The sequence below is a fragment of the Streptomyces sp. NPDC054975 genome, assembly GCF_053609105.1.
On the sequence record NZ_JBSGWV010000006.1, the window covers coordinates 1 to 57671 of the forward strand.

General features: G+C 71.3%; 49 protein-coding genes and 2 tRNA genes (1 of these 51 running past the window's edge). 27 read left to right on the forward strand and 24 right to left on the reverse strand.

Annotated elements, in window-relative coordinates; translation table 11 throughout:
• The 5 genes from clpX to ACWF79_RS09425 form a co-directional block, all read right to left on the reverse strand.
• Positions 1–1328, reverse strand: a 1328-nt coding sequence (gene clpX / locus ACWF79_RS09405) for an ATP-dependent Clp protease ATP-binding subunit ClpX (RefSeq protein WP_453727465.1), incomplete at its 3' end; no start/stop codon positions are given.
• Between the two features lie 156 nt (positions 1329–1484).
• Positions 1485–2147 (reverse strand): ATP-dependent Clp protease proteolytic subunit, encoded by a 663-nt coding sequence (locus ACWF79_RS09410; protein ID WP_453727635.1) that lies wholly within the window; start codon positions 2145–2147, stop codon positions 1485–1487.
• 62 nt (positions 2148–2209) lie between these two features.
• Positions 2210–2827, reverse strand: a complete 618-nt coding sequence (locus tag ACWF79_RS09415; RefSeq protein ID WP_453727466.1) for an ATP-dependent Clp protease proteolytic subunit — start codon at positions 2825–2827, stop codon at positions 2210–2212.
• A 247-nt stretch (positions 2828–3074) separates the two neighbouring features.
• Positions 3075–4454, reverse strand: a complete 1380-nt coding sequence (tig, locus tag ACWF79_RS09420) for a trigger factor (protein ID WP_453727467.1) — start codon at positions 4452–4454, stop codon at positions 3075–3077.
• A gap of 161 nt (positions 4455–4615) precedes the next feature.
• Positions 4616–4692: transfer RNA gene (locus tag ACWF79_RS09425), tRNA-Pro, on the reverse strand.
• A 131-nt stretch (positions 4693–4823) separates the two neighbouring features.
• Between ACWF79_RS09425 and ACWF79_RS09430 the strand changes: the two genes are divergently transcribed.
• Positions 4824–4894, forward strand: a tRNA-Gly gene (locus ACWF79_RS09430).
• Positions 4895–5011: 117 nt separating this feature from the next.
• Positions 5012–5386, forward strand: coding sequence for an amphi-Trp domain-containing protein (locus ACWF79_RS09435; protein WP_453727468.1), 375 nt, complete (start codon positions 5012–5014; stop codon positions 5384–5386).
• 86 nt (positions 5387–5472) lie between these two features.
• On the opposite strand, the gene ACWF79_RS09440 is transcribed toward ACWF79_RS09435, so the two are convergent.
• The 3 genes from ACWF79_RS09440 to ACWF79_RS09450 all read right to left on the reverse strand — a co-directional run bounded on the left by ACWF79_RS09440 (position 5473) and on the right by ACWF79_RS09450 (position 7488).
• Positions 5473–5667: a hypothetical protein gene (locus tag ACWF79_RS09440; RefSeq protein WP_401435059.1), complete on the reverse strand. Its 195-nt coding sequence runs from the start codon at positions 5665–5667 to the stop codon at positions 5473–5475.
• Positions 5668–5853: 186 nt separating this feature from the next.
• The gene (locus ACWF79_RS09445) at positions 5854–6303 is read right to left on the reverse strand and encodes an HD domain-containing protein (protein WP_453727469.1); all 450 of its coding nucleotides are present in this window, start codon (positions 6301–6303) and stop codon (positions 5854–5856) included.
• A 39-nt stretch (positions 6304–6342) separates the two neighbouring features.
• Positions 6343–7488 carry a PP2C family protein-serine/threonine phosphatase gene (locus ACWF79_RS09450; protein ID WP_453727470.1) on the reverse strand — a complete coding sequence of 382 codons (1146 nt, stop codon included), beginning with the start codon at positions 7486–7488 and terminating at the stop codon, positions 6343–6345.
• A gap of 107 nt (positions 7489–7595) precedes the next feature.
• Here ACWF79_RS09450 and ACWF79_RS09455 point away from each other — a divergent pair, with 107 nt between their 5' ends.
• Positions 7596–8825: a GNAT family N-acetyltransferase gene (locus tag ACWF79_RS09455; protein ID WP_453727471.1), complete on the forward strand. Its 1230-nt coding sequence runs from the start codon at positions 7596–7598 to the stop codon at positions 8823–8825.
• Between the two features lie 52 nt (positions 8826–8877).
• On the opposite strand, the gene ACWF79_RS09460 is transcribed toward ACWF79_RS09455, so the two are convergent.
• Positions 8878–9702, reverse strand: coding sequence for an Fpg/Nei family DNA glycosylase (locus ACWF79_RS09460; protein ID WP_453727472.1), 825 nt, complete (start codon positions 9700–9702; stop codon positions 8878–8880).
• Between the two features lie 73 nt (positions 9703–9775).
• A complete protein-coding gene (locus ACWF79_RS09465) occupies positions 9776–10264 on the reverse strand; it encodes a ribose-5-phosphate isomerase (RefSeq protein ID WP_453727473.1) in 489 nt (162 codons plus the stop codon).
• Positions 10265–10447: 183 nt separating this feature from the next.
• On the opposite strand from ACWF79_RS09465, the gene ACWF79_RS09470 reads away from it, so the two are divergent.
• Entirely contained in the window at positions 10448–11899 is a 1452-nt protein-coding gene (locus ACWF79_RS09470; RefSeq protein ID WP_453727474.1) for an amino acid permease, read from the forward strand.
• Between the two features lie 106 nt (positions 11900–12005).
• Here ACWF79_RS09470 and ACWF79_RS09475 read toward each other — a convergent pair whose 3' ends face one another.
• The gene (locus ACWF79_RS09475; protein WP_453727475.1) at positions 12006–12608 is read right to left on the reverse strand and encodes a biotin transporter BioY; all 603 of its coding nucleotides are present in this window, start codon (positions 12606–12608) and stop codon (positions 12006–12008) included.
• A gap of 255 nt (positions 12609–12863) precedes the next feature.
• Here ACWF79_RS09475 and ACWF79_RS09480 point away from each other — a divergent pair, with 255 nt between their 5' ends.
• The 3 genes from ACWF79_RS09480 to ACWF79_RS09490 all read left to right on the forward strand — a co-directional run bounded on the left by ACWF79_RS09480 (position 12864) and on the right by ACWF79_RS09490 (position 16609).
• On the forward strand, positions 12864–14258 hold the full coding sequence (locus tag ACWF79_RS09480) for an amino acid permease (protein ID WP_453727476.1): 1395 nt from the start codon (positions 12864–12866) through the stop codon (positions 14256–14258).
• A 115-nt stretch (positions 14259–14373) separates the two neighbouring features.
• Complete coding sequence (locus ACWF79_RS09485; RefSeq protein WP_453727477.1) at positions 14374–15795, forward strand: amino acid permease; 1422 nt, start codon at positions 14374–14376, stop codon at positions 15793–15795.
• Positions 15796–15964: 169 nt separating this feature from the next.
• Complete coding sequence (locus ACWF79_RS09490; RefSeq protein ID WP_392285204.1) at positions 15965–16609, forward strand: superoxide dismutase; 645 nt, start codon at positions 15965–15967, stop codon at positions 16607–16609.
• A 137-nt stretch (positions 16610–16746) separates the two neighbouring features.
• Here ACWF79_RS09490 and ACWF79_RS09495 read toward each other — a convergent pair whose 3' ends face one another.
• Positions 16747–17382, reverse strand: coding sequence for a mycothiol-dependent nitroreductase Rv2466c family protein (locus ACWF79_RS09495; RefSeq protein ID WP_453727478.1), 636 nt, complete (start codon positions 17380–17382; stop codon positions 16747–16749).
• 134 nt (positions 17383–17516) lie between these two features.
• Between ACWF79_RS09495 and pepN (ACWF79_RS09500) the strand changes: the two genes are divergently transcribed.
• Entirely contained in the window at positions 17517–20066 is a 2550-nt protein-coding gene (pepN, locus tag ACWF79_RS09500) for an aminopeptidase N (RefSeq protein ID WP_453727479.1), read from the forward strand.
• A gap of 144 nt (positions 20067–20210) precedes the next feature.
• Positions 20211–21038, forward strand: coding sequence for a hypothetical protein (locus ACWF79_RS09505; RefSeq protein ID WP_453727480.1), 828 nt, complete (start codon positions 20211–20213; stop codon positions 21036–21038).
• A 7-nt stretch (positions 21039–21045) separates the two neighbouring features.
• On the opposite strand, the gene ACWF79_RS09510 is transcribed toward ACWF79_RS09505, so the two are convergent.
• The 4 genes from ACWF79_RS09510 to ACWF79_RS09525 all read right to left on the reverse strand — a co-directional run bounded on the left by ACWF79_RS09510 (position 21046) and on the right by ACWF79_RS09525 (position 24306).
• Entirely contained in the window at positions 21046–22191 is a 1146-nt protein-coding gene (locus ACWF79_RS09510; protein ID WP_453727481.1) for a serine hydrolase domain-containing protein, read from the reverse strand.
• Positions 22192–22297: 106 nt separating this feature from the next.
• Positions 22298–22765 carry an NUDIX hydrolase gene (locus ACWF79_RS09515; protein ID WP_453727482.1) on the reverse strand — a complete coding sequence of 156 codons (468 nt, stop codon included), beginning with the start codon at positions 22763–22765 and terminating at the stop codon, positions 22298–22300.
• 38 nt (positions 22766–22803) lie between these two features.
• On the reverse strand, positions 22804–23673 hold the full coding sequence (locus tag ACWF79_RS09520; protein WP_453727483.1) for a pyridoxamine 5'-phosphate oxidase family protein: 870 nt from the start codon (positions 23671–23673) through the stop codon (positions 22804–22806).
• 177 nt (positions 23674–23850) lie between these two features.
• The gene (locus ACWF79_RS09525) at positions 23851–24306 is read right to left on the reverse strand and encodes a VOC family protein (protein WP_453727484.1); all 456 of its coding nucleotides are present in this window, start codon (positions 24304–24306) and stop codon (positions 23851–23853) included.
• Between the two features lie 120 nt (positions 24307–24426).
• Here ACWF79_RS09525 and ACWF79_RS09530 point away from each other — a divergent pair, with 120 nt between their 5' ends.
• From ACWF79_RS09530 to pepN (ACWF79_RS09550), 5 genes are all read left to right on the forward strand, one after another.
• On the forward strand, positions 24427–24969 hold the full coding sequence (locus ACWF79_RS09530; RefSeq protein ID WP_453727485.1) for a CGNR zinc finger domain-containing protein: 543 nt from the start codon (positions 24427–24429) through the stop codon (positions 24967–24969).
• Positions 24970–25166: 197 nt separating this feature from the next.
• Positions 25167–28484: a S8 family serine peptidase gene (locus tag ACWF79_RS09535; protein ID WP_453727486.1), complete on the forward strand. Its 3318-nt coding sequence runs from the start codon at positions 25167–25169 to the stop codon at positions 28482–28484.
• Positions 28485–28629: 145 nt separating this feature from the next.
• Complete coding sequence (locus tag ACWF79_RS09540; protein WP_453727487.1) at positions 28630–29646, forward strand: aspartate-semialdehyde dehydrogenase; 1017 nt, start codon at positions 28630–28632, stop codon at positions 29644–29646.
• 127 nt (positions 29647–29773) lie between these two features.
• Complete coding sequence (locus ACWF79_RS09545; RefSeq protein WP_453727488.1) at positions 29774–30991, forward strand: TerD family protein; 1218 nt, start codon at positions 29774–29776, stop codon at positions 30989–30991.
• A gap of 52 nt (positions 30992–31043) precedes the next feature.
• A complete protein-coding gene (gene pepN, locus ACWF79_RS09550) occupies positions 31044–33617 on the forward strand; it encodes an aminopeptidase N (protein ID WP_453727489.1) in 2574 nt (857 codons plus the stop codon).
• Positions 33618–33738: 121 nt separating this feature from the next.
• Here the strand turns inward: pepN (ACWF79_RS09550) and alc are convergent, their stop codons facing one another.
• From alc to ACWF79_RS09570, 4 genes are all read right to left on the reverse strand, one after another.
• Positions 33739–34866 (reverse strand): allantoicase, encoded by a 1128-nt coding sequence (alc, locus tag ACWF79_RS09555; protein ID WP_453727490.1) that lies wholly within the window; start codon positions 34864–34866, stop codon positions 33739–33741.
• 86 nt (positions 34867–34952) lie between these two features.
• Positions 34953–35873, reverse strand: coding sequence for a LysR family transcriptional regulator (locus ACWF79_RS09560; RefSeq protein ID WP_453727491.1), 921 nt, complete (start codon positions 35871–35873; stop codon positions 34953–34955).
• Between the two features lie 20 nt (positions 35874–35893).
• Positions 35894–36826, reverse strand: coding sequence for a DMT family transporter (locus ACWF79_RS09565; RefSeq protein ID WP_453727492.1), 933 nt, complete (start codon positions 36824–36826; stop codon positions 35894–35896).
• 26 nt (positions 36827–36852) lie between these two features.
• The gene (locus tag ACWF79_RS09570) at positions 36853–37779 is read right to left on the reverse strand and encodes an EamA family transporter (RefSeq protein ID WP_453727493.1); all 927 of its coding nucleotides are present in this window, start codon (positions 37777–37779) and stop codon (positions 36853–36855) included.
• Positions 37780–37908: 129 nt separating this feature from the next.
• Here ACWF79_RS09570 and ACWF79_RS09575 point away from each other — a divergent pair, with 129 nt between their 5' ends.
• Complete coding sequence (locus ACWF79_RS09575) at positions 37909–38424, forward strand: MarR family winged helix-turn-helix transcriptional regulator (RefSeq protein ID WP_453727494.1); 516 nt, start codon at positions 37909–37911, stop codon at positions 38422–38424.
• A 174-nt stretch (positions 38425–38598) separates the two neighbouring features.
• Here ACWF79_RS09575 and ACWF79_RS09580 read toward each other — a convergent pair whose 3' ends face one another.
• The 3 genes from ACWF79_RS09580 to ACWF79_RS09590 are packed head-to-tail and all read right to left on the reverse strand — an operon-like array spanning position 38599 to position 41211.
• Positions 38599–38826: a hypothetical protein gene (locus tag ACWF79_RS09580; protein ID WP_315893271.1), complete on the reverse strand. Its 228-nt coding sequence runs from the start codon at positions 38824–38826 to the stop codon at positions 38599–38601.
• 20 nt (positions 38827–38846) lie between these two features.
• The gene (gene malQ / locus ACWF79_RS09585; protein ID WP_453727495.1) at positions 38847–40931 is read right to left on the reverse strand and encodes a 4-alpha-glucanotransferase; all 2085 of its coding nucleotides are present in this window, start codon (positions 40929–40931) and stop codon (positions 38847–38849) included.
• A 58-nt stretch (positions 40932–40989) separates the two neighbouring features.
• Complete coding sequence (locus ACWF79_RS09590; protein WP_453727496.1) at positions 40990–41211, reverse strand: hypothetical protein; 222 nt, start codon at positions 41209–41211, stop codon at positions 40990–40992.
• A 247-nt stretch (positions 41212–41458) separates the two neighbouring features.
• Here ACWF79_RS09590 and ACWF79_RS09595 point away from each other — a divergent pair, with 247 nt between their 5' ends.
• Positions 41459–44488, forward strand: coding sequence for a beta-N-acetylglucosaminidase domain-containing protein (locus ACWF79_RS09595; protein ID WP_453727497.1), 3030 nt, complete (start codon positions 41459–41461; stop codon positions 44486–44488).
• Between the two features lie 43 nt (positions 44489–44531).
• On the opposite strand, the gene ACWF79_RS09600 is transcribed toward ACWF79_RS09595, so the two are convergent.
• Positions 44532–45095 (reverse strand): HNH endonuclease, encoded by a 564-nt coding sequence (locus ACWF79_RS09600; protein ID WP_315893268.1) that lies wholly within the window; start codon positions 45093–45095, stop codon positions 44532–44534.
• 246 nt (positions 45096–45341) lie between these two features.
• On the opposite strand from ACWF79_RS09600, the gene ACWF79_RS09605 reads away from it, so the two are divergent.
• The 11 genes from ACWF79_RS09605 to ACWF79_RS09655 form a co-directional block, all read left to right on the forward strand.
• Positions 45342–46403 carry a mechanosensitive ion channel family protein gene (locus tag ACWF79_RS09605; RefSeq protein WP_453727498.1) on the forward strand — a complete coding sequence of 354 codons (1062 nt, stop codon included), beginning with the start codon at positions 45342–45344 and terminating at the stop codon, positions 46401–46403.
• 154 nt (positions 46404–46557) lie between these two features.
• Complete coding sequence (locus tag ACWF79_RS09610) at positions 46558–47772, forward strand: ROK family transcriptional regulator (protein ID WP_453727499.1); 1215 nt, start codon at positions 46558–46560, stop codon at positions 47770–47772.
• A 103-nt stretch (positions 47773–47875) separates the two neighbouring features.
• The gene (locus ACWF79_RS09615) at positions 47876–49213 is read left to right on the forward strand and encodes an ABC transporter substrate-binding protein (protein ID WP_453727500.1); all 1338 of its coding nucleotides are present in this window, start codon (positions 47876–47878) and stop codon (positions 49211–49213) included.
• Between the two features lie 18 nt (positions 49214–49231).
• Positions 49232–50194, forward strand: coding sequence for a carbohydrate ABC transporter permease (locus ACWF79_RS09620; RefSeq protein ID WP_453727501.1), 963 nt, complete (start codon positions 49232–49234; stop codon positions 50192–50194).
• 2 nt (positions 50195–50196) lie between these two features.
• The gene (locus ACWF79_RS09625) at positions 50197–51099 is read left to right on the forward strand and encodes a carbohydrate ABC transporter permease (RefSeq protein ID WP_453727502.1); all 903 of its coding nucleotides are present in this window, start codon (positions 50197–50199) and stop codon (positions 51097–51099) included.
• Positions 51100–51108: 9 nt separating this feature from the next.
• A complete protein-coding gene (locus ACWF79_RS09630) occupies positions 51109–52416 on the forward strand; it encodes a 6-phospho-beta-glucosidase (RefSeq protein WP_453727503.1) in 1308 nt (435 codons plus the stop codon).
• Complete coding sequence (locus ACWF79_RS09635) at positions 52407–53393, forward strand: N-acetylglucosamine kinase (RefSeq protein WP_453727504.1); 987 nt, start codon at positions 52407–52409, stop codon at positions 53391–53393. The genes ACWF79_RS09630 and ACWF79_RS09635 overlap by 10 nt, the downstream gene beginning before the upstream one ends.
• Positions 53394–53654: 261 nt before the next feature.
• Positions 53655–55019 (forward strand): hypothetical protein, encoded by a 1365-nt coding sequence (locus ACWF79_RS09640; protein WP_453727636.1) that lies wholly within the window; start codon positions 53655–53657, stop codon positions 55017–55019.
• Positions 55020–55030: 11 nt separating this feature from the next.
• A complete protein-coding gene (locus tag ACWF79_RS09645) occupies positions 55031–56092 on the forward strand; it encodes a glutamate ABC transporter substrate-binding protein (protein WP_453727505.1) in 1062 nt (353 codons plus the stop codon).
• Positions 56093–56107: 15 nt separating this feature from the next.
• A complete protein-coding gene (locus tag ACWF79_RS09650; RefSeq protein ID WP_453727506.1) occupies positions 56108–57409 on the forward strand; it encodes a hypothetical protein in 1302 nt (433 codons plus the stop codon).
• Between the two features lie 29 nt (positions 57410–57438).
• Positions 57439–57671, forward strand: partial view of a tetratricopeptide repeat protein gene (locus tag ACWF79_RS09655; protein WP_453727637.1) — the 5' portion only. Its footprint extends 2437 nt past the window's final position; 233 of the gene's 2670 nt are visible here — the first part of the coding sequence; it begins with the start codon at positions 57439–57441; its stop codon lies off the right edge, out of view.

Below are 57671 nucleotides of genomic sequence, written 5' to 3' on the forward strand. Positions count from 1 at the left end.
GAAGAATCAAGTAAACCGGCCGGGCGCCCCTGTTTTTTAAAAAAATACGCCGACTTCTCGTGCCGGCCGTCGTTCTTCACGATCCTCGGCACCAGCGTCGGGTTCACGTTGTTGTGGACGACGTCGGCCGTGATGACCACGCGGGCCACGTCCTTGCGGGACGGGACCTCGTACATCACCGACATCAGGACCTCTTCCATGATGGCCCGCAGGCCACGCGCGCCCGTGCCGCGCAGGATCGCCTGGTCGGCGATGGCCTCCAGGGCCGGGCGGTCGAAGTCCAGCTCCACGCCGTCGAGTTCGAAGAGGCGCTGGTACTGCTTCACCAGCGCGTTGCGCGGCTCGACGAGGATCTTGAGCAGGGCCTCGCGGTCGAGGTTGTGGACCGAGGTGATCACGGGGAGGCGGCCGATGAACTCCGGGATCATCCCGAACTTCACCAGGTCCTCCGGCATGACCTCCTGGAACTGGTCGCTCGCCTCGATCTCGCGCTTCGAGCGGATCGTCGCCCCGAAGCCGATGCCCTTGGCGCCCGCACGCGACTCGATGATCTTCTCCAGGCCGGCGAAGGCGCCGCCCACGATGAAGAGCACGTTCGTCGTGTCGATCTGGATGAACTCCTGGTGCGGGTGCTTCCGGCCGCCCTGCGGCGGGACGGAGGCCGTCGTGCCCTCAAGGATCTTCAGCAGGGCCTGCTGGACGCCTTCACCGCTCACGTCACGCGTGATCGACGGGTTTTCGCTCTTGCGGGCGACCTTGTCGATCTCGTCGATGTAGATGATCCCGGTCTCGGCCTTCTTGACGTCGTAGTCGGCCGCCTGGATCAGCTTGAGCAGGATGTTCTCGACGTCCTCGCCGACATAGCCGGCCTCCGTCAGCGCCGTCGCGTCGGCGATGGCGAACGGGACGTTGAGCATGCGCGCCAGGGTCTGCGCGAGCAGCGTCTTGCCGGAGCCCGTGGGGCCCAGCAGCAGAATGTTGGACTTCGCCAGCTCGATGGCGTCGTCACGGCCCGCCCCGCCGCCGTTCTCGCCGGCCTGGACGCGCTTGTAGTGGTTGTACACCGCGACCGAGAGGGCCTTCTTCGCGGGCTCCTGCCCGACGACGTACCCCTCGAGGAACTCGTAGATCTCGCGGGGCTTGGGGAGCTCCTCCCACCGCACCTCGCTCGTCTCCGCGAGTTCTTCCTCGATGATCTCGTTGCAGAGGTCGATGCACTCATCGCAGATGTACACACCGGGTCCCGCGATGAGCTTCTTCACCTGCTTCTGGCTCTTTCCGCAGAACGAGCACTTGAGCAGATCGCCGCCATCACCGATGCGTGCCACGAGGTGCTTCCCCTTCGCCTGGGAGCGCTTGGTTCAGCGACTCCTGGTGCCTCATATTCGACGGTACCTTGCCGGGCCCCCCGTTCGGGCCCCCCTTGGCACGGTTCACATGGTCGTGATTCGGCCACGCGGACCGTGCCAGGGGAAGGTCGAGCGTCAGGCTGCCGCGGCGGCCGTGCTCTTGCGGGTCGAGACGATCTGGTCGACCAGGCCGTACGCGAGGGCGTCCTCGGCGGTCAGGATCTTGTCGCGCTCGATGTCGTCGCGGATCTTCTCGATCGGCGTCGAGGAGTGCTTGGCCAGCATCTCCTCCAGCTGGGTGCGCATGCGCAGGATCTCGTTGGCCGCGATCTCCAGGTCGGAGAGCTGCTCACGGCCGGTGCCGCCGGACGGCTGGTGGATCAGCACGCGGGCGTTCGGCAGGGCCATCCGCTTGCCGGGCGTACCGGCGGCGAGCAGCACGGCCGCGGCGGAGGCCGCCTGGCCCATGCAGACCGTCTGGATGTCCGGCTTCACGAACTGCATCGTGTCGTAGATGGCCGTGAGGGCGGTGAAGGAGCCGCCCGGGCTGTTGATGTAGATCGAGATGTCGCGGTCCGGGTCCATCGACTCCAGGCACAGCAGCTGTGCCATGACGTCGTTGGCGGAGGCGTCGTCGATCTGCACGCCGAGGAAGATCACGCGCTCCTCGAAGAGCTTCGCGTACGGGTCGTACTCGCGGATGCCCTGCGAGGTGCGCTCGACGAAGCGCGGGACGACGTACCGGCTGTCCATCGGCGCGCCCGTGTAGAGGCCGCTCGCGGAGAGGTTGTTCTGCATCTGGTTGTTCACCGTCCTGGTGGCGTTCGGTGGGCTGGGGCTCTTCGGCGGGCTGACGGGGCTCAGGCGCCCGTGCCGCCGCCGCCCGGAACGCCCGAAGCGGCAGAAATGATCTCGTCGATGAGGCCGTACTCCTTGGCCTCCTCCGCGGTGAACCAGCGGTCGCGGTCGCCGTCGCGGATGATCGCCTCGACGGTCTGGCCGGAGTGGTGCGCGGTGATCTCGGCCATGCGCTTCTTCGTGCGAAGGAGGTACTCGGCCTGGATCTTGATGTCCGAGGCGGTGCCGCCGATGCCGGCGGAGCCCTGGTGCATCAGGATGTCGGTGTTCGGCAGCGCGAAGCGCTTGCCGGCGGCGCCGCCGGTGAGCAGGAACTGGCCCATGGAGGCCGCCATGCCCATACCGATGGTGACGACGTCGTTCGGGATGTACTGCATGGTGTCGTAGATGGCCATACCGGCCGTCACCGAGCCACCCGGGCTGTTGACGTAGAGGAAGATGTCCTTGTCCGGGTCGGCTGCCAGCAGAAGCATCTGCGCGGTGATCTTGTTGGCGATCTCGTCGTCGACCTGCTGGCCGAGGAAGATGATCCGCTCGCCGAGCAGCCGGTTGTAGACATGGTCGCCGAGGCCACCACCGATGGACGGCTCACCCGCGGCGTAAGGCTTCAGATTCGTCACGTATCCACCTGCTCGTCTCCGACGGCTCTGCTCCGGCCGTCTCAGCGTCTCGTTCGGAGGGCAGTGCCCTCGCTATTCATGGACCCTAACGCGCAGGTAGGACAACGCCATCCCGGTTCCCGAACTGTTCGCTGGGAGCGCAAGGTTACTGGAGGCTCCGAGGGGCCCGCAGACGGGCACGGGCCCGGCGCACAGCAGTGCGTCCGGGCCCGTGGACCAGGGGTTCAGCGCGAGGCCGGGGCCTCGACTACTTCTCCTCGTCGACCTCGGTGTCGCCGGTGACGGCCTCGACCGCCTCGGCGGCGGCCTCGTCCTCTTCGTCCTCGAGGTCGACGGTCTCACCGTTGGTGTCGACGACCTTGGCGGCCTCGACGACGACCGCGAGGGCCTTGCCGCGGGCGACCTCGCCGACGAGCATCGGCACCTGGCCACCCTCGACGACGGCCTGGGCGAACTGGTCGGGGGACATGCCGGAGGAGGCGGCGCGGCGCATGAGGTGCTCGGTGAGCTCCTCCTGGCTGACGTTCAGCTTCTCCTTGTTGACGAGCTCATCGAGGATGAACTGCGTCTTGATGCCCTTCTCGGCCTGCTCCTTGGTCTCCGCCAGGAACTCTTCCTCGGTCTTGCCCTGGATCTCCAGGTACTTCGCGAGGTCGAGGCCCATCTGGCCGAGCTGGTGGTGCTCCAGGTTGTGCTTGCGGGTGTTGATCTCGTCCTCGAGGAGCTTCTCGGGGATCGGGACCTCCGCCAGCTTCAGCAGCTCGTCGAGGACGCGCTCCTGGGCCTGGGTGGCCTGGTCGAACTGCTTCATGTTCTCGAGGCGCTTGCGGCTGTCGGCCTTGAGCTCGTCGAGGGTGTCGAACTCGGACGCGAGCTGCGCGAACTCGTCGTCCAGCTCGGGGAGCTCACGGGCGGCGACGGCGGTGACCTTGACGGTGACCTCGGCGTCCTTGCCCTCGGCGGAGCCGCCCTTCAGCTGCGAGGTGAAGGTGGCCTCGCCGCCGGCCTCCAGGCCGGTGACGGCCTCGTCGATGCCGTCGAGGAGCTCGCCGGAACCGATGGTGTACGAGACGCCCTGGGCGACACCGTCGGGGAGGACCTCGCCGTCGACCTTGGCCTCGAGGTCGATGGTGACGACGTCGCCCTCGGCGGCGGCACGCTCGACCGGGTTGGTGGAGGCGAAGCGCTCGCGCAGCTGCTGCACGGACTTGTCGACGTCCTCGTCGGTGACCTCGACCGCGTCGACGGTGACCTCGATGCCGGAGTAGTCCGGGATCTCGATCGTCGGGCGGATGTCGACCTCGGCGGTGAAGGCCAGCAGCTCGCCGTCCTTCAGCTCGGTGATGTCGACCTCGGGCTGACCCAGCGGGTTGACCTCGGCCTCGTTGACCGCCTCGGTGTAGAACTTCGGGAGGGCGTCGTTGACGGCCTCCTCCAGCACCGCACCACGGCCGAACCGCTGGTCGATCACACGAGCCGGGATCTTGCCCTTACGGAAGCCCTTGACCGTGACCTGCTGGTTGATCTTCTTGTACGCCGCGTCGAGGCTGTCCTTGAGCTCCTCGAAGGGCACCTCGACAGTGAGCCGAACCCGGGTCGGGTTCAGGGTCTCCACGGCGCTCTTCACGGTTCGGTCTCCTTGGTGGCTGATTCTTGGATTCTGCCGATGCCGCTTGGTGGCGGTTCCGGCCGATCGGCCCGGTCAGAGAGACACACGGGCACGCAGCTTGCATAGTAACCGCAAGCGGGATGACGCCCACAACGCGATCTTGTGACGCGTGATCCTGGTGGTCGGGGTGGCGGGATTTGAACCCACGGCCTTCCGCTCCCAAAGCGGACGCGCTACCAAGCTGCGCCACACCCCGTCGGTGCGACACGTAGGGTACATGCACGGAGACAGTGCGACGCCCCCTCTTTATGGGGCGTGCGGGGACCGCCCGGGACCCGCTACGATGCTGTCCGTGCCGCGGCCCTCGTGACCTGCGGCGCGTCGTGTGCGGGCGTAGCTCAATGGTAGAGCCCTAGTCTTCCAAACTAGCTACGCGGGTTCGATTCCCGTCGCCCGCTCTTCCGGCCTCGGGGCCGGGCCGGAGGTTCACTCCTCCGGCCCGGCCCCGAGGCGTTTTCCGTGGTGCGGCCGGAGGATGGGCGCTGTCCCCTGTTTCTGGCATCGGAGGCACCGTCGTGAAGGATCTCAAGTTCGAGCAGCAGCACCCGATGTCACGGTTCGAGGCGGCGGAACTGCTGGAGGAGCTCGCGAAGGCGCTGCGGAACGGCGAGGAGGCGGAGCTGTCGCTCATCACCGGAACGCTGACGCTGCGGGTCCCCGACGAACTCTGGGCCGAGGTGGAGTGGGAGGTCGGCGACGGGAAGATCGAGCTGGAGCTCGAGTTCAGCTGGCCGACGGGGACGTCCCGGGAGGCGTCGGCTCCGGCGGCCGTGAGCGGGGAGAAGCCCGAGAAGCCCGGGCGGAGCCGGAAGGCCGCGCCCGCCAAGCGTGCGCGGAGCGGCGCCGGCGGAGGCGCGAGGGCGAAGCGGACCGCCGCGAAGACGGCCTGAGCCGCAGGGGCGCCGCCGGCGCCCGCCACCGGACGTGGGTGTGGGCCGACAGGCGTCGTGCGTCGGCCGTCGGGTTGGGGCTTCGGTCAGAACTTGATGGAGCTCACGGTCTGCGTTATCGAGTCGAGGAAGCGCTGGATGTCGTCGGCCATGCCCGTGGAGGCGAGGAAGAAGCCGAAGAGCACCGCGACGACGGCCGGCCCGGCCTTCATCTTTCCGCCGCGGATCAGCACCACCAGGATGATCGCCAACAGCAGCACCACGGATAGCGAAATGGCCACAACTGATCACACCCTCGGTCGGTCCCACCTTGCCGCCCGGGAGCGCACGTCACAGAACACCCCCGCTGCATCCATCGTGCCATCAACTTCTTGCCCACTGGCGCCGGGTGACGAATCGTCCTCGTACGAATCGAGCCAAGCCGGTTACTTTTCGTCTTGATCGTTTCGGGGCGGGACGGCCGGGCGTCAGTCGGTGGAGAGCCCGAGCAGCCTGCGTACGTGGGCGTACTTGGCGGTCAGCCGGGTGCGGGTCGGTTCGTCGAGAACCGCGAGGCGGGCCGGGTCGGCGTTGTGCGCGAGGTCGGCCTCCTTGACGAGGAGGGCTCCGGGGACGGCCAGGATCCGGCGGGTGTACGACTCCGGATCCTCGCCCGGCCGCTTGGTGAGGGCGAGCACCATGTCCTTGACCGCGCGCGGGAGTTCGGCCGAATCCAGCCACTCGGCGGAGAGGGCGTCGTCCTCGACGGAGTCGTGCAGCCAGGCCGCCGCGATCTGTTCCTCGCTCCCGCCCCGGACCCGTACGCCCTCGGCCACCGCCCGCAGATGCTCGGCGTACGGGCGTCCCGCCTTGTCGGTCTGGCCCTCGTGGGCGGCGACGGCGAGGGACTCGACCTGGGCGAGGGTGAGGTACGGCATGCGCCGACTGTACGGCTCCGGGGCGACCGGCGCGGGGTGTCAGGCCTTGCGGCTGATGAGGAGCAGGGCGCGGTCGTCGTTGACGTCCTTGGCGCAGGCCTCGATCAGGTGCCAGGCCGCGCCCTCGAAGCCGGAGGCGACATAGCGGTCGGCCTCTCCGGTCAGCCGGTCGATGCCCTCGGCGATGTCCCGTTCTGCGGACTCGACCAGTCCGTCGGTGAAGAGCATCAGGACGTCCCCGGGCCGCAGCGAGCCCTTGACCGGGTGGAACTCGGCGCCGTCGTAGACGCCGAGGAGCGGCCCGTCGCCGGCCTTCTCCTCCCAGCGCCCGGTGCCGGCGTGGAGCTGGAGCGCGGGCAGGTGCCCGGCGGACAGCAGCTCGTAGTCTCCGGACTCCAGGTCGAGGACCAGGTGGATGGAGGTGGCGAAGCCCTCGTCCCAGTCCTGGCGGAGCAGGTAACCGTTGGCGGCGGGCAGGAAGGCGTGCGGGGGCAGCGAGCCGAGGAGCCCGCCGAAGGCGCCGGAGAGGAGCAGGGCGCGTGAGCCCGCGTCCATGCCCTTGCCGGAGACGTCCGTCAGCAGGACTTCGAGCGTGCGGCCGCCGTTGGTGCGGGCCGCGACGACGAAGTCGCCGGAGAACGACTGGCCGCCGGCCGGGCGGAGCGCCATCTCGCGGTGCCAGCCCTTGGGGAGCCGGGGCAGGGCGCTCTGGACCCTGATCCGTTCGCGGAGGTCGAAGAGCATCGTGCCGCCGTGCCGCCACGGCACGCCGACGCGGGCCCGGAACTGGGCGATGAGCAGTCCGAAGAACCCGCAGGCGGCGACCACCAGGACCGTGCCGGGGGTGACGCGGGCGGGGCCCTGGGTGTACGGGCCGAGCACGAGGGACTCGACGATCAGGGCGCCCGCGGCGGCCGCGTACAGGCCGAGCAGGCTCGCGGGGCGCAGCAGCAGGCCGCCGGCGACGATCGGCAGGACGAGCGTGGCGGGCGCGCACCACACCGGATCGGCCAGGGTTCCGACGGTGATGGCCGGAATGGTGAGCAGCAGCGCGGCGAAGGCCAGCCAGTCCGAGCCTTCGCCGCGGAAGTAGTCGACGCCGGATCTGCGCAGCGCGACGCGGGCCCGGTGTGCGCTCCTGCGCATCCGGGCCGCGTACGAATCGACACCCGCGCGATCTCTCATTGGGCTGGACCCTATCCACCCGGTCCGAGCTCGTGCAGGGGGACCCCTCAGACATTGCGCGCGAAAACGGGTCGCCCCGGGCTGCCAGGCGCTGGTATCGATGGCATATGACGACTGAACTGCGCGTGCTCGAACAGGCCGAGTGGGACGAGTGGTACGGGACGCTGGAGCTCGCCTTCGGCGGTGTCGCGGAGGCTCCGGAGGAGCGCGCGCTCTGGCAGGAGCTGACCGAGTACGAGCGGTCGGTGGGCGTCTGGGACGGCGAGAGTTGCGTGGGCGCGGCGGGGGCGTTCTCGTTCCGGCTGTCCGTGCCCGGCGGGGCGATCGTGCCGGCGGCCGGCGTCACGATGGTGGGCGTGGCCGCGACGCACCGGCGGCGCGGGATCCTGACCTCGATGATGCGGCGCCAGCTCGACGACATTCGGGCGGGGGGCGAGCCGCTGGCCGTGTTGACGGCCTCGGAGCCGGTGATCTACGGCCGGTTCGGCTATGGCCTCGCCGCGTACGCGACGCGGGCGACGATCGACACGAACCGGGTCGGGCTGACCGTGCCCGAGGGCACGGACGACGTGATCCTGCGCCAGGCCGACCTGACGAAGTCGGCTCAGGCGTGCGAGGCGGTGTACGCGCGGCGGGTCGCGGGCCGACCGGGGATGCTGGCGCGGCAGCCCGGCTGGGAGAAGCTGCCGCTGCTCGACCCCGAGAGCGAGCGGGACGGTGCCTCGCCGCGGCTCTGCGTGCTCGCGGAGCGGGACGGGGAGGTCGTCGGGTACGCGCGGTACGCCGTCAAGGCGGAGTGGTCGTACGCCGGGGCCGACGGCGTTGTCCTGGTGAAGGACCTGGAGGCGCTGGACCCGGCGGCGGAGGCGGCGCTGTGGCGGTTCCTCTGCTCGATCGACCTGACGTCGACGGTCCGGATCCACAGCCGGCCGGTGGACGACGCGTGGCAGCACCTGGTGACGGACGTACGGCGGTGCGAGCCGACGCTGCGGGACGCGCTGCATCTGCGCCTGGTGGAGGTGGGCGCGGCGCTTCAGGCGCGGACGTATCAGGCGCCGGTGGATGTGGTGTTGGAGGTCGCGGACGCGTTCTGCCCGTGGAACGAGGGGCGGTGGCGGCTCACCGGGGGCGCGGAGGGGGCGGTGTGCGTCCGGACGGACGATGCGCCGGATCTCGCCTTGTCGGTACGGGAGTTGGGTGCGGCGTACCTGGGCGGGAACTCGCTGGTCTCGCTGGCCGCGGCCGGGCGGGTGCGGGAGCTTCGGCGCGGGGCGCTGGTGGAGGCGTCCGTGGCGTTCGGGTCGCCCGTGGCGCCGTGGCTGCCGCACGGCTTCTAGTCCCCCACCCCGCCCCTTCCCGAAACCGGGGCTCTGCCCCGGCCCCCGCGCCTCAAGCGCCGGCGGGGCTGGAAGGCTGGCAGCCTGGGCACCAGAAGAGGTTGCGGGCGGCGAGGTCGGCGGTGCGGATCTCGCCGCCACAGATGTGGCAGGCCTGGAGGGCCCGGCGGTAGACGTAGACCTCGCCGCCGTGGTCGTCGACGCGCGGCGGGCGGCCCATCGCCTCGGGGGTGTGCTCGGGGCGGACGGTGTCGATGCGGTTGTTGCGGACGCCTTCGCGCATCAGGTCGGTCAGGTCCGACCACATCGCGGCCCACTCCTCGCGCGTGACGTCCTTGCCCGCGCGGTACGGGTCGATGCCGTGGCGGAACAGGACCTCCGCCCGGTACACGTTCCCGACGCCCGCGATGACCTTCTGGTCCATCAGCAGCGCAGCGATCGTGGTGCGCGACCTCGATATGCGGCGCCAGGCCTTCTCCGGGTCGTCGCCGTCGCGCAGCGGGTCCGGGCCGAGGCGGTCGTGTATCGCCCGCTTCTCGGGGTCCGTGATCAGCGCGCACGTGGTGGGGCCGCGCAGATCGGCGTAGTGGTCGCCGTTGACGAGGCGCAGCCGGACGGTCTCCGTCGGCGGTGGTGCCGGTGTCGTGCCGAAACCGAGCTTGCCGAAGAGGCCGAGGTGCACGTGGACCCAGCCGGTGCCCTCGAACCCGAGGAAGAGGTGTTTGCCGTGGGCGTCGACACCGTCGAGGACCCGACCGTCCAGGAGCGCCGCGCTGTCGGAGAACTTGCCCTGCGGGCTGCTCACGCGCACGGGCCACCCGCCGAAGCGCTCCAGGTGGTCCTGGGCGAGGCGGTGGATCGTATGCCCCTCGGGCACGGCTGCTCTCCTGGCTGAACGGGACGGCATGGCCGTGCCGCCGGGCTCGGCCGGCGGCACGGGTGGAGGGCGGTCAGCCCTGCTGCGGGTGGTGGGCCGGGATCGGGGGGAGCTCGCCGGTGGTCTCGTACGCCGTGAGCATCTCGATGCGGCGGGTGTGACGCTCGTCACCGGAGTACGGGGTGCTCAGGAAGATCTCGACGAACTTCGTCGCCTCTTCCTGGGTGTGCATCCGGCCACCGATGGAGACGACGTTGGCGTTGTTGTGCTCGCGGCCGAGGGCGGCGGTCTGCTCGCTCCAGGCGAGGGCGGCGCGCACCCCCTTCACCTTGTTCGCGGCGATCTGCTCGCCGTTGCCGGAGCCGCCGATGACGATGCCCAGGCTGTCCGGGTCCGCGGCCGTCTTCTCGGCGGCGCGCAGGCAGAACGGCGGGTAGTCGTCCTGGGCGTCGTAGATGTGGGGACCGCAGTCGACGGGCTCGTGGCCATGGGCCTTCAGCCACTCGACGAGGTGGTACTTGAGTTCGAAGCCGGCATGGTCGGAGCCGAGGTACACGCGCATGATCCGAGTGTGGCACGGCGGGCCCGGGGTAGCGGTCAGCGGGGTCGGGGCCATCGTCCGCGTCGATCGGGACCTTCGCCCCTTACGCAACGAATCGGAATCAGCTCTTCCGATCACCCCGCCCCCCAGGGTTGAATGCTCGGGCTCGCGACCCGAGCGCCCCAAACACGTAAGGAAGCGTTCATGAACACGCAGCCGACCCTTGCGAAGGAAGGCGAGGCCACCGGAAACCCCGGTGATTCGCAGTCCGACGGACTCAAGGCCGGTCTCAAGAACCGACACCTCTCGATGATCGCCATCGGTGGCGTCATCGGCGCCGGACTCTTCGGAGGCTCCGCAGCCGGCATCAAGGCCGCCGGCCCCGGCATTCTGCTCTCGTACGCACTCGTGGGCACGATGGTCGTCTTCGTGATGCGCATGCTCGGCGAGATGTCCGTGGCCAACCCCACCTCCGGCTCCTTCTCGGCCCACGCCGACCGGGCGCTCGGGCGCTGGGCGGGCTTCTCCATCGGCTGGCTGTACTGGTTCTTCTGGGTCGTGGTGCTCGCCGTCGAGGCGACCATGGGCGCGGACATCCTCAACGGCTGGATCCCGGCCGTCCCGCAGTGGGCCTGGGCGCTGATCGTGATGGTCGTCCTGACCGTCACCAACCTCGGTTCGGTCGCCTCCTACGGCGAGTTCGAGTTCTGGTTCGCGGGCATCAAGGTCGTCGCCATCGCCGCGTTCATCGTGGTCGGCGGGCTTGCGATCTTCGGTGTCCTGCCCGGCGCGGACACCTCGTCCGCCGGGCTGAGCAACCTCACCGAGCACGGCGGGTTCCTGCCCAACGGCTACGGCGCGATCCTCACGGGCATCCTGATGGTCGTCTTCTCCTTCATGGGCAGCGAGATCGTCACCCTCGCCGCCGGCGAGTCCTCGGACCCGCGCCGCGCGGTCGCCAAGGCCACCAACAGCGTGATCTGGCGGGTCGGCATCTTCTACCTCGGCTCGATCCTGGTGGTCGTCTCGCTGCTGCCGTGGAACGACCCGTCGCTGCAGGAGGACGGCTCGTACGTCGCGGCGCTCGACTCGATCGGCATCCCGCACGCCGGCCAGATCATGAACGTGATCATCCTGACCGCGGTGCTCTCCTGCCTGAACTCGGGCCTCTACACCGCTTCCCGCATGGCCTACTCGCTCGGCCGCCGCGGTGACGCTCCGAAGGCCTTCGGCCGGACGAACGCGAAGGGCGTGCCGACGGCCGCCATCATCGGATCGGTGATCTTCGGCTTCGTCGCCGTCTTCTTCAACTACAAGTGGCCCGACACGGTCTTCGCGTTCCTGCTGAACGCGTCCGGCGCCATCGCGCTCTTCGTCTGGCTGGTCATCTGCTTCTCGCAGCTGCGGATGCGGAAGATCATCCTGCGGGAGGCCCCGGAGAAGCTGCTCGTCAAGATGTGGCTCTTCCCGTACCTGACGTGGGCGACGATCGCGATGATCGTCTTCGTCCTCGGCTACATGCTCTACAACGGCGGCTCCGCCCGTGAGCAGGTCCTGCTGTCGCTGCTGGTGGCCGGTCTCGTGATCGCCATCTCGCTGGTCCGTGACCGCTTCGGGAAGGCCGCGGAGCCCGCGGCGCCCGTCACGAAGGACTGAATCCCCGCCTAGGCAGGGACGAGAAAGCTCTCCGCTCCCAGGGCGATCCCCTGGGAACGGAGAGCTTTCTCATGTCCGGATCCGTACGGGCTCGACAGCCCTCGGCTCAGCCCTTGCGGCCGAGGAACTTCCACGCGGCCGGCAGGGCGCCCATCGCGAGCGCGGCCTTGAGCGCGTCGCCGATCAGGAACGGGGTCAGGCCGGCGGCGACCGCCTGCGGGAGCGTCATGCCGGTCGCGAAGGCCAGGTACGGCACGCCGACGGCGTAGATGATCGCGGAGCCGAGCACCATCGTGCCCGCCATGCGGAGCACGGAGCGGTCCGCGCCACGGCGCGCGAGGGCGCCGACCACGGTCGCGGCGAGCAGCATGCCGAGGATGTAGCCGAAGGACGGCATCGCGAAGCCGGACTTCGCCTCGGCGAACCACGGCACGCCCGCCATGCCCACGACCGCGTACAGGGCGAGGGAGAGGAAGCCGCGGCGGGCGCCGAGCGCCGTGCCGACGAGCAGGGCCGCGAACGTCTGGCCGGAGACCGGGACCGGCGAGCCGGGGACCGGGACGGCGATCTGCGCGGCGATGCCGGTCAGCGCGGCGCCGCCCACGACGAGGGCGATGTCCCGGGCGCGGGAGGACGGCAGCAGGTCGGCGAGGACCGTCCCCGAGCGGAGGGAGCCGAGGGAACGGACGGGGGCGGCGGCGGTGCTCATCGGTACTCCGCGGGGGTGAGGGAGGTCAGGACAGGTTGACCGTAGTCGAGGAGTGAACGCTCGATCACCATCAGTCGCCCACAAAGGGGAGCTTGGCCGGTTCGTGGAGATCACACAAAGAACCGGATCCATGCCTCACGCCACGTGACACTGGTCACGGCGAGGAGCTGGACCAGGGGCCATTTTGCGCCGGAGGGTGAGCAGCGGAGAGACTGTGGGGTCTCCATAAACGCTTCCGAAGGCACGAGCCCCCACATGCACGACGCACCTCCTGCCGCCCCGGCTCCCCTGGCCCCCGAACCGGAGCCGCTCTCCCACGGCCTGAAGCAGCGTCACCTGACGATGCTGGGGCTCGGCGGGGTGATCGGTGCCGGGCTCTTCGTCGGCTCGGGCGCGGGCATCGCGGTCGCGGGGCCCGGCATCGTCCTCTCGTACCTGATCGCGGGCGCGCTCGCGATGCTGATCATGCGGATGCTCGGCGAGATGTCGGCGGCGATGCCGGCCTCCGGCGCCTTCTCCGTCCACGCCGAGCGGGCGCTGGGGCGCTGGGCGGGCTTCTCGGTGGGCTGGCTGTACTGGTTCCTGCTGGTCGTCGTCCTCGCGGTGGAGGCGACGGGCGCGGCGCGGATCGCGCACGGCTGGGTGCCGGGGGTCCCGCAGTGGGGCTGGGTACTGATCTTCATGATCGTGTTCACGGCCACCAACCTGGCGGCGGTGAAGAACTTCGGCGAGTTCGAGTTCTGGTTCGCCGCGCTGAAGGTCGGCGCGATCGTCCTCTTCCTGGTCCTGGGGACGCTGGCGATCGTCGGCTGGCTGCCCGACACCGACCCGGTGGGGGCGGCCAACCTGACCGGCCAGGGCGGATTCCTTCCGAACGGCTGGGGAGGCGTGATCTCGGGCGTCCTCGCCGTCGTCTTCGCCTTCGGCGGCCTGGAGGTCGTCACCATCGCGGCCGCCGAGTCGGACGACCCGGCGCGCAACGTGGCCCGCGCGGTGCGCAGCGCCGTATGGCGGATCCTCCTCTTCTACGTCGGCTCGATGCTGGTCATCGTGACCCTGCTGCCCTGGACCTCGATGGTGCCGGGCCAGTCCCCCTACGTCGCCGTGCTCGACTCGATCGGTGTCCCGGCCGCCGGGCAGATCATGAACGTCGTGGTCTTCGTGGCGCTGCTCTCGGCGCTCAACGCGAACCTGTACGGCTCCTCGCGGATGGTCTTCTCGCTCGCCGAGCGCGGCGAGGCGCCGAAGGGCCTGCTGCGGATCTCGGGCGGAGGCGTACCGCGCCGGGCGGTGCTCGCCTCGGTGGCCTTCGGCTTCGTCTCCGTCCTGCTCAATCTGAAGTGGCCGGATTCCGTCTTCCTCTACATGCTCAACGCGGTCGGCGCGGTCCTCCTCTTCGTCTGGGGCCTGATCGCGGTCTCGCAGCTGAAGTTGCGACGCCGGATCGAGCGCGAGGCGCCGGAGACCCTGACGCTGAAGATGTGGGGCTTCCCCTGGCTGACGTGGACCGCCCTTGCCGCGATGGCGGCCGTCCTGGTGCTGATGCTGACCGACGACGGTGCGCGGCCGCAGGTGCTGTGGTCGGGCGCGGCCACCGGGGCCGTCCTGCTGGTGGCGTGGGTGCGCGAGGTGCGCACGAAGCGGAGATAGTCCTTCACCTTGTGTGAAGATCGTGCTCGTATAGCGGACATCTGTTCCCTGTAAGCGGTACTCCCGCCCAGACTGTGGGCCGTTCCCCCGTCTCAGCCAATGAACAGGGCTGCCCATGTCACGGACCACCGCGCCCGAGCCCATCGACCGCAAGGTCGAGGGGACGCCCCCTTCGCAGGGGCTCACGCACGGCCTCAAGCAGCGCCATCTCTCGATGATCGCCCTCGGTGGCGTCATCGGCGCCGGCCTCTTCGTCGGCTCCGGGGCCGGTATCGCCGCCGCCGGTCCCTCGATCGTGGTCGCGTACGCGATATCCGGGCTGCTCGTCATGCTCGTGATGCGCATGCTCGGCGAGATGTCGGCGGCCAACCCGGCCTCCGGTTCCTTCTCCGTCCACGCCGAGCGCGCCATCGGTCCCTGGGCCGGTTTCACTGCGGGGTGGGCCTTCTGGTTCCTGCTCTGCGTGGCGGTCGGCCTGGAAGGCATCGGCGCGGCGAAGATCATGACCGGCTGGTTCCCGGACTCTCCGGAGTGGGCCTGGGTCGCTCTCTTCATGCTGGTGTTCTGCGCCACCAACCTCGCCGCGGTGAAGAACTTCGGCGAGTTCGAGTTCTGGTTCGCGGCCCTGAAGGTCGGCGCGATCGTCCTCTTCCTCGGCATCGGTGTGCTCGCCATCGTCGGCGTGCTGCCCGGCTCGGACGCCCCTGGCGCGTCGAACCTCACCGGCGACGGCGGCTTCTTCCCCAACGGCTCCGAGGGGCTGATCGTCGGACTGCTCGCCTCGGTCTTCGCGTACGGCGGTCTGGAGACCGTCACCATCGCCGCCGCCGAGTCCGAGCACCCGGTGCAGGGCGTCGCCAAGGCGGTCCGTACGGCGATGTGGCGCATCGCGCTCTTCTACATCGGCTCGATGGCCGTGATCGTGACGCTGGTCCCGTGGGACGACAAGGCGGTCGTCGAGAAGGGCCCGTACGTCGCCACCCTCGACCACCTGGGGATCCCGGCCGCCGGCCAGATCATGAACGTGGTCGTGCTGATCGCCCTGCTGTCGGCCATGAACGCCAACATCTACGGTGCCTCCCGGATGGCCACCTCGCTGGTCGCCCGCGGCCAGGGCCCGAAGGCGCTCGGCCGGACGTTCGGCGGGGTCCCGCGCCCCGCGGTGCTCGTCTCCTCGGTCTTCGGCTTCGTCTGTGTGCTGCTGAGCTACTGGCGGCCCAACGACATCTTCATCTGGCTCCTGAACACCATCGGCGCGATCATCCTCGTCGTCTGGTTCTTCATCGCCGTCTCGCAGCTGCTGCTGCGCCGCCGCACCGAGCGCGAGGCCCCGGAGAAGCTCGTCGTGAAGATGTGGGCGTTCCCGGTGCTGACCTGGGTGGCGCTGGCCGGCATGGCGGCGATCTTCTTCCTGATGGCCCGTGAGGAGGGCACCCGGGTCCAGCTGTACTGGACCGGCGGCCTCACGGCGCTGCTCGCCGTGACCGGCTTCGTGCTGCAGAAGAAGCGCGGGGAGCGGGAGCCGCAGGACGCCTGACGCCCGCGTGTCTGCGCGTGGCCCCCGGACCGGTTCTCGGTCCGGGGGTCACGCGTTTTCCGCCACGAGTCCTAGGCCCAAGGACTGATCAACTCGGAGCCCTCCTGCTGTTAGCCTGCACCTGCATATAGATTGCAATAAGCGACAGCAGCAGCGAGAGGCTCGGCACATGGCGATCTACACCCTTCCGGAACTGCCGTACGACTACGCGGCTCTGGAGCCGGTGATCAATCCGCAGATCATCGAGCTGCACCACGACAAGCACCACGCCGCGTACGTCAAGGGCGCCAACGACACCCTTGAGCAGCTGGAGGAGGCGCGCGACAAGGAGCAGTGGGGCGCGATCAACGGCCTGGAGAAGAACCTCGCGTTCCACCTCTCCGGCCACATCCTGCACAGCATCTACTGGAACAACATGGACAGCCCGAAGGACGGCGGCGGCGGCGAGCCGCTCGCGGCCGACGGCGTCGGTGAGCTCGCCGACGCGATCACCGAGTCCTTCGGTTCCTTCGCGAAGTTCAAGTCCCAGCTGACCAAGGCCTCGGCGACCACCCAGGGCTCCGGCTGGGGCGTCCTCGCGTACGAGCCGATCAGCGGCCGGCTGATCGTCGAGCAGGTCTACGACCACCAGGGCAACGTCGGCCAGGGCTCCATCCCGGTCCTCGTCTTCGACGCCTGGGAGCACGCCTTCTACCTGCAGTACAAGAACCAGAAGGTCGACTTCATCGAGGCCATGTGGCAGGTCGTGAACTGGCAGGACGTGAACAAGCGCTACCAGGCGGCGAAGTCGTCCGTCCCGCTGATCTCGATCTGATCCGCTTCGGGATCGGACCCCGCTCGTCCTGCTCGTGATCGTCTTCTCAACCTTCACTTGCAGGCGGTACAAGGAAGAACCCCCGTGATGACGTGAATCACGGGGGTTCTTCTGTGCGCGGGTGCGCGGGGCGGCGGCTACTCGAAGCTCGGCGCGGCCGTGCGCGTGCGCTTGATCTCGTAGAAGCCGGGCGTCGCGGCCACCAGCAGGGTGCCGTCCCAGAGCCGGGCCGCCGCCTCGCCGCGCGGGGTCGGGGTGACGACGGGCCCGAAGAAGGCGACCTCATCGCCGTCGGCGCCCGGGACGGAGATGACCGGCGTGCCGACGTCCTGGCCGACCTTCTCGATGCCCTCCTTGTGGGAGGCGCGCAGCTCGGTGTCGTACGTGTCCTTGTCCGCGTAGTCCGCGAGCTCGGCCGGCAGGCCGACGTCCGCCAGGGCGCCGGTGATCGCCTCGCGCGTGGGGCCCTCGCCGTTGTTGTGGAAGCGGGTGCCGAGCGCGGTGTAGAGCTTGCCGACGACCTCGTCGCCGTGCAGCTGCTGGGCGGCGATCACCACGCGGACCGGACCCCAGGCCTTGGTCTCCAACATGTCGCGGTACTCGGCCGGGAGCTCGTCCAGCTTGTCCTCGTTGAGGACGGCCAGGCTCATCACCTTCCACCGGACGTCGACCGGGCGGACCTTCTCCACCTCCAGCATCCAGCGGGAGGTCATCCAGGCCCAGGGGCACAGCGGGTCGAACCAGAAGTCGGCGGTGGTCCTGCTCTCGGACATGTCACTCCTCATGAAGGGTTGCTTGCGCCGCATGGAGCAACGCCACACCTCGGCCAAGGCATTCCCCGAGTGCCGCGTGACAGTGGCACATGGGAGGATCGGTCCTGTTTCGAACGAGCCACGAAGGAGTGACCGTGCCCGGTGAGAATCTGTCCCGTGACGAGGCCCGCGAGCGGGCCGAGCTGCTGTCCGTCGACGGGTACGAGGTCGCCCTGGACCTGCGCTCGGCGGTCGGCGAGGCCGGCGAGGAGGTCCGCACCTTCCGCTCGGTGACGACGATCCGGTTCCGTCGTACGGGCACGGGCACCACCACCTTCGTGGACCTGATCGCCCCCGCCGTCACGTCGGTGGAGCTGAACGGCCGCGCGCTCGACCCGGCCGTCGTCTTCGACGGCGCGCGGATCGCCCTGGACGGCCTGGCCGACGACAACGTCCTGGTGGTCGACGCCCAGTGCGCGTACAGCCGGACCGGCGAGGGCATGCACCGCTTCGTCGACCCCGAGGACGGCGAGGTCTACCTCTACACGCAGTACGAGCCGGCCGACGCCCGCCGGGTGTACGCCACGTTCGAGCAGCCCGACCTGAAGGCCCCGCACCTCTTCTCGGTGACCGCGCCCGAGGGCTGGACGGTGTGGAGCAACGGCGCCGGGGAGCAGGACGCCGAGGGCGTGTGGCGCTTCGCGGAGACCGCGCCGATCTCGACGTACATCACCTGTGTCGTCGCCGGCCCGTACCACTACGTCACGGACGCCTACAAGCGCGGCGATCTCGAGATCCCGCTCGGTGCGATGTGCCGCAAGGGGCTCGCCAAGCACTTCGACGCGGACGACGTCTTCCTGGTCACCAAGCAGGGCTTGGACTTCTTCCACGACAACTTCGACTACCCGTACCCCTTCGGGAAGTACGACCAGGCCTTCGTCCCCGAGTACAACCTCGGCGCGATGGAGAACCCGGGCATGGTCACCTTCCGCGAGGAGTACATCTACCGGGGCAAGGTCACGCAGGCCGCGTACGAGCGCCGGGCGAACGTCATCCTGCACGAGATGGCGCACATGTGGTTCGGCGACCTGGTCACCATGGTGTGGTGGGACGACCTGTGGCTGAAGGAGTCCTTCGCCGACTTCATGGGGTCCTTCTCGCTGGCCGAGGCGACCCGCTTCACCAACAGCTGGGTGACCTTCGCCAACAACCGCAAGGCGTGGGCGTACCGCGCCGACCAGCTGCCCTCCACGCACCCGATCACGGCCGACATCCGTGACCTGGAGGACGCCAAGCTGAACTTCGACGGCATCACGTACGCCAAGGGCGCGTCGGTCCTGAAGCAGCTCGTGGCGTACGCGGGGCGGGACGCGTTCATGGAGGGCGCGCGGCGCTACTTCAAGCGGCACGCGTACGGGAACACGCGCCTGGACGATCTGCTGTCGGTCCTGGAGGAGACCTCCGGGCGCGACATGAAGGCCTGGTCGCGGTCCTGGCTGCAGACCTCGGGCGTCAACACGCTGACGCCGGAGGTGACGTACGACGCGGAGGGCCGGATCACGGAGCTGGCCGTCGTCCAGGCCGGCGACGAGCTGCGCCCGCACCGGGCGGCCGTCGGCCTGTACAAGCTGTCGGTGGACGGCGAGCTCGTGCGGTACGCGCGCGCCGAGGCGGACGTGGTCGGCGCGCGGACGGTGGTGGCCGAGCTGGCGGGTTCGGTGCGGCCGGACCTGGTGCTCGTCAACGACGACGACCTGACGTACTGCAAGGTCCGCTTCGACGAGGGTTCGCTCGCGACGCTGCGGGCGCACCTCGGCGACATCACGGACCCCCTGGCGCGGGCGCTGTGCTGGTCGGCGCTGTGGAACCTGACGCGGGACGGCCTCATGCCCGCGCGGGACTTCGTCGCGGTCGCGCTGGACTTCGCGGGCCGCGAGACGGACATCGGCGTGCTCCAGATGGTGCACGCCTGGGCGCGTGCGGCGGTCACGCACTACGCGGCGCCCGCGTGGCGCGCCGAGGGCGGCCGGCTGCTCGCCGAGGGCGGGCTGCGGGAGCTGCGGGTGGCCGAGCCGGGCAGCGAACACCAGCTGACGTGGGCGCGGTTCTTCGCGGCCGTCGCCGCGTCGGAGGCGGACTTCCAGCTCCTGGAGGGGCTGCTCGACGGCACGGCGAGGATCGACGGCCTGAACGTCGACCAGGAGCTGCGCTGGGCGTTCCTCGAGCCGCTGGCCACGCACGGCCTGGCCGACGAGGCGCGGATCGGCGAGGAGCTGGCCCGTGACGACACGGCGACCGGAAAGCGCCACCAGGTGCGCTGCCTGGCCGCCCGGCCGTCGGCGGCGGTCAAGGCGCAGGCCTGGGCGCAGCTCGTCGAGTCGGACACCCTGTCGAACGCGCTGGTGGAGGCGACGATCGCGGGCTTCGTCCAGCCGTCGCAGCGGGAACTGATCGCGCCGTACGCGGAGAAGTACTTCGCGGCGATCGAGGGGATCTGGGCGGACCGTTCGATCCAGATCGGGATGCTCGTCGTCCGCGGTCTCTTCCCGGGCCTCCAGGACGACGAGTCCACCCTGGCGGCGACGGACGCGTGGCTCGCGGCGCACGAGAGCGCGGCGCCGGCCCTGCGCCGCCTGGTCCTGGAGTCCCGGGACGACCTGGCCCGCGCGCTGCGGGCGCAGGTGTGTGACGCGCAGACCCACTAGACGCGGCGATCCCCCGTCGCACGCGGCGGGGGATCGTGCTTATTCGGCAGTCGAACGTGCGTACTTTAGGGCGAGGTTGTCCCGGTTTCGCGACGTGCGTGTAACAGCGGTTAGCGGGGCCTCGGGGAGCGGAAGACCCCCGGCATGAACCAGAACACCCCCATCACCCCCCGGCCCCTCCTCCTCACCTCCGACCGGCTGCGGGCCGCGCTGGCCCACACCCGGGGCTCCGAGGCGATGATCACCGGGCTCGCCGCGCTCGCCCTGCACCGCTTCTCCTCCGCTCCCCCGCTGCCCGCCCTGGGCCGGATCGACGTCCTCGTCCCCCGCACCCGCCGGCTGCGCTCCACCGCCGACGTCCGGGTCGTGCGCGGCCACGACCTGCCCGTCCCGGTACAGCTCGACGGCGTTCCCGTCGCGCCGGTCGCGCGGGCCCTCGCCGACACGGTGTCCTGCCTCACCGACGCGACCACCGTGCGCCGGCTGCTCACCGAGGCCGTGCGCGGAGGCCACTGCGAACCCAGCACGGTGGTACGGGAGTTGAACCGCGCGCGACTGCTCAACCGGCCGCACGTGGTGGACGCCGTCGACTCGCTCCTCGCCGAGGGCCGGAGCATCGCCGAGGAGCGGCTGTACGAGATGGTGCGGGAGTTCGGGCTGCCGGACCCGCTGTGGAACGTGGACCTGAGGCTGCCGGGCGGCCCGCACCTCGGCGGCCTGGACGCCTACTGGCCGGACCAGGCGGTGGCCGTGGAGCTGGACACCCGGGCGCCCCGGCAGGACGACGACGCGCTGTGGTCGGAGTACACCCGGAAACGCGAGCACCTGGAGCGGCTCGGCATCACGGTCGTCCACATCACCCCGCGCAAGCTGCGCGAGGCGATGGACCAGCAGGCCACCGTGGTCCGTACGGCCCTGATGGCCGCGCCGGACCGGCAGCCCGCCGCCTACGTCGTCGTCCTGCCCCGGTGACGTACCGCTACTTTCCGCAGAACTCGGCCTCGACGACGGTCTGGCTCTCGCCCGCCCAGTCCGCGTTGAAGTTCATGGCGAGCGAGTGCTCGCCGTCCCGGGTGGTGGCGGCCATCGAGGAGGAGCCGTGGATGCCCCCGCCGTGGCCCCACACCTCCTTTCCGCAGCTCAACTTCGTCTGCTGGAGCCCGAGGCCGTAGAAGAACTCGGGGTGCTCCGCGCCGACGGGCACCGTTCGCGTCATCTCGCGCATCTCCGCCTTCGGCAGCAGCTTCCCCTTGAACAAGGCCCGGTAGAACGTCTGCAGATCGTTGGAGTCGGAGATCATCTCGCCCGCCGCGTAGGCGAGGGACGGGTTCAGTTCGGTGACGTCGTGGACCGTCGTCGCATCCGGATCGAACGAGAGCTTCGAGTACGCGCGTGAACTCGGCTGCGGCATCGTCACCTTCGTCCCCGGGACGCTCGTGGCCCGCAGCTTCAGCGGCTTGATGACCCGTCGCTCGACCTCCTTGCCGTACGGGCGGCCCGCCACCTTCTCGATCACCATCCCGGCCAGGACGTAGTTGGTGTTGGAGTACGTCCAGGCGGTGCCGGGGGCGAAGTCCGGCTCGTGGGTCATGGCGATCGCGACGAGCTGCTCCGGGGTCCAGGTGTCGTAGCGGTTCTGGAGGAACTCCGGGCCGAAGACCTTCTGCTGGAAGCCGGGGTCGGACGTGACGTCGTAGATGCCGCTGGTGTGGTTGAGGAGCTGGCGCACGGTGACCTTCCGGCCGTCGTGGCCGTTGCCCCGGACCACGCCCGGGAGCCACTTCTCGACCGGGTCGTCGAGGTCGAGGCGGCCCTCGGCCTGGAGCTGGAGGAGGACGGTGGCCACGAAGGTCTTGGTGATCGAGCCGACCCGGTAGCGGTCCTGGCCGCCGCGCTCGCCTGCCGTCCCGGTCCAGCCGGCGCGGCCGGTCCGGGCCTGGGCGACGGCCCCGGGCACCCCCTGCGCGACCGCGGCGTCGAGAGCCCGCTGGGTGGCGGTGTGGTCGGGCTTCTTCGGCGTGGTCGCGGCGACGGCGGGCGCGGCGAGCGCTCCGGCGGTGAGCGCGGCCGCGGCGGTGGCGGCTGTCGCGGCGAGGAGGGTGCGGGCGAAGCGTACGGATGTCATGCGGGTCCCCTGTTCGAGTGCGGTACGACGGGTGTACTGCGGTCGCGAGAGGGGACTCCGGAGGCGCGGCGGAGGGTTGAGCGGGGCTGCTCCGGTTGAGCGAGTTTCAGCCGTTCGCCGGATCGGCGAGGTGGGAGCGGCCGACGGGTGGGCGTTCGCGCCACAACTGCAGGCCGATGTCGACGAGTTCGACGCGGGTGAGGCCGGGGACGGAGGCGATCGGGTGCCAGGCGGCGAGGTCGGTGGAGCCGCCGGTCTCGTTGCGCAGGGAGCCGCCGGTGATCCGGGATTCGTAGATGATCCGCAGGCCCTGGAAGTCGCCGGGACCTCCGAGCCTGCGGAGCCACCCGCGCCGGATGGAGTCGATGCCGAGCAGGGCGACCGGCTCGGTCAGATAGCCGGTCTCCTCCTCGACCTCGCGGACGACGGTGTCGACCGGCTCCTCGCCGTGGTCCATCCCGCCACCGGGCAGGGTCCACCGCTTGGCGCCCGCGCTGTCGACCCAGCGCGCGAGGAGCACCTCGTCGTCACGGACACACACGGCGTAGGCCGCCACCCTCAACTCCTGTTTCATGGAATGAGGTTAGAACCTCCCGGCCGTCGCGGCGGGCGTCATTCCGGGTCCTGGGGCAGGGGTGGGTTGGCGGGGGAGAACTCGGGGGCCGACCAGCGCAGGGGGCTCGCGGACGGGGTCTCGACGATCCGCTCGACACGGAACCGGGTGGTACGGCTGCCGTCCTCGCCGTACGCGGTCCGTGCCGTGCCGGAGAGCTGGAGCGTGGTGCCGGTCCGCCAGTCGAGGAAGAGCAGGCCCGCGCGGTCGTCGGACTCCAGGTTGCCCAGGGTCAGGAACATCGCGTTGCCGGGGTAGTCCTGCCAGCTCAGTTCGGTGGGTGTCTCGACCCGCACGAAACCGGGGAGGCCGCCTCGGTGGCTCGCGTCCGTGCCGTCGGGGGCGGTGGTCGCGATGAAGAAGGTGTCGGCGGCCCTGACGAACGCCTCCTGGGCGGGGGTGAGGGAGGTGCCGTGGAGCGGAGTGCCGGGCGGGGTGGTGAGGTCGGGCGCGTACAGCTCGCGCTTCTGGATGTACTTGGGGCAGTTGGAGAAGACCTGCTCCGCCTCGACGGTGAAGCCGCGGGCGCTGGGGCGGGCGATGCCGTTGAGGCGCATGCGGCGGCGGGTGCGGGGGTCGAGGGCGATCGTCCCGACGGGTGCGGGCCCGGGGGCGGGGGCCGGGGCCGCCACGGAGATCGTGTGCGGTCCGGTCGCCCGGGCGAAGCCGGGGGCGCCGGTCAGGAGGGTGCTCCAGAGCCGGCCGTCGCCGTCCGCGGCGGCGAGCACCAGCATGGGCTGGAGTTCGAGGAAGGCGGCGGCGACGGGGCGGATGCCGTTGGTGATGGAGCGGCTGATGTGGGCGGCGGCTTCGCGGACGCCTACGCGGTCCTGGACCGCGCGGGAGCCTGCGTTGTAGGCGGCGTCCATGGCGCTGGGGTCCTTTCCTGTGCGGGGCCGGGGGGAACGGGGGGGCGGGCCCTTGCGCGGGCAGCGCGTTCGTGGGGTTGTGCCCACCCTCCCCCAAGCTCTCGGCTTCGCTCGAGCAGGGGGGACCCCCATCGCCCAGCGGAACGATTGCCCACAACGGGGGGGCGGGTTGTTTGGCTAGAAGAAGCCGCAGGTGGGGGCGCCCTCCGTAGGGGCGTGGGTGCCCTCCGCGCCGGTGGGGGCGAAGATCTCCAGGCGGGTGCCGTCCGGGTCGTGGAAGAAGATGCCGCCCGAGGCGCCGCCCTCGGAGTGGGGGACCACGCCCTCGTAGGCGAAGTCCGTGCCGCGCGCCTTCAGGGCCTCCTCCGCCGCCTTGACCTGGTCGATCGACTCGACCTCCCACGCCAGGTGGTGCAGGCCCGCGCGGCCGGAGGCGTACGCGTCCTCCGCCTGCTGCCAGAGCGTGAGGACCAGCCGGCCGCCCTGCCCCAGGAAGGCGTACCGCCTTCCCTCCTCCTTGCCCTCGCCGAGCACCTCGAAGCCGAGCACCTCTGCGTAGAACCCGAGCGAGCGCTCCAGGTCCGTGACGTTGAGTCCGACGTGGTTGGTCTTCAGCGTTCCGATCGCCGACATGGCGATTCCCCTCTCCTTGAACGTTTACTAACCTCTGACAGCGACTTTAGAGGTTAGAGAGGCACTCTGCAACCGGTCACGTAATCTTGAGGGGTTAGTTACGCGAGGAGGGTGCCCGCCATGACCGTTTCCGACCCGCGGCCTCTGGTCGGCGAGCCCGTCTCCCTCGACCTGCTCAACACCCGCTGGATGATGGACGGCGTACGCCAGGACCTGCTCACCGACACCGGCGGGCTGGCCGTCTGGCTCCGCGCCAACGGGCTCGACGCGCGCTTCGCCGCCGACGCGGCCACCCTCCGCCACACGCTCACCGCCCGTGACGCGCTGGGCGGTCTGGTCGACCGGCCCGGCGATCCCGACGCCGTCGCCCACCTCGACGCCGTCCTCGGCCACGGCCGCATCCGCGCCACCCTCACCACCGAGGGTCCGGGCGAGCTCGCCGAGTTCGCGGACCTCGCCTGGGGCCCCGGCTGGACCGCCGCCCGCGACTACCTCGACCTGCTGCGCACCGCACCCGACCGCATCCGGTCCTGCGCCCACGAGGCGTGCATCCTCCACTTCTTCGACACCTCGCGGAACGGCACCCGGCGCTGGTGCTCGATGGCGATCTGCGGCAACCGGGCCAAGGCCTCCCGCCACTACGCCCGTACAAAGGACAACTAACTGGCGGTAAGTGGCAGTCGGGTCGCCCCGTTTCGCGGTATTACGTTCTCCGTGGCGTATCGCGCCCGGTGGCGGATGTGTGCCACGGCCGCATCCCGCCGTTTCCAACCCTCCACAAACCCCTGTCACTTGCGAAAGGCTGAGCGGTCATCCGGCACCGGAATCCGGACCCTCTTCTTTCACAAACAGGGATGTAAATGACCACCCCCGAAACCCAGAGCTCCATATCCGGGCGCTCGACCCCCGGGCACAGACGCGCCGCCCGGATCGCCGCCGCCGCGGGACTCGTGACCGCGCTCATCGCGGGCGGCGCCGCCCCGGTCCTGGCCGCCGACGACCCGGCGACCACTCCCCCGGTCAAGTCCTCCGACTCCGCCGACAAGCTCGGCCCGACCGACGCCCAGCGCCTCACCGAGGCCGAGGCGTCCGGCGAGAAGAACGTCACGATCCTCGTGGCCACCGCCCCCGGCGCCACCGAGCAGGTCGCCGGCCAGCTCGACGCCGTCCAGGGCGCCTCGGTCGGCAAGCGGAACGACAAGCTCGGCTACGTCCGCGCCACGGTCCCGACCGCGAAGGCGGAGGCCGCCATCAAGGCGGCCACCAAGCTCTCCTCCGTCCAGTCGATCGACCTCCAGGCCGAGATCAAGCTGGACGACCCGACCCCGGACGCGGGCACCACCGGCGCCGTCGAGGGCACGACCGTCTCCACGACGTACCCGGCCCCGGGCAAGAACACCCCGGCGAAGAACCCGTACAACCCGTCCCACGAGACGGGCGCGGTCGAATTCGTCGAGGACAACCCGCGCGCCGACGGCCGCGGTGTGACCATCGGCATCCTCGACTCCGGTGTCGACCTCGGCCACCCGGCGCTGCAGAAGACCACCACCGGCGAGCGCAAGATCGTCGACTGGGTCACGGCCACCGACCCGCTGGCCGAGGGCGACGCCACCTGGCGCGCCCAGATCACCCCGGTCGCCGGCCCGGTCTTCACCGCCTCCTCGCAGTCCTGGAAGGCGCCCGAGGGCTCCTACCAGTTCAGCCGCTTCAACGAGGCGATCACCGCGGGCGGCGACCCGGCCGGTGACATCAACCGCGACGGCGACACGGCCGACCTCTTCGGCATGCTGTACGACCCGGCCGCCGGCACCGTCCGCGTCGACACCGACCAGGACAACGACTTCACGGACAACGCGCCGATGAAGCCGTACAAGGACGGGTACCAGATCGGCTACTTCGGTACCGACAACCCGGCCACCGAGGTCGTCGAGAAGACGCCGTTCGTCGTCGAGATCCGCAAGGACGTGGCGATGGACCCGCTCGGCGGGACCTGGGTCGGCAAGAAGGCCGACTTCGTCAACATCGGCATCGTCGAGTCCTCCCACGGCACGCACGTCGCCGGCATCACCGCCGCCAAGGGCCTCTTCGGCGGCCGGATGAACGGCGCGGCGCCCGGCGCGAAGATCGTCTCCTCGCGCGCCTGCACGTGGACCGGCGGCTGCACCAACACCGCCCTCACCGAGGGCATGACGGACCTCGTCGTCAACCGTGGCGTCGACATCGTCAACATGTCGATCGGCGGTCTGCCCGCGCAGAACGACGGCGACAACGTCCGCGCCCGTCTCTACACGCGGCTGATCGACCAGTACGGCGTGCAGCTGATCATCTCGGCCGGCAACTCCGGTCCGGGCATCAACACGATCGGCGACCCCGGCCTGGCCGACAAGGTCGTCTCGGTCGGCGCGGCGATCTCCCAGTCGACCTGGGCCGCCAACTACGGCTCGGCCGTCACCAAGCCGTACGCGATGTTCCCCTTCTCCTCGCGCGGCCCGCGTGAGGACGGCGGCTTCACCCCGACCATCACCGGTCCGGGCTCGGCCGTGAACACCATCCCGACCTGGCAGGCCGGCGCCGGTGTCGCCGAGTCCGGCTACGCGCTGCCCGCCGGTTACGGCATGCTCAACGGCACGTCGATGTCCTCCCCGCAGGTCGCGGGCGCGAGCGCGCTGCTGCTCTCGGCCGCCAAGCAGAAGCGGATCGAGCTCGACCCGCTGACCCTGCGCACCGCGCTCACCTCGACCGCCCAGCGGATCCCCGGTGTCGCGGCCCACGAGCAGGGCTCGGGTCTCATCGACATCGAGGAGGCCTGGGAGTCGATCAAGGACGGCGCCACCGCCCACGACTACAAGGTCCAGGCCCCGGTCGACACCGCGATCTTCCCGGCCCCGCACACCGGCACCGGTGTGTACGACCGTGAGGGCGGCCTCAAGGTCGGCCAGAAGAAGGTCTACGACGTCACCATCACGCGCACGAACGGCCCGAACCGGCCGATCGAGCACGAGCTGGAGCTGAAGTACAACGACGGCACCTTCCGGATCCTCGGCGACGACGAGATCGACCTGCCGCTGAACTCCCCGGTCACCGTCAAGCTCCAGGCCAAGCCCACCACCGCCGGTGTGCACAGCGTGATCCTGGAGGCCGACGACGACCGCACCGAGGGCGTCGACAAGCAGATCCTCGCCACCTCGGTCGTCGCGACCGACCTGGCCGCGCCCGGCTTCGGCCTCTCCGCGTCCGGCTCGGTCCAGCGCAACAGCCACAAGTCCTACTTCGTGAACGTCCCGGCCGGCGCCAAGACCCTCGAGGTCGCCCTCGGCGGTCTGAAGGAGAAGAGCCAGACCCGGTTCATCGCGATCCACCCGTACGGCGTGGCCTTCGAGTCCACCGCGTCGAACGTCTGCTACCCGCACTACAACCCGGGCAACGGCTGCCGCGCGGACCTGCGTTCGTACGCCAACCCCACCCCGGGCGTCTGGGAGATCGAGGTCGAGTCGCGGCGCACCTCGCCCGACCTGGACAACCCGTACAAGCTGGACGTCTCGGTGCTCGGCGCCGACTTCGACCCGGCCACGCAGACCGTCGCCGAGGCGAAGGTCGGCACCCCGGCCCCCGTCCAGTGGACCGTCACCAACAAGTTCGCCGCCATCGAGGGCAAGCTGAAGGGTGGCTCGCTCGGCTCGGCCAAGGTCGAGACGCCGACGATCAAGCACCACGAGCAGCAGATCAAGACCGTCACCATCGGTGAGGGTGTCGAGCGGCTCGACGTGGCGATCGGGAACACCTCCGACAAGGCCGCCGACCTGGACCTCACGGTCCTGCTCGACGGCAAGCAGGTCGGACAGGCCGCCGACGGCGACTCGGAAGAGGCCGTCTCGCTGGTCAAGCCGGCCGCCGGCACGTACACGGTCGTGATCGACGGCTACTCGGTGCAGGCCGAGGGCGGTACGACCTACGACTACAAGGACGTGTACTACTCGGCCGCGCTCGGCAGCGTCCAGGTCGACTCGGCCAAGAGCTACCCGCTGGCCAACGGCGGGACCGCCACGGTCGGCGCCGAGGTGGTCGTCGCCGGTGCCGCGCCCGAGGGCCGGCAGTTCTTCGGCGAGGTCCAGCTGCTGAACGCGCGCGGCACGGCCGCGGGCGCCGGCAGCGTCGTGATCGGCAAGGTCACTCCGTAACACCGCAGGACCAGTGAGGGGCGGGCGCCGAAACCGGTGCCCGCCCCTTTCGCGTCCCGGTCCTCGGACAATGGATTGGACAAGGCGGGCCCGGACATACGCATCATGGATGCAGCAGCCTGCACAAACGTACGGAGGAGTCCCCGTGAAGGTCGGAATCGTCGGAGCCACCGGTCAGGTCGGCACAGTCATGCGCAGGATCCTGGCCGAGCGGAAGTTCCCTGTCGAGGAGCTGCGGCTCTTCGCCTCCGCCCGCTCCGCCGGCACCGTCGTGGACGGGATCACGGTCGAGGACGCCTCCACGGCCGACTACACCGGTCTCGACATCGTCCTGTTCTCCGCCGGTGGCGCCACCTCCAAGGCCCTCGCCGAGAAGGTCGCCTCCCAGGGCGCCGTCGTGATCGACAACTCCTCCGCCTGGCGCCGCGACCCCGAGGTCCCCCTCGTCGTGTCCGAGGTCAACCCGCACGCGATCAAGGACCGCCCCAAGGGCATCATCGCCAACCCGAACTGCACCACGATGGCCGCGATGCCGGTCCTCAAGCCGCTCCACCAGGAGGCCGGCCTGACCGCGCTCGTCGCCACGACCTACCAGGCCGTCTCCGGCTCGGGTGTCGCCGGCGTGGCGGAGCTGCGCACCCAGGCGTGCGCCGTGGCCGAGAACGCCGACCAGCTGGCGTTCGACGGTGAGGCCGTGGAGTTCCCCGAGCCGGCCGTCTACAAGCGTCCGATCGCCTTCAACGTCGTCCCGCTGGCCGGTTCGATCGTCGACGACGGCACGTTCGAGACCGACGAGGAGCAGAAGCTCCGCAACGAGTCCCGCAAGATCCTGGAGATCCCCGAGCTGAAGGTCTCCGGCACCTGTGTGCGCGTCCCGGTCTTCTCCGGCCACTCGCTCCAGGTCAACGTGCGTTTCGAGCGTCCGATCAGCGTCGAGCGCGCGTACGAGCTGCTCAAGGACGCCGAGGGCGTCGAGCTCTCCGAGATCCCGACCCCGCTCCAGGCGGCCGGCAAGGACGCGTCGTACGTGGGCCGCATCCGGGTGGACGAGACCGTGGACAACGGTCTGGCGCTCTTCCTCTCCAACGACAACCTGCGCAAGGGCGCCGCGCTGAACGCGGTGCAGATCGCGGAGCTGGTCGCGGCGGAGCTGAAGGGCTGACGCCCTCGCGTACGGGAAGGGGCGGCGGTCCGGGAGGGCGGCCGCCCCTTCGGCGTCCCGTGGCCACGGTCCGACAGTATTCGGTCAACGCGTTCGACGCCGGGCCTCCGGGTGACAGGATCCGAGCATGACCCAGCTGTCCCAGGGCGCCGACGCCCCGGTCCCCACCGAGGCCCTCCAGGTCGCCGTCGCCTGGCGGACCGTTCCCGGCGCGCCCGACGTGGACGTCTCCGCCCTGCTGCTCGACGGTGGCGGGCGGGTGCGCGGGGACGGGGACCTCGTCTTCTACCACCACGTCGCGCACCCTTCCGGCGCGGTACGGCACCTGGGGAAGTCGGCGCCGGGGGCCCCCGGGAGCACGGCGGCGGACTGGCTGTGGCTGGACCTCGCGCGCGTGGAGCCCGCGATCGGGCGGATCGTGGTCGCCGCCTCGGCGGACGGCGGGGCTTTCGGGCGGGTACCCGGCGTGGACCTCCAGGTCACCGATCCGACGGGCGCGCCGGTCGCGTACGTCGCGATCAAGGACGCGACGAGCGAGACGGCGTTCGTCCTCGGCGAGTTCTACCGGCGGGAGGGCGGCTGGCGGTTCCGCGCGGTGGGGCAGGGGTACGCCTCCGGTCTCGCGGGGCTCGCGACGGATTTCGGCATCGTTGTCGAGCCGCCGCCCGCCCCTATCCCCGGCCCGGGATACGTGCCCCCGTCCGCCCCGATCCGTGGCCCGGGTCACGTACCGCCCCCTCCCTCGCCTCCCGCACCGTCCTACGGCGCCCTCGTCGCCGACCGGTTCTCCCCCTCCTTCCGGCCCTCCGTCCACCAGGGGCGCGGCAAGGAGACCGTGCACTGCGATCCGGCGATCCCCCCGGGCTGGGCGCTGCTCGAGATCGAGTCGTACCACTCGATCTCCACCACCATCGAGTCCTGCGACGCCCGCGGCCGCGCCGAGGGCTTCCTGCTCATGGCGTACGAGGACGACGTCCGGGCCCGTACCGTCGCCCTCGTCCCGCCGGACCGGCCGCTGACGCTGCGGGTCGAGGCGGACACCCCATGGACCCTGCGGGTCCTGCCCCTCACCCACGCCCGTCACTTCGACAGCCACATCGAGGGCCACGCCCACGACCTCGTCGTCTACGACGGGCCGCCCGGTGTCCTCGACTTCCTGCACCACGGCGAGTCCCCCTTCACCGTCCACCAGCACACCCCGCCGAAGGAGCCGCAGTACGACGCGGAGGACCAGGAACTGCTCGTCGACGAGATCGGCGAGGTCCGCGTCAGCGCCCCCGTACCCGGTCCCGGGCTGCTGCGGATCAGCGGCGACGGCCCGTGGAAATGTGCGGTGCGGCGCTGAGGTACGGCGTGGAAGGATGGCCCAAACGTCACGAAACCGAGGAGTTGACCGGGTGCCTGGCACAAACCTGACCCGCGAAGAGGCGCAGCAGCGGGCGAAGCTGCTCACCGTGGACGCGTACGAGGTCGAACTGGACCTCTCCGGTGCGCAGGAGGGCGGCACCTACCGGTCCGTCACCACCGTCCGCTTCGATTCCGCCGAGGCGAACGCCGAGACCTTCATCGACCTCGTCGCCCCGGCCGTGCACGAGGCGGTGCTCAACGGCCACGCGCTGGACGTCGCGGCCGTCTTCCGGGACTCGCGGATCGCCCTGAAGCACCTGAAGCAGGGCGCCAACGAGCTGAGGGTCGTCGCCGACTGCGCGTACACCAACACCGGTGAGGGTCTGCACCGCTTCGTCGACCCGGTCGACGAGCAGGCGTACCTGTACACCCAGTTCGAGGTGCCGGACGCCCGCCGCGTCTTCGCCTCCTTCGAGCAGCCGGACCTGAAGGCGATCTTCCAGTTCACCGTGAAGGCGCCGAGCGGCTGGACGGTGATCTCCAACTCGCCGACGCCGGAGCCCAAGGACGACGTGTGGGTCTTCGAGCCCACCCCCCGGATCTCCACGTACATCACGGCGCTGATCGCCGGCCCGTACCACTCGGTGCACTCGACCTACGAGAAGGACGGGCAGACCGTCCCGCTCGGCATCTACTGCCGTCCCTCGCTGGCCGAGTACCTTGACGCGGACCACATCTTCGACGTCACGCGCCAGGGCTTCGACTGGTTCCAGGAGAAGTTCGCGTACGACTATCCCTTCGCCAAGTACGACCAGCTCTTCGTGCCGGAGTTCAACGCGGGCGCGATGGAGAACGCGGGCGCGGTCACCATCCGCGACCAGTACGTCTTCCGCTCGAAGGTGACGGACGCGGCGTACGAGCGCCGGGCCGAGACGATCCTGCACGAGCTCGCGCACATGTGGTTCGGCGACCTGGTCACCATGGAGTGGTGGAACGACCTGTGGCTGAACGAGTCGTTCGCGACCTTCACCTCGGTCGCCTGCCAGGCCTCCGTGCCGGGCACCCGCTGGCCGAACGCCTGGACGACCTTCGCCAACGCGGAGAAGACCTGGGCGTACCGCCAGGACCAGCTGCCGTCCACGCACCCGATCATGGCCGAGATCAACGATCTCGAGGACGTGCTGGTCAACTTCGACGGCATCACCTACGCCAAGGGCGCCTCGGTCCTCAAGCAGCTGGTGGCCTACGTCGGCCAGGACGAGTTCTTCAAGGGCGTCCAGGCGTACTTCAAGGCGCACGCCTTCGGCAACACGCGGCTCACCGACCTGCTCGGCGCGCTGGAGGAGACCTCCGGCCGTGACCTGAAGGCCTGGTCGAAGCTGTGGCTGGAGACGGCCGGCATCAACATCCTCCGCCCGGAGATCGAGACCGACGAGAACGGTGCCATCACCTCCTTCGCGGTCAAGCAGGAGGCCCCGGCGCTGCCCGTCGGCGCCAAGGGCGAGTCGACGCTCCGTCCGCACCGGATCGCGATCGGCTTCTACGACCTGGACGCGACGGGCAGGCTGGTCCGCACCGACCGTCTCGAGCTGGACATCGAGGCGGCCGAGCTGACCGCCGTACCGCAGCTGGCGGGCAAGGCCCGTCCGGCGGTCGTCCTGCTCAACGACGACGACCTGTCGTACGCCAAGGTCCGGCTCGACGAGGTGTCGCTGAAGAACGTGACCGCGCACCTCGGGGACTTCGCCGAGTCGCTGCCGCGCGCGCTGTGCTGGTCCGCTGCCTGGGACATGACCCGCGACGGCGAGCTGGCGACGCGCGACTACCTGGACCTGGTCCTCTCCGGCATCGCCAAGGAGAGCGACATCGGTGTGGTGCAGTCGCTGCAGGGTCAGGTGAAGGCGGCCCTGGAGCTGTACGCGGCGCCGGAGTGGCGTGAGGCCGGGCTGACCCGCTGGACCGACGCGACGCTGGCGCACCTGCGCGCGGCCGAGCCGGCGAGCGACCACCAGCTGGCGTGGGCGCGGGCCTTCGCCGCGACGGCCCGGACGCCGCAGCAGCTGGACCTGCTCGCGGCCCTTCTGGAGGGCGGCGAGACGATCGAGGGCCTGGCCGTCGACACCGAGCTGCGCTGGGCGTTCGTGCAACGGCTCGCGGCGACCGGCGTCTTCGACGAGCAGGAGATCGCGGCCGAGCTGGAGCGGGACCGTACGGCGGCGGGCGAGCGGCACGCGGCGACCGCGCGGGCGGCGCGTCCGACCGAGGCGGCCAAGGCCGAGGCGTGGGCGTCGGTCGTGGAGTCCGACAAGCTGGCGAACGCCGTGCAGGAGGCGGTGATCGGCGGCTTCGTCCAGACCGACCAGCGTGAGCTGCTCGCTCCGTACACGGCGAAGTACTTCGCCTCGATCAAGGGCATCTCGGAGACCCGGAGCCACGAGATGATCCAGCAGATCGTGGTCGGGCTGTACCCGACGATCCAGGTCTCGCAGGAGACCCTGGACGCCACGGACGCCTGGATCGCGGAGAACAAGCCGGCTCCGGCGCTGAAGCGCCTGGTGACGGAGTGCCGGGCGGGCGTCGAGCGCGCCCTGAAGGCGCAGGCGGCGGACGCGGCCGCCGCGTAGGCAGCTGACAGCTGACAGAACGAAGGGGCACCCTCCCCCACGGAGGTGCCCCTTCGTCCGTTCGAGTCCGCTCGGCGGGCGGGCGTCGGTGCGCGGCCGCCCGCCGGGCGGAAACCTTCCGTCAGCCGCCGAGCGCCGCGTGGCGGGCGCGCAGGTCGGCCGCGCCCTGCTCCGTCAGCGCGCCGTGCAGGCGCATCCGGGCGACACCGCCGTCGGGGAAGGCGTCCAGGCGGACGTGGGTGACGACGGCCTGGGCCGGAAGCTTGAAGCGGTGCAGGGTGTCGGGCTGGAGCTTGGTCCGGGGGATGATCTCGAACCACTCGCCGTTCTCGCCGTTGCGGCCCTGGAGCGCGATCCAGCCGGCCGAGTTGCCCTTGAGGTAGGCGGTGTCGATCTCGACGGCCCGTACGGCGCCCTGGGCGGCGAGCCGGAAGCGCACCCAGTCGTTGGTGCCCCGGACCCGGCGGCGGCGGTTCTCCCAGCCGTCGTCCATCTTGCGGGAGGTGCCAGGCAGGATGATCTGGGTCGGCGAGGAGTAGAACTTGTCCGACGCGTCCTCGTAGACGCCTCCGTTGAGTACGGAGATGAGGTCGAGGGTGCCGAGCAGCTCCAGCCACTCCGGGTCGGCCACGACCTCGCCGTGGACGCGCAGTCGCGCGATGCCGCCGTCGGGGTGCTGGCAGACCCGGACGTGGGTGAAGCGGCGCTCGACATCGATCTCGAAGCCGTTGGCGGCGTGGCCGCGCACGGGCGTGGGCGGGACGAGCTCCTCCCACTTCACGTCGTCGGCGAGCAGCTGCTCGGGGCTGGGCGAGCCTTCCACGGCGGCGGCCTGGATCGACACCCGCTGCGGGTAGTTGCCGCGGAAGTGGGCGGTGTCGACGATGATGCCGCGGATCACGCCGGGGGCGCCGAGGCGGACGATCGCCCAGTCGTGGTCCTCGGGGGCGGGGAAGACGTTCTCGGCGTCGGCGCCACGGCGGCGGCGGGTCTCCCAGCCGTCCATGATCTTGCCCTTGTGGCCGAAGTGCTCCGGGTCGAAGACGGCGCGCTCGCGGACGAGGAGGTTCTCGCGCTCGGCGAAGAACTCGTCGTTCGCGGCGACGACACCGGCGCCGAGGCGGCGGTCGGCCAGGTCGACCAGCTCGGTGAACGGGAAGTCACCGGTGCGGTAGTCGGCGTACGGGTCGCCACCGCCGTAGGGGGCTGCGTCGTTGGCGTGCGGGTCGGCGTTCTCGTCGAAGCTCATGCACCGACTGTGCGCCCTGGACCAGGAGCGGGTCCATCGAATGTTTTCGACAGATACTTTCAGCTGAGCTGAACGATCAAGCGGTGTTACTGCACGGTCTCGCGCTGGACCGCCGCCTGCCGGAGGGCGGCGAGGACCCGGGCGACGGCGGGGCCCTCCTCCGCGCCGCGCCGGACCGCCGCGACGACATGGCGGCGCGGCTGGTCGGCGGAGAGGACCCGCATGACGATCCCCCGCTCACCGCGCCGCTCGGCGGAGGCCATCCGGGGCACGAGGGCGACGCCCATCCCGGCCTCGACCATGGCGAGGATGGCGGTCCAGCCGGCGGCGCTGTGGGCCTGTTCGGGGACGAACCCGGCGGCCTCGCAGGCGGCGGTGGTGATCTCGGACCAGGGGCCCGAGCCGCCGAAGATCCAGGGCTCGGCGGAGAGGTCGGCGAGCCGGAGGCCGGGTGCGTCGGCGAGCGGATGCCCGGCGGGCAGGGCGACGTCGAGCGGGTCGGCGAGGAGCGGCACGCGGCTGAACTTGGGGTCGCGCGCGGAGGGGGCGTGGGCGGCGAGCGACAGCGCCAGGTCGACGTCGCCGGTGCCGAGGAGTTCGTACGCCTCCGCCGCCTCGGCCTCGCGGATCTTGACGTCGAGCCCGGGGTGGGCGGCGCGGAGCTGCTGCACGGCGGGGACGACGAGCGCGGGCACGGCGGTGGAGAACGCGGCCACCCGCACCTGCCCGGCCTCGCCGCGCAGATAGCCGTCCAGTTCGGCGTCGGCCCGCTCCAGTTGGGCGAAGACGACCTCGGCGTGCCGCAGCACGAGATGCGCGGCGTCGGTGAGCCGCACCCGCCGCCCCTGCGCCTCCAGGAGCTGCACGCCGAGCTGCTTGGCGAGGTTGGTGAGCTGCTGGGAGACGGCCGAGGGGGTCATGAGCAGCGCCTCCGCGGTCGCGGTGACGGTGCCGCGATCACGGAGGGTACGGAGGATCTGGAGCTTCCTGATGTCCCACTCGGTCATGGAGCGCAACCTACCGGGGCTCACCTCCCCCGGGCGCTGGCCAGTGCCACGCCGCCCAGGATGAGGGCCATGCAGGCGCCGCCCAGGATCCCCAGTTCCTCGCCGAGGAGGGCGTACGAGAGCAGGGCCACGCAGACCGGCTGGAGGTAGTAGACGGCTCCGGCGCGGGCCGCGCCGATCAGGGCGATGGCCTTGTTCCAGGCGAAGAAGGCGACGGCGGAGGAGAGGACGCCGACGTAGACCAGCGGGCCGACGGTGCCGACCGTGGGGTCGAAGCCGCCCTGGGTGGCGAGGCTGACGGCGTAGGCCGGGAGCAGCATCAGGGCGCCGAGGACGAAGGTGGTGAAGAGGAAGGCCAGGCCGCCCAGTTCGGCGGGGCGGCGCTTGAGCAGGGCGCTGTACGAGGCGAAGCTGACCGCCGCCGCCAGCATCCACAGGTCGCCCGCGGTGAGCCGGGTGGGCAGGGCGCCGTCGCCGACCAGGAGCAGCACGCCGGCGCAGGCGATCAGCATGCCGGCCACCCGGCGGGCACCGAGCCGGGCGCCGCCGAGCCGTTCGTACACCGCCATGAGGACCGGGGAGGCGGCCATGATCATGCCCATGTTGCCGGCGGAGGTGGTGAGTCCGGCCTGGTTGACCAGGGTGTTGTAGACGGTGACGCCGAGCAGCGCGGCCAGGGTGACGAAGCCGAGGTGACGGCGGATCAGCGCGCGCTGCCGCCAGGTCTCGCGGACGGCGAAGGGCGCGACGGCGAGGATCGCGACGATCCAGCGCCAGAACGCGGCCTGCACGGGCGGGACGGAGTCGTGCAGGGCGCGGGAGGCGACGAAGCTGCCGGACCAGACGACCGTGGCGACGAGCGCGAGGAGCAGCCCCACGCCCGCGCCCCGCGCGAGGGTGCGCGGGGCGGCGGCGGTGAGGCGGGTGGTACGGACGTGGTCCAGGAGCGCCACGGTGATCCCTTCTGTCGGTGTGGCCTCTACCGTCGCACCGAGGAAACCTCCAGGTCCATCGAAACTTTTCGAGTGATTCGTTCAGTTGAACTGAACGTTTTCCTGGGGCTCAGCTGGCCCACCAGGGTGGCGCCGAAGGCGATCGTCATACCGATCAGCTGCACCGGACCCAGCGCCTGCCCGAGGGCCGCCCAGCCGACGACGGCCGCGGTGATCGGCGACAGCGGGCCGAGGAGGGTCACCGAGGAGGCGCTCAGCCGCTCGATGCCGCGGAACCAGAGGAAGTAGGAGATCGCGGTGTTGCCGAGGGCGAGGTAGCCGTAGCCGAGGAGATGGGTGGAGTCCAGGGCCGGTGGGGCGCCCTCGACGAGCGCGGCGATCGGCAGGATGACCAGGCCGCCCGCGGTGAGCTGCCAGCCGGTGAGCGCCAGCGCGCCGACCCCCTCGGGCCTGCCCCAGCGCTTGGTGAGGACGGTGCCGGCCGACATCGACAGCGCCGAGAGGAGACCGGCGAGCACGCCGACCAGGTCGAGGGCGGCGCCCGCCTTCAGGACGACGAGGCTGACGCCGAAGGCGGCGGCGACGGCGGTGAGCAGGGACCGCACGGTCGGCCGGTCGCCGAGGGCGAGCGCGGCCAGGCCGACGACGAAGAGCGGACCGACGGAGCCGACGACCGCCGCGACCCCGCCGGGCAGCCGGTACGCCGCGAGGAAGAGGAGCGGGAAGAAGGCGCCGATGTTGAGCGCCCCGAGGACCGCGGCCTTCCACCACCACGCGCCCTGCGGCAGCTTGCGGGTGACGGCGAGCAGCAGCAGCCCGGCGGGCAGCGCGCGCATCAGGCCGGTGAAGAGCGGCCGGTCGGGCGGGAGGAACTCGGTGGTGACGAAGTAGGTGGAGCCCCAGGAGATCGGGGCGAGCGCGGTCAGGGCGACGACGGCGGCCTTACGGGACATGGGAGGTCCCCCCTTGGTTCGAAGCGTGGTTCGAAGCGTTGACCCGGAGCGTTCCGAGCAGCTCGTTGGTAAGTAGCTTAGCAGTAAGCTACTTACCGGCAAGAGGCTTCCTCGTGAGATGCTTACTTCATGGAGAGCAGCGAAGCCCCGGCGCACGACGCCGTCGACGCCATCACCGACCAGTGGGCGGCCGTCCGCCCCGACCTGGACACGCTTCCGATGGCCGTCTTCGGGCGGATCTACCGGCTGGCGGCGGCCATGCGCGGCCGCGTCGACAAGGCGTACGCGCCCTACGGGGGCATGTCGCTCGGGGAGTTCGACGTGCTGGCGACCCTGCGCCGCTCGGGCGAGCCCTACACCCTCTCGCCGCGCGAGCTCACCGCGACGCTGATGATCACCACCGGTGGGATGACGGGCCGGCTGGACAAGCTGGAGAAGGCGGGGCTGCTCAGCCGCAGCCCCGACCCGAACGACCGGCGCGGGCTGCGGGTGACGCTCAGCGAGCGCGGCATGGAGCTGGTGGACCAGGCGGTCGGCGCCGGTCTCGCGCAGCAGCGGGAGGCGCTGGAGGCCGCGCTCACGCCCGAGGAGGCGGAGCAGCTGGCGGGGCTGCTGCGCAAGCTCCTCGCGACGACGGTGGTGTGAACGGGCCCTCAAGGCCGCGCGTGTTGTCGGAGCCCTTCTCGCCGCCGTCGGTCAGCGCGACCGACGAGCGACAGCCCGTCGAACTCGGCGAACCCGACGCCCTCCCGGACACACGCGAGGGCGCCGCGCCGGTACTCATGTACCGGTGCGGCGCCCTCGTGAAGCGATGGGGCCTCAGGCCTTCTTGGACTTGTCGAGCACCATCACGAGACCGGCGATCACCAGGAACAGCACGATCGGCGCGGCGACGTACAGGCCGAGGGTCTCGACGACACTCAGCTTGGGGGCCGGGTCGTCACCGTCGTCGCGGGTCAGCGCGAGCGCGGGAGACGACATGAGCAGCATCATCAGCGTCGTACCGGCCGCGACAGCACCGGCGCGCAGGGCGTTCTTCTTGTCCACGGTGCAAACGTAGCGAACACCTAAACAGCCCGCGCGTCCGGGGGTGCCGTACGGACGCCCCCCGGGGATCGGAGCACCGCGAGCAGGCGGTGGGCCCGGGGCGAGGCGGCCAGCTCCTCCAGGGTCATCGGCTGGCCCTCCGGGCCCGCCACCGGCAGCCGCCAGTTGGGGTACTGGTCCCAGGTCCCCGGCAGGTTCTGCGGCCGCCGGTCCCCCACCGCGTCGGGCAGCCACACCCCGACCATCGTGGCCGGCGTCCGCAGCAGGAACCGGTGGACGGCCCGGATCTCGGCCTCCTCGTCGCCCGGGCCCTCCGGCAGCAGCCCGAGCCGCTCCAGGTACGTCAGCCAGTCGCCGACCTCCGCCGCGTCCCGGGCGCGCTCGGGCCCCAGCTCGCCGGTGAGCAGCCCGAGCCGGTGGCGCAGGGTGACATGGTCGCCGGAGAGCCGGGCGGCGGTGGAGGGCAGGTCGTGCGTGGTGGCCGTGGCCACGCAGTCGGTGCGCCACTCCTCGGGGGCCAGCGGGCGGCCCGTGCCCGACCAGTCCCGTTCGAACCAGAGCACGGACGTGCCGAGCACCCCGCGCCGCGCGAGCTGTTCACGGACGCCTGGCTCGACCGTGCCGAGGTCCTCGCCGATGACGACCGCGCCGGCCCGGTGGGCCTCCAGGGCGAGGACGGCGAGCATCGCCTCGGAGTCGTAACGGACATACGTTCCCTCGGTGGGTTCGAGGCCCTCGGGGACCCACCAGAGCCGGAACAGACCCATCACGTGGTCGATCCGCAGGGCGCCCGCGTGCCGCACGAGCTCCCGCAGGAGACCGCGGTAGGGGGCGTAGCCGGAGGCGGCGAGGGCGTCGGGGCGCCACGGCGGCAGACCCCAGTCCTGGCCGCGCGCGTTGAAGGCGTCCGGCGGGGCGCCGACCGACATGCCGGCGGCGAACGCGTCCTGCTGCGCCCAGGCGTCGGAGCCGTCGGGATGGACGCCGACCGCGAGGTCGTGGACGATCCCGACCGCCATCCCGGCCTCCCGCGCGGCCGCGCTCGCGGCGGCCAGCTGGCGGTCCGTCAGCCAGACCAACCGGCAGTGGAAGTCGACCCGGGCCGACAGCTCGTCGTCGGCGCGGACGACCGCGGCGGCCGAGCGCGGGTCGCGCAGCTCCTCGGGCCAGGACCGCCAGTGGTGCCCGTGCCGCTCGGCGAGGGCGCAGTAGGTGGCGTGGTCCTCCAGGGCGCGGCCGCGCTCGGCGAGGAAGTCGCGGTACTCGGCGCGCCGGCCGGGCCCGAGCTCCACCGTCGCCACGAGCTCCAGGGCGCGCCGCTTGACCTCCCACACCGCGTCCCGGTCGATCAACGCGCCCTTGCGCAGCACGCGTTCGCGCAGCTCGGCGGCGTCCGCCCCGATCGCGTCCAGCTCGTCGCGGTACCGGGGGCCCACGAAGTCGTACTCCGGCACGTCCTCGATCCGCAGATGGACGGGGTCGGGGAAGCGGCGGGAGGACGGGCGGTACGGGGACGGGTCGGTGGGCGCCCCGGGCACGGCCGCGTGCAGCGGATTGACCTGGACGAACCCGGCACCGTGCGTCCGGCCCGCCCAGCTGGCGAGTTCGCGCAGGTCGCCGAGGTCGCCCATGCCCCAGGAGCGGGTGGAGAGGACCGAGTACAGCTGGGCGAGCAGCCCGAAGGCCCGCCGCTCGGGCCGGGGCACGCGCGCCGGGGCGACGATCAGCGTGCCGGTGCCGGCGCGCCCGTCGGGGGCGACCGCCTCGACCCGGTGGACGCCGAGCGGCAGCCCGTCCCAGCCGGGCCCCTCCACCAGCTCGCCCGACTCGGTCGTCACGCGCAGCCGCGTGCCGGACGGAAGGCCCTCGGGCGGGCGGACGGGGCCGTCCTGCCACCGCACCAGCGTGGGCGGCAGCAGCCGGGCCTGCTCGGCGAGCCGCGCCGCCTCCAGTGCGGCGTCGACCGCCTCGGGCGTACCGGCGTCGACGTCGAGGGCGGCGAGCACGGCCACGACCGTGGCGTCGGGCACCTGGACGGTGACGCCCGCGGACGGCTCGTACGCGGTGGCGACGCCATGGAGGGCGGCGAGGCGGGCCAGGGTCACTTCACACTCCAGAGGTCTGGTCGGTGGCGGACGCGACCGGCGGCCCGGCGGCCCGGGGTCACACTCCGGGGTACTCCGTGCCGCCCGTGTTCCACGGGGCGGTGGGTTCGCTGGTGAGCGGGGCCGCCGAGGTGAGGGGCGGCTCGCTGGTGAGGGGCAGGGCGTCGGCGAGCGGCGGCTCGCTGGTCAGCGGTGCGGCGTCGGCGAGGGGCGGCTCGCTGGTGAGCGGCCCCTGTTTAGGTACGGGTATCTCGGTGGTGTGGGGGGTGATCACGGTCACGGTGGTTCTCCCGGCTTCGTCTCGACAGGTGGAACGACCAAGCCCTACCCACCGCACCCCGTTTTACCGGCGCGAGTGAGGTGAACGACGCCACCTCGCCGAAAGCCCGGTGGGCAAACCCGACACATCGGCCACCCGCATTGACACCCGCGCCGGGCGGGTGGTGGGCTCGTGACCCACTCGTGACCCACCGGTAGCCCCGCGCGGCCCCCAGCGGCCACGTCACAGGCGACGGAGAGGAGTTCCCGTGCACCTCGGGCGCAGGAAGCGGACGGCGACGGCCGTGGCCGCCGCGGTGATCGGCGGGCTCCTCGGCGGCGGGCTGACCGGCGCCGCCCAGGCCGCCCCGGTCTCCCCCGTCACCACCCCCGACGTGCCGCAGAGTCCGGCGGAGCCGTCCGTGTGGCCGCGCCCGCAGTCCCTGCGGGTCAGCGGTCCGGCCGTGCCGCTCGGTGCCGAGGTGACGCTGCTCGCGGACCCGGACGCCGACCCGTACGCCGTCGCCGCGCTGCGCGAGGTGCTCGAGGAGTCGGGCGTACGGGCCGTCCACACGACCCTGCCGGGTGGCGGGACCGTGTTCCGCGTGGGCTCCGCCGCCTCCCGGGACGCCCTGCGGGCGCTGCGCGTGGCCGAGCGGGACGACCTGCCGCGCGGGGGCTACCGGCTCGCGACGGGCCGTTTCCAGGGCCGTGACACCGTCGCCCTGGACGGCGTCGGCACGGACGGGCTCTTCCACGGCGTCCAGACGCTCCGCCAGCTGATCGCCGGGCAGGGGGAGCAGGGCGGCGACCCGCGGCGGATCCCCGGTGTCGTCGTCCGCGACTGGCCCGGCACCGCCGTACGCGGCCTCACCGAGGGCTTCTACGGCCGCCCCTGGAGCCACGACCAGCGGCTCGCCCAGCTCGACTTCATGGGCCGCACCAAGCAGAACCGGTACCTCTACGCGCCCGGCGACGACCCCTACCGCCAGACGCAGTGGCGCGACCCCTACCCCGCCGAGCAGCGCGCCGAGTTCCGCGCGCTCGCCGAGCGGGCCCGCGCCAACCACGTGACCCTCGCCTGGGCCGTGGCGCCCGCCCAGTCCATGTGCCTGGCCTCGGACGACGACGTGAAGGCGCTCACGCGCAAGATCGACGCGATGTGGGCCCTCGGGGTGCGCTCCTTCCAGCTTCAGTTCCAGGACGTCAGTTACAGCGAGTGGCACTGCGCGAAGGACAGGCGCGCCTTCGGGCGCGGACCCGAGGCGGGCGCGGCCGCCCACGCGCGCGTGGCGAACGCGGTGGCCCGGCACCTGGCCGACTGCCACCCGGGCGCGGAGCCGCTGACGCTGATGCCGACGGAGTACTACCAGGACGGCGCCACCGCGTACCGCACGGCGCTCGCGGCGGGCCTCGACGACCGGGTGCAGGTCGCCTGGACCGGCGTCGGCGCCGTCCCGCGCACGATCACCGGGCGCGAACTGGCCGGCGCCCGCCACGCGCTGGGCCACCCCCTGGTCACGATGGACAACTACCCGGTCAACGACTACGCCCAGGACCGGCTCTTCCTCGGCCCCGCGACGGGCCGCGAGCCGGCCGTGGCGGCCGGCTCGGCCGCGTTCCTCGCCAACGCCATGGAGCAGCCGGCGGCCTCCCGTATCCCGCTGTTCACCGCCGCCGACTACGCCTGGAACCCGAAGGGCTACCGACCCCAGGAGTCCTGGCGGGCCGCCGTCGACGACCTGGCCGGCCCGAACCCGGCCGCCCGTGAGGCGCTGCGGGCGCTGGCCGGAAACGACGCCTCCTCACTCCTCGACCCGGCGGGCGAGTCGGCGTACCTGAAGCCCCTGATGACCGCGTTCTGGAACACGCGTACATCCCCCGACAAGGCGGTACGGGAGAAGGCGGCGCGCGAGCTGCGCGCGGCGTTCACCGTGATGCGGGAGGCGCCGCGCCGGCTGTCCGCGACCGCCGACGGTGCCCTGGACGACGAGGTACGGCCCTGGCTGGAGCAGCTGTCGCGCTACGGCCTGGCGGGCGAGACGGCGGTCGACATGCTGCTCGCCCAGGCCCGTGGCGACGGCGCGGCGGCCTGGCAGTCCCAGCTGCGGCTGGAGCCCCTGCGCGAGGCGGTGCAGGCGAGCGAGGCGACCGTCGGCGCCGGCGTCCTCGACCCCTTCCTCACGCGGGCGGTGTCGGAGGCGGCGGCCTGGACGGGCGCCGACCGCGACCGCCGGGCCGGGCGGGCGGCCGACCTGGACGTGGACGTCGAGCCGGAGGCGTACACCGTGCGCCTGGACCGCTCACGGCCCGTGGACACCGTGACCGTGATGACGGAGCCCGGTTCGGGCGACTCCGCGCGCGTGGAGGCGTACGTCCCCGGCGAGGGCTGGCGTGCGCTCGGCCCGGTCTCCCCGACCGGCTGGACGCAGACGGACCTGAAGGGGCTGCGCGCGGAGGCGGTCCGGATCGTGTGGAACGACGCCGACGGGCACGGCGCCCCCCGGGTGCGCTCCCTCGTGCCGTGGTTCGCGGACGAGCCGCGCGCCGAACTGGAGCTGGCCCGCGCCGAGACGGACGCCGAGATCGGCGGCTCCGCGCAGCGGGTGGACGTCCGGCTGGTGGGCCGGTCCGCCGACGAGGTGCGCGGGGCGCTGACGGCGCGGGCGCCGAAGGGCATCTCGGTGCGGCTGCCCAAGGAGGCCCGGATTCCGCGCGGCACGCGCGCGACGGTGCCGCTCCAGGTGTCGGTCGCGCCGGGCGTGCCCGCGGGCTCCTACGAGGTGCCGGTCTCCTTCGCGGGCGAGGAGCGGGTCCTGACGGTCCGCGCGTTCCCGCGCACCGCGGGCCCGGACCTGGCGCGCACCGCGACGGCCTCCTCCTCGGGCGACGAGACCCCCGACTTCCCGGCGGTCTCCGCCCTGGACGGCGACCCGGCCACCCGCTGGTCGTCCCCGGCCGAGGACGGCGCCTGGTGGCAGCTGGAGCTGACGAGCCCGGCCCGGATAGGACAGGTGGTCCTGCACTGGCAGGACGCGTACGCCTCCCGCTACCGCATCCAGGTCTCCGCGGACGGCCGCACCTGGCGCACGGCGGCGACGGTCACCGACGGCCGGGGCGGGCGCGAGAGCGTCCGCATGGACGCGGCGGACACCCGCTTCCTGCGGGTCCAGGGCGACGCGCGGGCGACGGAGTACGGCTACTCGCTCTGGTCGGTGGAGACGTACGCGGTGGCCCCTCCGGCCACGCCCGCAACGCCGGAGCGGACGGAGCAGCCGGAGCGCCCCGGGCAGCCGTAGGAGGGGCGCCTCCCCGAGGCGCCCCTGACGACGAAGGCCCGGCTCAACCCGTCTTCACGGCCCCCGTGGGGGCGGTGGAGACGGCGTCGATCCGGGCCATCACGTCGTCCGCGCCGTACGGCTGCAAGTACGGCAGCCAGCGCGGGTCCCGGTGTCCGGTCCCGATGATCCGCCAGGCCAGGCCGCTGGGCGGCGCGGGCTGATGGCGCAGCCGCCAGCCCAGGTCGTGCAGGTGGCGGTCGGCCTTGACGTGGTTGCAGCGGCGGCAGGCCGCCACGACGTTCTCCCAGGCGTGCGTGCCCCCGCGGCTGCGCGGAATGACGTGGTCGACGCTGGTTGCGACGCCACCGCAGTACATGCAACGCCCGCCGTCGCGGGCGAAGAGGGCTCTGCGGGTCAGAGGAACGGGCCCCCGGTAGGGGACCCGCACGAACCGCTTCAGCCGGACCACACTGGGTGCGGGGATGACGCGGGTCTCGCTGTGCAGGAAGGCGCCGGACTCCTCGAGGCAGAGTGCCTTGTTCTCGAGGACGAGGACGAGCGCGCGGCGGAGCGGTACGACGCCGAGGGGCTCGTACGACGCGTTGAGGACCAGGACATGCGGCACGGATGCCTCCTAATACGCCGGCGGCGCGTGGCTCGCGCCGGGACGAACTGCTCTCAGTCTCTCCTCATGCCTGGTCGGAACGCCACCACGTACCGGTAACGGGCTGGGAGTGTTCTCGACCACATCGGCATCGTCTCCTGGTACTTCCCCGCGTGAGGTCGGTCTCTCCCTCGAACGGCTCACCAGGAACACACCTTGTGCCCCGTTAGTGTGGATGCTCGCGTACACCACGCCTGGAGGTTTCTCGTGCCCTGGTCCGCCCTGCAGACCGCCGACGATCCGCAGAAGGTCCCCGTCACCCTCGACGAGGCCGCGGAGAAGGCGTCGAACGCCGCGGGCTGGGTGGAGCAGAACTGGTCCACCTGGCTGAACACCGGTCTGCGGATCCTGCTCATCCTCGTCGTCGCCCTGCTGCTGCGGATGGCGATCCGCCGTGCCCTGACGAAGCTGATAGAGCGGATGAACCGCTCCGCCCAGGCCGTGGAGGGCACCGCGCTCGGCGGGCTGCTGGTCAACGCGGAGCGGCGGCGGCAGCGCTCGGAGGCGATCGGGTCGGTGCTCCGCTCGGTGGCGTCGTTCGTGATCCTGGGCACGGCGGGGCTGATGATCCTCGGCGCGTTCCAGATCGACCTGGCGCCGCTGCTCGCCTCCGCCGGTGTCGCCGGTGTGGCGATCGGCTTCGGCGCGCGGAACCTGGTGACGGACTTCCTGTCGGGTGTCTTCATGATCCTTGAGGACCAGTACGGCGTCGGCGACTCGGTCGACGCGGGCGTGGCCTCCGGCGAGGTCATCGAGGTCGGTCTGCGGGTGACGAAGCTGCGCGGCGACAACGGCGAGATCTGGTACGTCCGCAACGGCGAGATCAAGCGGATCGGCAACCTCAGTCAGGGCTGGGCGACGGCGGCGGTCGACGTGACGGTCCGCCCGACGGAGGACCTGGACCGGGTGAAGTCGGTGATCGACGAGGCCACGGCGTCCATGGCGAAGGAAGAGCCGTGGAACGAGCGGCTGTGGGGTCCGGTGGAGATCCTCGGCCTCACCGAGGTGCTCCTCGACTCCATGACCGTGCGGGTCTCGGCGAAGACCATGCCCGGCAAGGCCCTGGGCGTCGAGCGCGAGCTGCGCTGGCGGATCAAGCGCGGCCTGGACGAGGCCGGTATCCGGATCGTCGGCGGTCTCCCGGCGCAGGCGGACGAGTCCGCGGCGGACCCGACGGCCGGCATGGCGGCCCCCTCGGCCTTCGCCTCGCCGACCTCCCCCCAGGGCGCGGCGGCGAGCCCGCTGCCGAGGCCGGACCTCAACAAGTAACGCACCGCGCGGACGGAGCCCCCGTAGGTAACGCTTTGGTTGCCTTCGGGGGCTTCGTGCGTTCGCGGGTATTGACGTTCATGTGACGGCCGCCCTACCGTCCTCCCACCGAATAGGAAACTTTCCTAACAGTGCAGAAGGCAGGTGCGGCGTCATGGCCGGAACGAGCCCGGGGACCCCCGGCACCCCGCGCGTGCTGCGGGCCATGAACGACCGTGCCGCCCTGGACCTCCTCCTGGAGCACGGCACGCTCTCCCGGACCCGGATCGGGAACCTCACCGGCCTCTCCAAGCCCACCGCCTCCCAGCTCCTCGCCCGGCTGGAGGCCGCCGGGCTGGTCGTCGCCACCGGCACGACCGCCGGCCGGCCGGGCCCCAGCGCCCAGCTGTACGCGATCAACGCGCGGGCCGCGTACGCGGCCGGGCTCGACGTGACCCCGCAGCGGATCCGGGCCGCCGTCGCGGACGTCACCGGCGAGGTCGTCGGCGCGTTCGAGCTCACCACCCCGGGGCGCGCGGCGGACGACGTCGTACGCCAGGTCACCACCGCCCTCGACGGCGCCGTCAAGGACGCCGGGATCACCCGGGCCGAGGTGCACCGCCTGGTCATCGGCACCCCCGGCGCCTTCGACCCGGCCACCGGCCGGCTCCGGTACGCCTCGCATCTGCCCGGCTGGCACTCCCCCACGCTCCTGACGGAGCTGGCGGCCGCGCTCCCGATGCCGTTCGAGTACGAGAACGACGTCAACCTGGTGGCCGTCGCCGAGCAGCGCCTGGGCGCCGCGCGGGACCACGAGAACTTCGTGCTGCTGTGGAACGAGGAGGGCCTCGGCGCCGCCCTCGTCCTCGGCGGACGGCTCCACCGCGGCTTCACCGGCGGCGCCGGCGAGGTCGGCTTCCTGCCCGTGCCCGGCACCCCGCTCGTACGGCAGGTCACCAAGGCGAACTCCGGCGGCTTCCAGGAGCTGGCCGGTGTCCAGGCCGTACCCCGGATCGCCCGGTCGCTCGGCATCGAGACCGCCGAGCAGCCCTACGTCCCCACCGCGGTCCGGCTGCTCAGCCACGCCGCCGGCCACCACCACGACGACCCCCGGTACGCGGCGCTGCTCGACCAGTACGCCGAGCGCCTCGCCACCGGTCTCGCCTCGCTCGTCGCCGTACTCGACCCCGAACTCGTCGTCCTCTCCGGCGATGCGATCGTCGCCGGCGGAGAGCCGCTGCGCGAGCGCGTCCAGTCCGAGCTGGCCGAGCTCGCCGCCTCCCGGCCGAGGCTCGTCCTGGGCGGCGTCGACCAGAGCCCCGTCCTGCGCGGGGCGCTGGAGAGCGCCCTCGCCACCACCCGCGACGAGGTCTTCGACACGTCCCGGTAGGGCCGCCCGCCTCCGGCGCCCCTGCCCCTCCGGCCACCCGAGAACCGCCAGCAGTCCGCCGTACCCCCGTCTCTCCGCCCCGTCCGCCACAGGGAGTCTCGTCATGCCCGCACGCACGCGCAGAGCCGCCGTCGCCCTCGCCGCCGCCGCCTCCGTCGCCCTTCTCGCCTCGGCCTGTACCGGCGCCGCGGACAACAAGGCGAGCGACGACCCGAACGCGAAGACAACGATCACCTTCTGGCACGGCTGGTCGGCGCCCTCCGAGGTCAAGGCGATCCAGGACAACGTCGCCCGCTTCGAGAAGGCCCACCCGAACATCACGGTGAAGGTCATCGGCAACATCAACGACGACAAGCTGAGCCAGGCCCTGCGCGCGGGCGGTTCGAACGGTCCCGACGTGGCCGCCTCGTTCACCACCTCCAACGTCGGCAAGTTCTGCCACTCGGGCGCGTTCGCGGACCTGAAGCCCTTCCTGGAGAAGGACAAGGTGGACCTGGACAAGACGTTCTCGAAGGTCCTGCAGGACTACACCCAGTTCGAGGGCAAGCGCTGCTCGCTGCCGCTGCTCTCCGACGCGTACGGGCTCTACTACAACAAGGACGCCTTCAAGGCGGCCGGCATCACCGCCCCGCCGAAGACCTGGTCGGAGTTCCGCGCCGTGGCGAAGAAGCTGACCAAGGAGAAGGGCGACAGCTACGAGCAGCTCGGCTTCATGCCGAACTACCTCGGCTACGAGACCGTCCCTTCGCACTACATGTCGCAGTGGGACCACACGTACTTCGACGAGAGCGGCAGGTCGAACTTCGCCAAGGACCCCGGTTTCGCCGAGATGCTGACGTACCAGAAGTCGCTGGTCGACAGCCTGGGCGGGTTCGCCAAGCTGGACAAGTACCGCACGACCTTCGGTGACGAGTGGGGCGCGAAGCACCCCTTCCACACCGGCCAGGTCGCCATGCAGCTGGACGGCGAGTGGCGGCTGAACTTCATCAAGGACGCCAAGGTCGACTTCGAGGTCGGCGTCGCGCCGCTGCCGGTCGCCGACGACGAGGTGGCCGAGTACGGCAAGGGCTACCTCTCCGGCACGATCATCGGCATCGCGCCGCAGAGCAAGAAGCAGAACGCGGCCTGGGAACTGATCAAGTACATGACCATGGACACCGAGGCCGTGGTGGAGTTCGCCAACGGCATCGGCAACGTCCCCTCCACCTTGGAGGCCCTGAAGTCGCCGAAGCTGAAGGCCGACGACAACTTCAAGGTCTTCCTGCAGATCGCCCAGCACCCCGAGTCCTCGACCTCCGACGGCGCGGTGAACGGCTCCACGTACCAGGACACCTTCCAGGACTTCGCCCAGAAGTACGAGAAGGGCCAGGTCAAGGACCTGAAGAAGGGCCTTGAGGACCTCGCCGCCCAGGTCGACCGCGACATCGCCCAGGCGAAGTAAGAGCAGGACCGGTACCTCATGTCCTCCGACACCCTCGACGGGCGTCAGGCGGCGCTGCGGTCGAAGCGCGTGCGCGGCGCGCTTCGCACCGCGGCGTTCATGTCGCCCTGGCTGATCGGCTTCAGCGTCTTCTTCGCGTACCCGCTCGTCTCGACCGTCTACTTCTCGCTGATGAAGTACGACGGGCTCAACCCGCCGACGTGGCGGGGCCTGGACAACTGGACGTACGTCTTCTCCGACCTGCCGAAGTTCTGGCCGGCGATGCAGAACACCCTCTGGCTGGCGGTCGTCATGGTCGCCTGCCGGGTGGTCTTCGGCCTCGGCATCGGCATGCTCATCACCAAGATCAAGCTGGGTGCCGGAGTCTTCCGTACGCTCTTCTACCTGCCGTATCTCGCCCCGCCGGTCGCCGCGACCCTGGCCTTCGTCTTCCTGCTCAACCCGGGCACGGGACCGGTCAACTCGCTTTTGGAGGCCGTCGGCATCCCCGCGCCCTCGTGGTTCAACGACACCGCGTGGGCCAAGCCGGCCCTGACCGTCCTCGCCGTGTGGGGCGTCGGGGACCTGATGGTCATCTTCATGGCGGCGCTGCTCGACGTGCCGAAGGAGCAGTACGAGGCGGCGGAGCTGGACGGGGCCTCGGCCTGGCAGCGCTTCCGCTACGTCACCCTTCCGAACATCTCGCCGATCGTGCTCTTCGCGGTCGTCACCGGGATCATCGGCGCGATGCAGTACTACACGCAGCCGATCGTGGCGGCGAAGGTGGCGTCCGGCGTGATGGGCGGCTCAGGACAGACCTTCGAGCCGGGTTACCCGGACGACTCGACGCTGACCCTGCCGCAGCTGGTCTACAACCTCGGCTTCGGCCGTTTCGACTACGGCGCGGCCTGCGTCGTGGCCCTCGTCCTGTTCGCCCTCTCCATGGCCTTCACCGCGCTGCTGATGCGCCGGCGGGGCGGCCTGATCGGCTCGGGTGACTGACCATGTCCTCCTCCGTATCCACTCTCGAACGTCCTGTGGGCGAGGCGCCCTCCGCCGGGGCCGCCGCGAGGACGGCCCGGCGCAAGGCGCTGCTGCACTGGATCGCCGTGCACTCCCTCGGGATCGCCGCGGCCCTGTTCTTCGTGCTGCCGTTCGTCTTCGTCTTCCTGACCTCGCTGATGAGCGACCAGCAGGCGCTGACCCGCGACCTCACGCCGGACACCTGGCACTGGGACAACTACGTCCGGGTCTTCCGCACACCGGGCTTCCTGGACTGGTGGAAGAACTCCCTGCTCTACGCCGGGCTCGGCACCGCGCTCGTGGTGGTGTCCTCGATCCCGGTGGCGTACGCGCTCGCCAAGTTCCGCTTCCGGGGCCGGCATCTGTCGCTGCTGCTCGTCATCTCGATGATGATGCTGCCGCCACAGGTGATCATCATTCCGATGTACCTGTTCTGGGCGAAGCAGATGGACCTCTCGGGCACCCTGTGGCCGCTGATCATCCCGATGGCGTTCGGTGACGCCTTCGCCATCTTCCTGCTGCGCCAGTTCCTGCTGACGATCCCCGACGAGTACATCGAGGCCGCGAGGCTGGACGGCTGCGGCGAGGTGCGCACCCTCCTCAAGGTCGTGCTCCCGATGGCGAGGCCCGGCATCGCCGCCGTGGCGCTGTTCCAGTTCTTCTACTGCTGGAACGACTACTTCGGACCGCAGATCTACACCTCGGAGAACCCGGCGGCCTACACGCTCAGTTACGGCCTGGAGTCCTTCAAGGGCGCGCACCACACCGACTGGAACCTGACCATGGCCGCGACCGTACTGGTCATGGCCCCCGTGATCCTCGTCTTCTTCTTCGCTCAGAAGGCATTCGTCGAGGGAGTCACACTGACCGGAGTGAAGGGCTAGCTGACGGACATGCTGCATTCGATCGGGGGCCAACCCCCGAACCCGCGGGCGTCAAGGATCGCTGTCGTGGGGGGCGGCTCCACCTACACCCCCGAACTGATCGACGGATTCGCGCGGTTGCGCGACACCCTGCCCCTCACCGAACTCGTCCTCGTCGACCCGGCGGCCGACCGCCTGGAGCTGGTCGGCGGGCTCGCCCGGCGGATCTTCGCCAAGCAGGGCCACGACGGGAAGATCGTCACCACCTCCGACCTCGACGCCGGGGTGGAGGGCGCGGACGCCGTCCTGCTCCAGCTGCGGGTCGGTGGCCAGGCAGCCCGGAACCAGGACGAGACCTGGCCGCTGGAGTGCGGCTGCGTCGGCCAGGAGACCACTGGTGCCGGCGGTCTCGCCAAGGCGCTGCGGACCGTGCCGGTGGTCCTGGACATCGCCGAGCGGGTCCGGCGCACCAACCCGGACGCCTGGATCATCGACTTCACCAACCCCGTCGGCATCGTCACGCGCGCGTTGCTCCAGGCCGGCCACAAGGCCGTGGGCCTGTGCAACGTGGCCATCGGCTTCCAGCGGAAGTTCGCGAAGCTGCTGGACGTGGCCCCGTCCGAGGTCCACCTCGACCACGTCGGGCTCAACCACCTGACGTGGGAGACCGGTGTCCGACTCGGCGGGCCGGAGGGCGAGAACGTGCTGCCGCGGCTGCTCGCCGCGCACGGGGACGCCATCGCCGAGGACCTGCACCTGCCGCCCTCGGTGCTGGACCGCCTCGGCGTCGTCCCCTCGTACTACCTGCGCTACTTCTACGCGCACGACGAGGTCGTACGGGAGCTGGGGACCAAGCCCTCGCGGGCGGCCGAGGTCGCGGCGATGGAGAAGGAGCTCCTGGAGATGTACGGCGACCCGGCGCTCGACGAGAAGCCGGCCCTGCTCGCCAAGCGCGGCGGCGCCTTCTACTCGGAGGCGGCCGTGGACCTGGCCGCATCGCTCCTCGGCGGCGGTGGATCTCCGTACCAGGTGGTGAACACGTACAACAACGGCACGCTGCCGTTCCTCGCCGACGACGCCGTCATCGAGGTGCAGGCGACGGTCGGGCCCGGCGGCCCGGTGCCGCTGCCCATCGCCCCGCTCGACCCGCTGTACGCCGGGCTGATCGCGAACGTGACGGCCTACGAGGACCTGGCCCTGGAGGCTGCCCTGCGCGGCGGCCGGGACCGGGTGTTCAAGGCGCTGCTCGCGCACCCGCTGGTCGGGCAGCACGCGTACGCCGACGGGCTCACCGACCGGCTGATCGCGCACAACCGGGAGCACCTGGCGTGGGCGTGAACCTCGGCGGAGTGCTCCTGGCGATCGACGCGGGCAACAGCAAGACGGACGTGGCGGTCGTGCGGGGCGACGGGACCGTGCTCGGCACGGCGCGTGGCGGCGGGTTCCAGCCGCCCGTGGTCGGCGTCGAAGCGGCCCTGGACGCGGTCGCGGAAATCGTCGGGCGGGCCTGGGAGTCGGCCGCCGAGGGTGGCCTCCCGATGGAGTTCGCGCACGTCTCCGCCTGCCTCGCCAACGCCGACCTCCCGGTGGAGGAGGCGGAGTTGACCGCCGCCCTGGAGGCGAGGGGGTGGAGCCGCTCGGTACGGGTGTACAACGACACCTTCGCCATCCTGCGCGCCGGGCTCGACGAGCCGCGCGGGGTCGCCGTGGTCTGCGGCGCGGGCATCAACTGCGTCGGCATGCTGCCGGACGGACGGACCGCCCGGTTCCCCGCGATCGGGAAGATCTCCGGTGACTGGGGCGGCGGCGGCGGACTCGCGGAGGAGGCGCTCTGGTTCGCGGCCCGCGCCGAGGACGGCCGGGGTGAGCCGACCGCGCTCGCGCGGACACTGCCCGCGCACTTCGGGCTGCCGACCATGTACGCGCTGATCGAGGCGCTGCACCGGGGGACCATCCCCTACGAGCGGCGGCACGAACTGACGCCCGTGCTGTTCCGTACGAGCGCGGAGGGCGACGCCGTCGCCCGCTCGCTGGTGCACCGGCTTGCCGAGGAGGTCACGGCGATGTCGACAGTCGCGCTCGGCCGGCTCGGACTGCTCGACGAGGAGGCTCCGGTGATGCTCGGCGGCAGCGTGCTGGCCGCGCGCCACCCCGAGTTGGACAACCGGATCGCGGAACTCCTCGCGGCCAAGGCGCCGAAGGCCGTGATCGGGGTGGTCACGTCCCCGCCGGTGCTCGGTGCGGCACTCCTCGCCCTGGACGCGGTGGCGGCCGGGCCGGAGGCCGCGGCACGGCTGCGAGGCCACTACGCCTGACGTCCCACAGGCGTGGTGACACCGGGGCGCCCTCTCGCGGGGGCGCCCCGGTCGTCGTTCACCCGTTCGGGGTGGGTTCGCGGGGGAACCGATCACGGCCGAAAAGCGTATTCATGGCAGGGGATTCGCCCACGGGGGTGGTGCGCGATGGGGAACGATAGGAACAAGATCCAGTCAATCCTGGTGTGCGGGTGGCGTCTCTGAGGCCATACTGCTGGCCGGGAACGTCGGACCGAGGGGGAGGCCACGTTGACGTCGACACTGCCGCCGCACGCGCCCGCCACCTCGGAGCCCGAGGGCCGGGGGGCCTGGGACGAGGCCAGGGCGGTGCTGCGCCGCGCCGCCACGACCGAGCCGGGCCGGCTCCAGATCCTCGGGGCCGTCCTGGCCCTGTTGGTCGTCGCGTTCGGGGCCGTCACCGCCTACGAGGTGTCCGACCGGGCCTCCTCCGCCGACGACGTGGTGAGCCGCAGCCAGCCGCTGAGCGCCGACGCCGCGGCCATCTACCGCTCGCTCGCCGACGCCGACACGGCCGCCTCCAGCGGCTTCCTCTCCAAGGAGCGGGACCCCGCCGACCTCCAGAGGCGGTACCGCGACGACATCGGCACCGCGTCCCGTCTGCTGGTGAAGGCGGCGGCGAGCACCGACGGCTCGGCGGAGTCGGCCCGCGAGATCACCACCCTCAGCGAGCAGCTCCCCCGCTACACCGGCCTGATCGAGCGGGCCCGCGCCGCCAACCGGCAGGGCCTGCCGCTCGGCGGCGCCTATCTGCGGTACGCGAACCAGCAGATGACCACGCAGCTGCTCCCGGCCGCCGAGCGGCTCTACGAGGCGGAGACCGCGCGGCTCGCCCAGGACGACGAGGACGCCCGCGGCTGGCCGTTCCTCTCGCTGGCCCTCGGGATCGCCGCCCTCGCCGTCCTGGTCTGGGCCCAGCGCCGTACGTACGCGCGGACGAACCGGGTCTTCAACCACGGGCTGCTGGCCGCGACGGCCGCCTCCGCCGTGGTGCTGCTCTGGCTGGCGGCGGCGCACACCGTCGCCCGCGCCGAGCTGAACGACGCCCGCGCGCACGGGCAGAGCTCGCTCCAGGTCCTCAACACCGCCCGGATCAGCTCCCTGAAGGCGCGGGCCAACGAGAACCTGACGCTGGTCGCACGGGGCGCGGTCCTCACCGACGACGGCAAGAACGACAAGTACGAAACCGACTACGCCGGCAGCATGAAGGCGCTGACGGACTCACTCGCCCAGGCGCGTGAGCTGGCCGACGACGACGCCGGGCGCGATCCGCTGAGCGAGGCCGCCGAGCGTACGGCCGAGTGGCAGACGCGGCACAAGGCCGCTCGGGAGAAGGACAACGCGGGCGACTACGAAGGCGCGCGCACCGGCGTCGTCGGACCGGACGACGCCGGCACCACACCGGACGAGTCGACGGGGAAGTCCTTCGACCAGGTCGACGCGGCCCTGAAGAAGGCCCTGGACCACGAGCAGCGCGAGTTCACGCAGGCCGCCGAGGGCGGCAGGGGCGCGCTGACGGCCCTCCCGTTGGGCGCGGGCGCACTCGCGGTCCTGGGCGCGGCGGGCGCGATCATGGGCATCAACCGCAGGCTGTCGGAGTACCGGTGAGAGGGGGCGGGATGCGGAAGGGCGTCGACGGCGCGAGGAAGCGCGGACCGGCCGGGCTCCTGGGCGGCCGCCGCCCGCTGGCGCGCCTGCGCGGCTGGGGCGGGGTGGCCGCGATGGCGGTGGCCTGCGGGCTGACGGCCTCGCTGACCCTGCTGCCGCTCGTCGACGGGGTGAGCGGACCGGCGGCGGCGCCCGCGGTGACCGGCCCGGGTGTCGGCACGGGCGTCCAGGTCAAGGCGGACACCTGCCAGAACCCGGAGGCCTCGCTCACTCCCGACACCCAGGACGGCCCGTCGGTCCAGGCGATCAAGGCGCGCGGCAAGCTCGTCGTCGGCGTCGACCAGAACAGCTACAACTGGGGGTACTTCAACCCCGAGAGCAGGCAGCTGGAAGGGTTCGACATCGCGCTGGCCAAGGCGATCGCCAAGGATCTGCTGGGCAGCGAGGACGCGATCATCTACCGCACGATCCCGACCAACCAGCGGATCGCGGCCCTGGACTCCGGCAAGGTCGATCTCGTCGTCCGCACGATGACGATCAACTGCAAGCGGATCCAGCAGGTGGCCTTCTCCACCGCCTACTTCCAGGCGGGCCAGCAGGTCCTGGCGCCCAAGGACGACGACTCGATCACCGGGTACGACTCCTCCCTCGCCGGGAAGCGGGTCTGCACGGCGGAGGGCTCCACCGCGTACGAGGCCCTGGAGAGCAACTCCTTCGGCGCCACGTTCAAGGACGAGGGCGACGGCACCAAGGAGGACAGGGACCAGTTCACCGTCCCGAACCAGCTGGACTGCCTCGCCCGGCTCCAGATGGGCGAGGTCGACGCCGTCGTCACGGACAACGCGCTGGCGGCCGGCCAGGCCGCCCAGGACCCGGCCGTCGAACTCAAGGGCAAGCCGTTCACCACCGAGTTCTACGGAGTCGCCGCCAAGCTCGGCAACGACGACCTGGTCCGCCGGGTCAACCAGGTCCTCGTCGAGTACCGCAAGGGCGCCTGGCAGGCGGCGTACGACGCGTGGCTGAAGGCGGACCTGCCCGGGATATCCGGGCCGCCCGCACCCCTGTACAAGTAGAGCGAGAGGTGATCGATGGGCGTCGCGGGCACCCCCGGGCCGGTGATGGACCGGGACGAGGTGGACCGTGCGCTGGGGCGGCTCGGCGCGGAGCACAAGGCGATCGAGGACTCGCTGCTTGCGCTCCAGGACCACGCGGGCCGCAGGCTGCTCGAAGGCGCCGAGCTGACCGGGGTCACCCGGGACCGCTGGGAGTCCACCGAGCGCACGATCACGCTGCTCTGGACGTACTTCGAGGCGTACACCAGCGCCCTGCGCGACGCCCGTGAGCTGCGGGCGCGGCGGCGCTGGGCCAGCCGCGACGACCTGGTGGAGCTGACCGAGCGGCTGCGCGGCGAGAGCGTGCTCGTCGCGGGCGGCGCGCAGCAGCCCGCCGGGCAGGGCGCGACCGGTCCCGCCAGGCTCTCCGAGCGGTTCACGCTGGAGGCGCTGGTCGACCGTATGAACGAGCTGTACGCGTCCTCGCTCGACATGGTCGTGACGGCCGACGCCGTCTGGTCCGCGCTGCCCGCGCGGATAGACCTCCTCGCCGCCGAGCTCGGGCGGACGCGGTCGCTCGCGCACTCGGTCGGGGTCAGGCCGGGTGAGCATCCGGCGGGTGACGAGCTGGAGGCGATCACGGCCGAGCTGACCGCGCTGCGGTCCCAGGTCGTCACCGACCCGCTGGCGTTCTGGCGGCCCGCCGCCGGGAGTTCGGCGCCGGGCGGAGGACGGCCGGACACCGAGCGGTACGACCGGGCGGCGCGCGCCCTGGAGGACATCCGGCGGGAGATCGAGGCGGTCCTGGCGGTCCGGCAGGACTCCGAGGAGCGGCTGCTGCGGCTGCGGGACGTCCTCTCGCGTGCCGACCGGACGCTCGCCGAGGCGCGGGTGGCGCGCGGCGAGGTGCTCGCCAAGATCGCCGCCTCCGAGGTGCCCGCCGTGAGCGGCCCGCCGACGGTCCTGCAGGAGCGTCTGGTGACGGCCGCCGAGTACCGCAGGCACGCGCAGTGGCACCGGCTCTCGCCGCTTCTGGACTCCCTGGAGCAGGAGGCGGAGGACGAACTGCAGCGCGCCCGCGCGTCCTTGACCGCCGTCACCGCGCCGCTCGCGGTCCGCGCCGAGCTGCGCGGCCGGCTCGACGCGTACAAGGCGAAGGTGGCCCGGCTCGGCGCGGCCGAGGACCCGCTGCTGATCGAGCGGTACGACGCGGCGCGCCGGATGCTGTGGAGCGCGCCCTGTGACCTGCGGGTCGCCGAGCAGGCGGTGCTGCGCTACCAGCAGGCGGCGGCCGAGGTGCTGTCCGGCCCGAGAGATGCCCGAGGGAGTCAGTGGTGAGCGGGGAGTCCGTCGTGAGCGGGGAGGCCGTGGTGGGCAGCTGTCAGCGTCCCTCCTGCGAGGGTTCGTACGAGGACATGGGCGGCGGCGAGCTGTACTGCGGCACCTGCGGGCTCGCTCCCGTCGTCACGCCCGGCGGTCTGCTGCAGTCCACGCCGACCGGGGTGGCGGTGGCGGGCAAGGGCGGGTCGGGGACCGGTTCGACGGGCTCCGGTTCGTCGCGCTCCGGTTCGGGCGCCTCGTCCCGGTCCTCCTCGCGCTC

What these genes read in the sequence shown, in the direction of transcription:
- ACWF79_RS09410 (WP_453727635.1), bottom strand. Translation starts at nt 2,147, where the DNA reads ATGCAGAACAACCTCTCCGCGAGCGGCCTCTACACGGGCGCGCCGATG.
- ACWF79_RS09445 (WP_453727469.1), bottom strand. Translation starts at nt 6,303, where the DNA reads ATGCCGTACCTCACCCTCGCCCAGGTCGAGTCCCTCGCCGTCGCCGCC.
- ACWF79_RS09450 (WP_453727470.1), bottom strand. Translation starts at nt 7,488, where the DNA reads ATGAGAGATCGCGCGGGTGTCGATTCGTACGCGGCCCGGATGCGCAGG.
- ACWF79_RS09455 (WP_453727471.1), top strand. Translation starts at nt 7,596, where the DNA reads ATGACGACTGAACTGCGCGTGCTCGAACAGGCCGAGTGGGACGAGTGG.
- ACWF79_RS09465 (WP_453727473.1), bottom strand. Translation starts at nt 10,264, where the DNA reads ATGCGCGTGTACCTCGGCTCCGACCATGCCGGCTTCGAACTCAAGTAC.
- ACWF79_RS09470 (WP_453727474.1), top strand. Translation starts at nt 10,448, where the DNA reads ATGAACACGCAGCCGACCCTTGCGAAGGAAGGCGAGGCCACCGGAAAC.
- ACWF79_RS09475 (WP_453727475.1), bottom strand. Translation starts at nt 12,608, where the DNA reads ATGAGCACCGCCGCCGCCCCCGTCCGTTCCCTCGGCTCCCTCCGCTCG.
- ACWF79_RS09480 (WP_453727476.1), top strand. Translation starts at nt 12,864, where the DNA reads ATGCACGACGCACCTCCTGCCGCCCCGGCTCCCCTGGCCCCCGAACCG.
- ACWF79_RS09485 (WP_453727477.1), top strand. Translation starts at nt 14,374, where the DNA reads ATGTCACGGACCACCGCGCCCGAGCCCATCGACCGCAAGGTCGAGGGG.
- ACWF79_RS09490 (WP_392285204.1), top strand. Translation starts at nt 15,965, where the DNA reads ATGGCGATCTACACCCTTCCGGAACTGCCGTACGACTACGCGGCTCTG.
- ACWF79_RS09495 (WP_453727478.1), bottom strand. Translation starts at nt 17,382, where the DNA reads ATGTCCGAGAGCAGGACCACCGCCGACTTCTGGTTCGACCCGCTGTGC.
- ACWF79_RS09505 (WP_453727480.1), top strand. Translation starts at nt 20,211, where the DNA reads ATGAACCAGAACACCCCCATCACCCCCCGGCCCCTCCTCCTCACCTCC.
- ACWF79_RS09510 (WP_453727481.1), bottom strand. Translation starts at nt 22,191, where the DNA reads ATGACATCCGTACGCTTCGCCCGCACCCTCCTCGCCGCGACAGCCGCC.
- ACWF79_RS09515 (WP_453727482.1), bottom strand. Translation starts at nt 22,765, where the DNA reads ATGAAACAGGAGTTGAGGGTGGCGGCCTACGCCGTGTGTGTCCGTGAC.
- ACWF79_RS09520 (WP_453727483.1), bottom strand. Translation starts at nt 23,673, where the DNA reads ATGGACGCCGCCTACAACGCAGGCTCCCGCGCGGTCCAGGACCGCGTA.
- ACWF79_RS09525 (WP_453727484.1), bottom strand. Translation starts at nt 24,306, where the DNA reads ATGTCGGCGATCGGAACGCTGAAGACCAACCACGTCGGACTCAACGTC.
- ACWF79_RS09530 (WP_453727485.1), top strand. Translation starts at nt 24,427, where the DNA reads ATGACCGTTTCCGACCCGCGGCCTCTGGTCGGCGAGCCCGTCTCCCTC.
- ACWF79_RS09535 (WP_453727486.1), top strand. Translation starts at nt 25,167, where the DNA reads ATGACCACCCCCGAAACCCAGAGCTCCATATCCGGGCGCTCGACCCCC.
- ACWF79_RS09545 (WP_453727488.1), top strand. Translation starts at nt 29,774, where the DNA reads ATGACCCAGCTGTCCCAGGGCGCCGACGCCCCGGTCCCCACCGAGGCC.
- alc (WP_453727490.1), bottom strand. Translation starts at nt 34,866, where the DNA reads ATGAGCTTCGACGAGAACGCCGACCCGCACGCCAACGACGCAGCCCCC.
- ACWF79_RS09560 (WP_453727491.1), bottom strand. Translation starts at nt 35,873, where the DNA reads ATGACCGAGTGGGACATCAGGAAGCTCCAGATCCTCCGTACCCTCCGT.
- ACWF79_RS09570 (WP_453727493.1), bottom strand. Translation starts at nt 37,779, where the DNA reads ATGTCCCGTAAGGCCGCCGTCGTCGCCCTGACCGCGCTCGCCCCGATC.
- ACWF79_RS09575 (WP_453727494.1), top strand. Translation starts at nt 37,909, where the DNA reads ATGGAGAGCAGCGAAGCCCCGGCGCACGACGCCGTCGACGCCATCACC.
- ACWF79_RS09610 (WP_453727499.1), top strand. Translation starts at nt 46,558, where the DNA reads ATGGCCGGAACGAGCCCGGGGACCCCCGGCACCCCGCGCGTGCTGCGG.
- ACWF79_RS09615 (WP_453727500.1), top strand. Translation starts at nt 47,876, where the DNA reads ATGCCCGCACGCACGCGCAGAGCCGCCGTCGCCCTCGCCGCCGCCGCC.
- ACWF79_RS09620 (WP_453727501.1), top strand. Translation starts at nt 49,232, where the DNA reads ATGTCCTCCGACACCCTCGACGGGCGTCAGGCGGCGCTGCGGTCGAAG.
- ACWF79_RS09625 (WP_453727502.1), top strand. Translation starts at nt 50,197, where the DNA reads ATGTCCTCCTCCGTATCCACTCTCGAACGTCCTGTGGGCGAGGCGCCC.
- ACWF79_RS09630 (WP_453727503.1), top strand. Translation starts at nt 51,109, where the DNA reads ATGCTGCATTCGATCGGGGGCCAACCCCCGAACCCGCGGGCGTCAAGG.
- ACWF79_RS09645 (WP_453727505.1), top strand. Translation starts at nt 55,031, where the DNA reads ATGCGGAAGGGCGTCGACGGCGCGAGGAAGCGCGGACCGGCCGGGCTC.
- ACWF79_RS09650 (WP_453727506.1), top strand. Translation starts at nt 56,108, where the DNA reads ATGGGCGTCGCGGGCACCCCCGGGCCGGTGATGGACCGGGACGAGGTG.